Annotated in this window: 53 protein-coding genes (2 of these 53 running past the window's edge); 38 read left to right on the forward strand and 15 right to left on the reverse strand. The window is 60.1% G+C overall.

The genetic code is table 11. From position 1 onward, the window contains the following. The 13 genes from phnC to phnP all read left to right on the forward strand — a co-directional run. Positions 1–19 carry the 3' end of a phosphonate ABC transporter ATP-binding protein gene (phnC, locus tag N018_RS10230; RefSeq protein WP_024646839.1) on the forward strand. Its footprint begins 815 nt before the window's first position, so only the last 19 of its 834 coding nucleotides appear in the window; the start codon falls outside the window, past its left edge; it ends in the stop codon at positions 17–19. Between the two features lie 53 nt (positions 20–72). Further along, positions 73–1080, forward strand: a complete 1008-nt coding sequence (gene phnD, locus N018_RS10235; RefSeq protein WP_025389479.1) for a phosphonate ABC transporter substrate-binding protein — start codon at positions 73–75, stop codon at positions 1078–1080. A 26-nt stretch (positions 1081–1106) separates the two neighbouring features. After that, complete coding sequence (gene phnE, locus N018_RS10240; protein WP_025389480.1) at positions 1107–1895, forward strand: phosphonate ABC transporter, permease protein PhnE; 789 nt, start codon at positions 1107–1109, stop codon at positions 1893–1895. Between the two features lie 38 nt (positions 1896–1933). After that, positions 1934–2662, forward strand: a complete 729-nt coding sequence (gene phnF, locus N018_RS10245) for a phosphonate metabolism transcriptional regulator PhnF (protein ID WP_025389481.1) — start codon at positions 1934–1936, stop codon at positions 2660–2662. Positions 2663–2676: 14 nt separating this feature from the next. Further along, positions 2677–3144, forward strand: a complete 468-nt coding sequence (phnG, locus tag N018_RS10250) for a phosphonate C-P lyase system protein PhnG (RefSeq protein WP_024646843.1) — start codon at positions 2677–2679, stop codon at positions 3142–3144. Next, the gene (gene phnH / locus N018_RS10255; protein ID WP_025389482.1) at positions 3144–3740 is read left to right on the forward strand and encodes a phosphonate C-P lyase system protein PhnH; all 597 of its coding nucleotides are present in this window, start codon (positions 3144–3146) and stop codon (positions 3738–3740) included. The genes phnG and phnH overlap by 1 nt, the downstream gene beginning before the upstream one ends. Then, complete coding sequence (locus N018_RS10260) at positions 3740–4819, forward strand: carbon-phosphorus lyase complex subunit PhnI (RefSeq protein WP_024646845.1); 1080 nt, start codon at positions 3740–3742, stop codon at positions 4817–4819. Before phnH ends, N018_RS10260 begins: the two co-directional genes overlap by 1 nt. Before the next feature lie 11 nt (positions 4820–4830). Then, a complete protein-coding gene (locus tag N018_RS10265) occupies positions 4831–5703 on the forward strand; it encodes an alpha-D-ribose 1-methylphosphonate 5-phosphate C-P-lyase PhnJ (protein ID WP_418903475.1) in 873 nt (290 codons plus the stop codon). Beyond that, entirely contained in the window at positions 5700–6521 is an 822-nt protein-coding gene (phnK, locus tag N018_RS10270; RefSeq protein ID WP_025389484.1) for a phosphonate C-P lyase system protein PhnK, read from the forward strand. Before N018_RS10265 ends, phnK begins: the two co-directional genes overlap by 4 nt. A 62-nt stretch (positions 6522–6583) precedes the next feature. Continuing rightward, entirely contained in the window at positions 6584–7300 is a 717-nt protein-coding gene (gene phnL / locus N018_RS10275; RefSeq protein WP_024646848.1) for a phosphonate C-P lyase system protein PhnL, read from the forward strand. Beyond that, positions 7294–8439, forward strand: coding sequence for an alpha-D-ribose 1-methylphosphonate 5-triphosphate diphosphatase (locus N018_RS10280; RefSeq protein ID WP_025389485.1), 1146 nt, complete (start codon positions 7294–7296; stop codon positions 8437–8439). The genes phnL and N018_RS10280 overlap by 7 nt, the downstream gene beginning before the upstream one ends. Then, the gene (phnN, locus tag N018_RS10285; protein ID WP_025389486.1) at positions 8439–9005 is read left to right on the forward strand and encodes a phosphonate metabolism protein/1,5-bisphosphokinase (PRPP-forming) PhnN; all 567 of its coding nucleotides are present in this window, start codon (positions 8439–8441) and stop codon (positions 9003–9005) included. Before N018_RS10280 ends, phnN begins: the two co-directional genes overlap by 1 nt. Further along, positions 8996–9748, forward strand: coding sequence for a phosphonate metabolism protein PhnP (gene phnP / locus N018_RS10290; protein ID WP_025389487.1), 753 nt, complete (start codon positions 8996–8998; stop codon positions 9746–9748). The genes phnN and phnP overlap by 10 nt, the downstream gene beginning before the upstream one ends. Positions 9749–9757: 9 nt before the next feature. Here phnP and N018_RS10295 read toward each other — a convergent pair whose 3' ends face one another. The 8 genes from N018_RS10295 to N018_RS10330 all read right to left on the reverse strand — a co-directional run bounded on the left by N018_RS10295 (position 9758) and on the right by N018_RS10330 (position 19582). Then, entirely contained in the window at positions 9758–11281 is a 1524-nt protein-coding gene (locus tag N018_RS10295; protein WP_025389488.1) for an amidase, read from the reverse strand. A 244-nt stretch (positions 11282–11525) separates the two neighbouring features. Beyond that, positions 11526–12677: a M20 family metallopeptidase gene (locus N018_RS10300; RefSeq protein WP_025389489.1), complete on the reverse strand. Its 1152-nt coding sequence runs from the start codon at positions 12675–12677 to the stop codon at positions 11526–11528. After that, positions 12674–14101, reverse strand: a complete 1428-nt coding sequence (locus tag N018_RS10305; protein WP_025389490.1) for a M20 family metallopeptidase — start codon at positions 14099–14101, stop codon at positions 12674–12676. Before N018_RS10305 ends, N018_RS10300 begins: the two co-directional genes overlap by 4 nt. Beyond that, positions 14098–15111: an ABC transporter ATP-binding protein gene (locus tag N018_RS10310; protein ID WP_024646855.1), complete on the reverse strand. Its 1014-nt coding sequence runs from the start codon at positions 15109–15111 to the stop codon at positions 14098–14100. The genes N018_RS10305 and N018_RS10310 overlap by 4 nt, the downstream gene beginning before the upstream one ends. Next, complete coding sequence (locus tag N018_RS10315; protein ID WP_025389491.1) at positions 15108–16109, reverse strand: ABC transporter ATP-binding protein; 1002 nt, start codon at positions 16107–16109, stop codon at positions 15108–15110. Before N018_RS10315 ends, N018_RS10310 begins: the two co-directional genes overlap by 4 nt. 16 nt (positions 16110–16125) lie before the next feature. Further along, entirely contained in the window at positions 16126–17034 is a 909-nt protein-coding gene (locus tag N018_RS10320) for an ABC transporter permease (protein WP_024646857.1), read from the reverse strand. A gap of 8 nt (positions 17035–17042) precedes the next feature. Next, entirely contained in the window at positions 17043–17960 is a 918-nt protein-coding gene (locus tag N018_RS10325) for an ABC transporter permease (RefSeq protein WP_025389492.1), read from the reverse strand. Between the two features lie 101 nt (positions 17961–18061). After that, a complete protein-coding gene (locus N018_RS10330; RefSeq protein WP_025389493.1) occupies positions 18062–19582 on the reverse strand; it encodes an ABC transporter substrate-binding protein in 1521 nt (506 codons plus the stop codon). A 206-nt stretch (positions 19583–19788) separates the two neighbouring features. Here N018_RS10330 and N018_RS10335 point away from each other — a divergent pair, with 206 nt between their 5' ends. The 4 genes from N018_RS10335 (at position 19789) to N018_RS10350 (ending at position 23557) form a co-directional block, all read left to right on the forward strand. Continuing rightward, complete coding sequence (locus tag N018_RS10335; RefSeq protein WP_025389494.1) at positions 19789–20697, forward strand: LysR substrate-binding domain-containing protein; 909 nt, start codon at positions 19789–19791, stop codon at positions 20695–20697. Between the two features lie 165 nt (positions 20698–20862). Beyond that, a complete protein-coding gene (gene folE2 / locus N018_RS10340; RefSeq protein ID WP_025389495.1) occupies positions 20863–21768 on the forward strand; it encodes a GTP cyclohydrolase FolE2 in 906 nt (301 codons plus the stop codon). Positions 21769–21779: 11 nt separating this feature from the next. Then, entirely contained in the window at positions 21780–22340 is a 561-nt protein-coding gene (locus N018_RS10345; protein ID WP_024646862.1) for a carbonate dehydratase, read from the forward strand. Between the two features lie 50 nt (positions 22341–22390). Next, positions 22391–23557 (forward strand): DUF1624 domain-containing protein, encoded by a 1167-nt coding sequence (locus N018_RS10350; protein WP_025389496.1) that lies wholly within the window; start codon positions 22391–22393, stop codon positions 23555–23557. A gap of 48 nt (positions 23558–23605) precedes the next feature. Here the strand turns inward: N018_RS10350 and N018_RS10355 are convergent, their stop codons facing one another. After that, positions 23606–24211, reverse strand: a complete 606-nt coding sequence (locus N018_RS10355; RefSeq protein ID WP_025389497.1) for a helix-turn-helix domain-containing protein — start codon at positions 24209–24211, stop codon at positions 23606–23608. 301 nt (positions 24212–24512) lie between these two features. Here N018_RS10355 and glnT point away from each other — a divergent pair, with 301 nt between their 5' ends. The 5 genes from glnT to N018_RS10380 all read left to right on the forward strand — a co-directional run bounded on the left by glnT (position 24513) and on the right by N018_RS10380 (position 30897). Continuing rightward, positions 24513–25847 carry a type III glutamate--ammonia ligase gene (glnT, locus tag N018_RS10360; RefSeq protein ID WP_024646865.1) on the forward strand — a complete coding sequence of 445 codons (1335 nt, stop codon included), beginning with the start codon at positions 24513–24515 and terminating at the stop codon, positions 25845–25847. 94 nt (positions 25848–25941) lie between these two features. Further along, on the forward strand, positions 25942–26862 hold the full coding sequence (locus N018_RS10365) for a class II glutamine amidotransferase (protein WP_024646866.1): 921 nt from the start codon (positions 25942–25944) through the stop codon (positions 26860–26862). Continuing rightward, positions 26859–27542 (forward strand): protein glxC, encoded by a 684-nt coding sequence (locus N018_RS10370; RefSeq protein WP_024646867.1) that lies wholly within the window; start codon positions 26859–26861, stop codon positions 27540–27542. Before N018_RS10365 ends, N018_RS10370 begins: the two co-directional genes overlap by 4 nt. 15 nt (positions 27543–27557) lie before the next feature. Next, positions 27558–28904 (forward strand): FMN-binding glutamate synthase family protein, encoded by a 1347-nt coding sequence (locus tag N018_RS10375; RefSeq protein WP_025389498.1) that lies wholly within the window; start codon positions 27558–27560, stop codon positions 28902–28904. A 667-nt stretch (positions 28905–29571) separates the two neighbouring features. Beyond that, a complete protein-coding gene (locus N018_RS10380; protein ID WP_025389499.1) occupies positions 29572–30897 on the forward strand; it encodes an ammonium transporter in 1326 nt (441 codons plus the stop codon). Positions 30898–31449: 552 nt separating this feature from the next. Here the strand turns inward: N018_RS10380 and N018_RS10385 are convergent. Together N018_RS10385 and N018_RS10390 are read right to left on the reverse strand one after the other, a co-directional pair. Then, complete coding sequence (locus N018_RS10385) at positions 31450–32487, reverse strand: LLM class flavin-dependent oxidoreductase (protein ID WP_024643337.1); 1038 nt, start codon at positions 32485–32487, stop codon at positions 31450–31452. A gap of 223 nt (positions 32488–32710) precedes the next feature. After that, entirely contained in the window at positions 32711–33046 is a 336-nt protein-coding gene (locus N018_RS10390; protein WP_024643338.1) for a hypothetical protein, read from the reverse strand. 322 nt (positions 33047–33368) lie between these two features. Here N018_RS10390 and sfnG point away from each other — a divergent pair, with 322 nt between their 5' ends. Further along, on the forward strand, positions 33369–34469 hold the full coding sequence (sfnG, locus tag N018_RS10395; RefSeq protein ID WP_025389500.1) for a dimethylsulfone monooxygenase SfnG: 1101 nt from the start codon (positions 33369–33371) through the stop codon (positions 34467–34469). A 526-nt stretch (positions 34470–34995) separates the two neighbouring features. After that, entirely contained in the window at positions 34996–36552 is a 1557-nt protein-coding gene (locus N018_RS10400; RefSeq protein WP_032632301.1) for a sensor domain-containing diguanylate cyclase, read from the forward strand. Positions 36553–36604: 52 nt separating this feature from the next. On the opposite strand, the gene N018_RS10405 is transcribed toward N018_RS10400, so the two are convergent. Both N018_RS10405 and N018_RS10410 read right to left on the reverse strand, forming a co-directional pair. Then, positions 36605–39748 (reverse strand): efflux RND transporter permease subunit, encoded by a 3144-nt coding sequence (locus N018_RS10405; RefSeq protein WP_025389501.1) that lies wholly within the window; start codon positions 39746–39748, stop codon positions 36605–36607. Between the two features lie 33 nt (positions 39749–39781). Then, complete coding sequence (locus tag N018_RS10410; protein WP_025389502.1) at positions 39782–40942, reverse strand: efflux RND transporter periplasmic adaptor subunit; 1161 nt, start codon at positions 40940–40942, stop codon at positions 39782–39784. A 180-nt stretch (positions 40943–41122) separates the two neighbouring features. Here N018_RS10410 and N018_RS10415 point away from each other — a divergent pair, with 180 nt between their 5' ends. The 7 genes from N018_RS10415 (at position 41123) to N018_RS10445 (ending at position 47984) form a co-directional block, all read left to right on the forward strand. Beyond that, positions 41123–41680, forward strand: a complete 558-nt coding sequence (locus tag N018_RS10415) for a TetR/AcrR family transcriptional regulator (RefSeq protein WP_025389503.1) — start codon at positions 41123–41125, stop codon at positions 41678–41680. 187 nt (positions 41681–41867) lie between these two features. Next, a complete protein-coding gene (locus N018_RS10420) occupies positions 41868–42473 on the forward strand; it encodes an SCO family protein (protein WP_025389504.1) in 606 nt (201 codons plus the stop codon). Beyond that, on the forward strand, positions 42467–42961 hold the full coding sequence (locus N018_RS10425) for a copper chaperone PCu(A)C (RefSeq protein ID WP_024643344.1): 495 nt from the start codon (positions 42467–42469) through the stop codon (positions 42959–42961). The genes N018_RS10420 and N018_RS10425 overlap by 7 nt, the downstream gene beginning before the upstream one ends. A 276-nt stretch (positions 42962–43237) precedes the next feature. Then, complete coding sequence (locus tag N018_RS10430) at positions 43238–44068, forward strand: energy transducer TonB (RefSeq protein WP_024645769.1); 831 nt, start codon at positions 43238–43240, stop codon at positions 44066–44068. A 105-nt stretch (positions 44069–44173) separates the two neighbouring features. Then, positions 44174–44902, forward strand: a complete 729-nt coding sequence (locus N018_RS10435) for a MotA/TolQ/ExbB proton channel family protein (RefSeq protein WP_024645768.1) — start codon at positions 44174–44176, stop codon at positions 44900–44902. A gap of 1 nt (position 44903) precedes the next feature. Next, positions 44904–45305 carry an ExbD/TolR family protein gene (locus N018_RS10440; protein WP_024645767.1) on the forward strand — a complete coding sequence of 134 codons (402 nt, stop codon included), beginning with the start codon at positions 44904–44906 and terminating at the stop codon, positions 45303–45305. A 279-nt stretch (positions 45306–45584) separates the two neighbouring features. Beyond that, complete coding sequence (locus N018_RS10445) at positions 45585–47984, forward strand: TonB-dependent receptor plug domain-containing protein (RefSeq protein WP_025389505.1); 2400 nt, start codon at positions 45585–45587, stop codon at positions 47982–47984. A 52-nt stretch (positions 47985–48036) separates the two neighbouring features. On the opposite strand, the gene N018_RS10450 is transcribed toward N018_RS10445, so the two are convergent. Further along, positions 48037–49074 carry an ABC transporter substrate-binding protein gene (locus N018_RS10450; protein ID WP_025389506.1) on the reverse strand — a complete coding sequence of 346 codons (1038 nt, stop codon included), beginning with the start codon at positions 49072–49074 and terminating at the stop codon, positions 48037–48039. Positions 49075–49306: 232 nt separating this feature from the next. Here N018_RS10450 and N018_RS10455 point away from each other — a divergent pair, with 232 nt between their 5' ends. The 3 genes from N018_RS10455 to N018_RS10465 all read left to right on the forward strand — a co-directional run bounded on the left by N018_RS10455 (position 49307) and on the right by N018_RS10465 (position 52241). Further along, on the forward strand, positions 49307–50122 hold the full coding sequence (locus N018_RS10455) for a class II aldolase/adducin family protein (protein WP_024645764.1): 816 nt from the start codon (positions 49307–49309) through the stop codon (positions 50120–50122). A 70-nt stretch (positions 50123–50192) separates the two neighbouring features. After that, complete coding sequence (gene glsB / locus N018_RS10460; protein ID WP_024645763.1) at positions 50193–51101, forward strand: glutaminase B; 909 nt, start codon at positions 50193–50195, stop codon at positions 51099–51101. Between the two features lie 69 nt (positions 51102–51170). Continuing rightward, positions 51171–52241, forward strand: a complete 1071-nt coding sequence (locus tag N018_RS10465; protein ID WP_025389507.1) for a DUF1615 domain-containing protein — start codon at positions 51171–51173, stop codon at positions 52239–52241. Positions 52242–52284: 43 nt separating this feature from the next. On the opposite strand, the gene N018_RS10470 is transcribed toward N018_RS10465, so the two are convergent. Further along, positions 52285–52710: a DUF1810 domain-containing protein gene (locus tag N018_RS10470; RefSeq protein WP_025389508.1), complete on the reverse strand. Its 426-nt coding sequence runs from the start codon at positions 52708–52710 to the stop codon at positions 52285–52287. 87 nt (positions 52711–52797) lie between these two features. On the opposite strand from N018_RS10470, the gene N018_RS10475 reads away from it, so the two are divergent. The 4 genes from N018_RS10475 to N018_RS10490 all read left to right on the forward strand — a co-directional run. Then, entirely contained in the window at positions 52798–54609 is a 1812-nt protein-coding gene (locus tag N018_RS10475; RefSeq protein WP_025389509.1) for an ABC transporter ATP-binding protein, read from the forward strand. Between the two features lie 100 nt (positions 54610–54709). Beyond that, positions 54710–55747: an NADP(H)-dependent aldo-keto reductase gene (locus tag N018_RS10480; protein WP_025389510.1), complete on the forward strand. Its 1038-nt coding sequence runs from the start codon at positions 54710–54712 to the stop codon at positions 55745–55747. 71 nt (positions 55748–55818) lie between these two features. Continuing rightward, the gene (locus N018_RS10485; RefSeq protein WP_024645758.1) at positions 55819–56619 is read left to right on the forward strand and encodes an SDR family oxidoreductase; all 801 of its coding nucleotides are present in this window, start codon (positions 55819–55821) and stop codon (positions 56617–56619) included. Beyond that, positions 56612–57671 carry the 5' portion of a glycoside hydrolase family 15 protein gene (locus N018_RS10490; RefSeq protein ID WP_024645757.1) on the forward strand. It continues 767 nt past the right edge of the window, so only the first 1060 of its 1827 coding nucleotides appear in the window; the start codon lies at positions 56612–56614; the stop codon falls past the right edge of the window. Before N018_RS10485 ends, N018_RS10490 begins: the two co-directional genes overlap by 8 nt.

The following is a 57671-nucleotide window of genomic DNA, read 5'->3' on the forward strand; positions in this document are numbered from 1 at the left end:
GGCGCTGGCCAAAGTCTGACGTTTTCCAACATCAATTGCTGTTGCATCAACCTCATTATCAGGAGAGCTTGCATGTTCAACCGTATCGGTCGCGTCCTCGCGTCTGCCGCTTTGCTGACTGCCTGCGCGTTGGGCTCGGTCCAGGCGGAAGAAAAAGTCATCAATTTCGGCATCATGTCCACCGAGTCATCGCAGAATCTGAAAAGTATCTGGCAGCCATTTCTCGATGACATGAGCAAGAAAACCGGCCTCAAGGTCAACGCCACCTTCGCCTCTGACTATGCCGGCCTGATTCAGGGCATGCGCTTCAACAAGGTCGATGTGGCCTGGGTGGGCAACAAGGCCGCGATCGAAGCGGTGGATCGCTCCAACGGTGAAGTTTTCGCCCAGACCGCAGCCGCCGATGGCGCGCCCGGTTACTGGAGCTTGCTGATCGTGCGCAAGGACAGTCCGATCAATTCGGTCGAAGACATGCTCAAGAACGCCAAAAACCTCACCTTTGGCAACGGTGATCCGAACTCTACCTCGGGTTATCTGGTGCCCGGTTATTACGTGTTCGCCAAGAACCACGTCGATGCGTCCACTGCATTCAAGCGCACGCTGAACTCCAGCCATGAAGTCAACGCACTGAGCGTTGCCAAGGGCCAGCTCGATGTCGCGACCTTCAATACCGAAAGCTGGGATCGCCTGGCGGTCACCCAGCCGGACAAGGTAAAGGAGCTCAAGGTGATCTGGAAGTCGCCGCTTATCCCGTCCGATCCAATGGTCTGGAGCAAGGCCCTGTCGGCCGAAAACAAGGCAAAAATTCGTGAGTTCTTCGCCACTTACGGTGATACCGACGAAGAAAAAGCAGTCCTCAAGAACATGCAGCTGGGCAAATTCCTCACCTCCAGCGACGACCAGTTGTTGCCGATTCGTCAGCTCGAACTGTTCAAGCAACGCACTGAAATCACCGCCAGCACCACCCTGGATGCTCAGGAGAAAGCGACCCGTCTCAAAGACATCGACGCCAGCCTGAATAAGTTGCAGGAACGCATGACCGAATTGAACCAGAAAGCCACCGCCAGCGCCGCAGGCTGATTGCCGTTCGCCAACAGGAGGTCGTCATGACCACTCAAGTTGCCTACACCCAGGTGGCCGGTAAGCCCAACTGGTCGCGTTATCTGGGCTGGGGGCTTTTACTGGCCGCTCTGGCCTGGGCCTGGCAGGGCGCGGAAATGAACCCGATGGCGCTGGTGCGCGATTCGTCGAACATGGCGACATTCGCGTCCGACTTCTTCCCGCCGGATTTCCGCGAGTGGCGCAGTTACCTCAAGGAAATGCTGGTGACCATCCAGATCGCCCTGTGGGGCACGGCGCTGGCGATTGTCTGTTCGATACCGCTGGGCATTCTCTGTGCCGAGAACATCACGCCTTGGTGGATTCACCTGCCGCTGCGGCGTTGCATGGATGCGTGTCGGTCGATCAACGAGATGGTCTTCGCCATGCTGTTCGTGGTGGCGGTTGGTCTCGGGCCGTTCGCCGGGGTGCTGGCGCTGTGGATCAGCACCACGGGGGTGCTGGCCAAGCTGTTCGCCGAAGCGGTTGAAGCCATCGAACCCGGCCCGGTCGAGGGCGTTCGTGCCACCGGGGCCAGCGCCTTGCAGGAAGTGATCTACGGCGTCATTCCGCAAGTGATGCCGCTGTGGATCTCCTATGCTCTATACCGTTTCGAATCGAATGTGCGCTCGGCAACGGTGGTGGGCATGGTCGGGGCAGGGGGGATCGGGGTGATTCTCTGGGAAAATATCCGTTCCTTTGCCTTTGTCCAGACCAGTGCCGTGTTGCTGGTGATCATCGTGGTGGTGAGCGTGATCGACATTGTCTCGCAGCGCCTGCGCAAGCAATTCATCTGACTAAAGAGGGGGTGTTCCGATGAACGCTTTTTTTAACCATGCAGTTGTCTAGACAAGTAGCGCCGATGTACCACGAGCTGGCCTGCACGCTGCGTGAAGAACTGGCCACCTATCAGCCTGGCGATTATCTGCCAGCCGAATTTCAACTCGCCGAGCGCTTCAGCGTCAACCGCCACACCATCCGCCGCGCGGTCGATGAACTGGTGCGTGAGGGCAGTGTTTTGCGCCGCCAGGGCAAAGGCACCCAAGTGCTGGAACGCCCGCTGATTTACCCGATGCAGGCCGACAGCGCTTACAGCAAATCATGGTCGGCGCAAGGTTTGGGGGTGGAAGCAATCCTGCTGCGCCGGCGCGACTGCGAGGCCAGCCGTGAGGATGCCTTGCACCTTGGGCTGGAAGAGCATGCACCGCTGATCGAGTTGCAGACCCTGCGCAAGCTGGACGGGCAGGCGGCCAGTCTGATCTTCCACCGCTACAGCGCTGGTTATGCCGGGTTGCTGGCAGATTACAAGGGCGGCTCGGTGCGCCAGTACCTGGCCGAGCGCGAGCTGCCGCTGAGCCGCGTGCAAAGCCTGATTGGCGCCCGACTGCCTTCCCGTGAAGAAGCCGGGTGGCTGTTGATGCCTCGGCACATGGCCGTGCTGACGGTGCTGACCGTTTCCTGCGGCGTTGCGGGGCAACCGGTGGAGCTTTCCCGCTCGGTCAGCCGCGCCGACCGTTTCCAGTACCAGGTGGCGACGCCGGCTGCCCCTGTCAAGACGACCTGATCCCGAGGTGTTCCATGCAAGCAACAATTCCGCAAACAACTGCGCGTCAGCGCTGGATGGGCGTACTGGCCCGCGCTCATGTCGATCAACCGAGCCGCGAGCAGTTGAACCGCCACGAAGCGGCGCTGCGTGATACCGAATACCAGATGATCCGCGCCCCCGAAATCGGCATGACACTGGTGCGAGGCCGAATGGGTGGCACCGGCTCGGCCTTCAATCTGGGCGAGATGAGTGTCACGCGCTGTGTAGTACGCCTGGCTGACGGCCGAACCGGTTTCAGCTATCTGGCCGGACGCGACAAGCGTCATGCCGAACTGGCCGCGCTGGCTGACGCCCATCTGCAGGGCGCGCAGCAGGCCTGGTGGCTGAGCGAACTGATCGAACCGCTGGCACAGGCGCAAGCCGAGCGCCGGGCGCGCAAGGAGGCCGAAACCGCTGCGACCAAAGTGGAATTCTTTACCCTGGTCCGAGGAGAAGACTGATGAACGCCGTTCTTCTGCAACCTGCTTTCACCGATCCGGTACTGGATGCTCAACGCAGTTTCCGTGTGGCGCTCAAGGCGCTGGCCGGTCCCGGCGTGATTCAGACCCTGCCAGCCGGTCACCAGCCGCCTGCGTTGCAAGGTCTGGACAGCTCGACCCATGCGCTGTGCCTGGCATTGCTGGATCTGGACACGCCGATCTGGCTGGCGCCGACGTTCGACACCCCTGCGATTCGCGCCAATCTTTCCTTTCATTGTGGCTGTCCGATTGTGGCTGATCGAAACGCTGCGCGTTTTGCGTTGCTCGACGGATCGACGGCTCAGGACCTGGACGGTTTTGACATCGGCAATGACCGTTACCCGGATCAGTCCTGCACCTTGCTGATCCAGCTGCCGAGCCTTGAAGGCGGACCGGCACTGAGCTGGAGCGGGCCCGGTATAGAGCGACAAAACAACGTGAGCTTGCCTCTGGATAAACGCTTCTGGACCGAGCGCGAATCGCGTCACCACTTCCCCTGTGGGCTGGATGTGTTCTTTCTTGCGAGCAACCAGATCATTGGTTTGCCACGCAGCACCCGCGCGAAGGAGTGTGTCTGATGTACGTTGCCGTGAAGGGTGGCGAACAGGCCATCGATAATGCCCACCGTCTGTTGGCCAACAGGCGCCGTGGAGATACCGACATCGCCGAACTCGACGTCGAGCAGATCCGCCAGCAGCTGCCACTGGCCGTTGCGCGGGTCATGAGTGAGGGCTCGCTATACGACGAGCAACTGGCTGCGCTGGCGATCAAGCAGTCGGCAGGCGATCTGGTCGAGGCGATCTTTCTGCTGCGCGCCTACCGCACGACCCTGGCGCGCTTCTGCGCCAGCCTGCCGATCGACACATCAAACATGCAGCTCAACCGACGCCTGTCGGCCACGTTCAAGGACCTGCCCGGCGGTCAGTTGCTGGGGCCGACCTTTGACTACACCCATCGCCTGCTGGATTTCACCTTGCTGGCCGAAGGCGAGCATCCGGGTCCGGATGTCGCCCCGGACGCAACCCTGGAACCCTGCCCACGCGTGCTGGGGTTGCTCGCCAAAGAAGGCCTGATGAAACCCGAAGTCGACGACGGCGAGCGCGTGGCGGACATCACCCGCGAACCGCTGGAGTATCCCGCCACTCGCGCCCAACGCTTGCAGGCACTGGCGCGTGGTGATGAGGGCTTTCTGCTGGCGCTGGGCTACTCGACCCAGCGCGGCTACGGCCGTAACCACCCGTTCGCCGGGGAGATCCGCATTGGTGAGGTCGAAGTCTGGATCGAGCCGGAAGAGCTGGGCTTTCCGATCCTGATTGGCGACATCGAAATCACCGAGTGCGAGATGGTCAACCAGTTCGTCGGCTCGGCCAGCGAACCGGCGCAATTCACTCGGGGCTACGGCCTGGCGTTTGGCAACGCGGAGCGCAAGGCCATGGGCATGGCGCTGGTGGATCGCTCGTTGCGCGCCGAAGAGTTCAACGAAGAAATCCGCTCGCCGGCTCAGCAGGAAGAGTTTGTGCTGGCGCATTGCGACAACGTTGAAGCCGCAGGCTTCGTCTCGCACCTGAAATTGCCACATTACGTCGACTTCCAGTCCGAACTGGAGCTGATCCGCAAGCTGCGCAAGTCCGCACCGACTCCGGAGGGCGATCAATGAGTACTGCACCCATAAGCACCGCACCGCAAAGGCCCGCCCGGGATGAGGCGTATAACTTCGCTTATCTGGACGAGCAGACCAAACGCATGATTCGCCGCGCGCTGCTCAAGGCGGTAGCGATTCCCGGTTATCAGGTGCCCTTCGGCGGGCGCGAAATGCCGCTGCCTTATGGCTGGGGCACAGGTGGCATGCAACTGACTGCGACAATCCTTGGCGACGATGATGTCCTGAAAGTCATCGATCAGGGCGCTGACGACACTACCAATGCGGTGTCGATCCGGCGTTTTTTCGCTCGTACGGCAGGCGTTGCCACCACCGAGCGCACGCCGGAAGCCACCGTGATCCAGACCCGCCACCGGATTCCGGAAACACCGCTGCACGCGGATCAGATCATGGTCTATCAGGTGCCGATTCCCGAGCCCCTGCGTTTCATCGAGCCCTCGGAAACCGAAACCCGCACCATGCATGCGCTGGATGATTACGGCGTTATGCACGTCAAACTTTACGAAGACATCGCCACCTTTGGCCACATTGCCACCAGTTACGCTTACCCGGTGATGGTCGATGAGCGTTACGTGATGGACCCGTCGCCGATTCCGAAATTCGACAACCCCAAACTGAACATGAACCCGGCGCTGATGCTGTTCGGTGCCGGACGCGAAAAACGCCTGTACGCCGTACCGCCGTTCACGCAGGTGGTCAGTCTGGACTTCGAGGACCATCCGTTCGAAGTGCAGCGCTGGGAGCAGTGCTGCGCCATCTGCGGCAGTCACGACTCCTTCCTCGATGAGCTGATTCTCGATGACGCGGGCACCCAGAGCTTTGTCTGTTCCGATACCGACTACTGCGCCCAGCGCGTCAAACAGCAGGAGATCGCCCGATGATCAGTGCGCTTTCATCAAGTCCCGAGGGCGCGCGTCAGGCCGAACCTGCGCAGCCGCTGCTCAAGGTCCGAGGGCTGACCCGCTTGTTCGGTGTGCAAAAGGGCTGTCAGGACGTGAGTTTCGACCTGTATCCCGGCGAAGTGCTGGGCATTGTCGGCGAATCCGGTTCGGGCAAATCCACCTTGCTGTCGCTGTTGAGCGGCCGTTGCCCGCCGGATCGCGGCACCATCGACTATCGCGGCAAGCACGGCGACTGGCTCGACCTGTACAGCGCCAGCGAGGCGCAGCGGCGCACCTTGTTGCGCACTGAATGGGGCTTTGTCGAGCAGAACCCGCGTGATGGCTTGCGCATGGGCGTGTCGGCCGGGGCCAATATCGGTGAGCGCCTGATGGCTCAGGGCGTGCGCAATTATCAGCAACTGCGCGGTGCAGCGCTGGACTGGCTGACTCAGGTGGAAATCGATCCGCAGCGCATCGACGACCTGCCGCGCACCTTTTCCGGCGGCATGCAGCAACGCCTGCAAATCGCCCGCAACCTGGTCTCCAGCCCGAGACTGGTGTTCATGGACGAACCTACTGGCGGGCTGGATGTGTCGGTGCAGGCGCGCTTGCTCGATCTGTTGCGCGGGCTGGTTCGCGAGCTGGACCTTGCGGTGGTGATCGTGACCCACGACCTGGCGGTGGCGCGGCTGCTGGCAGACCGGCTGATGGTCATGCGCCGCTCGGAAGTGGTGGAAAGCGGCCTCACCGATCAGATCCTCGATGACCCGCAGCATCCTTATTCCCAGTTGCTGGTCTCCTCGGTATTGCAGCCATGAGCCTGACCGTTCATTCAGACACAGCCCTTGCCAACAGCGCTCGTAGTAAAGAGGTGAGCCCGATGACGACGTTGATCGAGGTCCGCGACCTGTCGAAAACCTTCACCCTGCATCAGCACAACGGGGTGGTCCTCAATGTGCTGCGCAGTCTCAATTTCTCGGTGCGCAGTGGCGAATGCCTGGTGCTCAGCGGGCAGTCCGGCGCAGGAAAAAGTACGCTGCTGCGCACCTTGTACGGCAACTACCTGCCCGCCGCCGGAAGTATTCGTGTGCAGCACGAGGGTGAATGGGTCGAGCTGGTCGGCGCCAGCCCGCGCCAGGTGCTGGAAGTGCGGCGCAGAACGCTGGGCTATGTCAGCCAGTTTCTGCGCGTCATTCCGCGTGTATCGAGCCTGGATGTGCTGATGGAGCCTGCGCTGGCACGCGGCTGGTCCCGCGAGCAGTCACTGGAGCGTGCGCAGCTTTTGTTGACGCGCCTGAACATTCCGCAGCGCTTGTGGCCGCTGGCACCCAGCACGTTCTCTGGCGGCGAGCAGCAACGCATCAACATTGCCCGCGCGTTCATGGTGCCCTGGCCGGTACTGCTGCTCGACGAACCGACTGCCTCGCTGGATGACGCCAATCGCCAGGTGGTGCTGGAACTGGTCGATGAAGCCAAGCAGGCCGGCGCCGCATTGATCGGCATCTTTCATGACCGTGACGCCCGCGCGTCGGTCGCCAATCGTCAACTCGACATGACCCCGGTGGACCTCACCGCCAAGGAGTTACTGCAATGCTGAGCGAACAGATTTTCAGTAATGCCCGCGTAGTAACGGCCGAACAGGTCTTCATCGGTACAGTGGTGCTTCGCGATGGTCTGATTGCCGATGTGCAAAGCGGGCGCAGTCAGTTGAGTCAGGCCCATGACCTCGAAGGCGATTACCTGCTGCCAGGGCTGGTCGAACTGCACACCGACAATCTGGAAAAACACCTGTCGCCACGCCCCGGTGTCGACTGGCCATCGACCTCGGCGGTGATCAGCCATGATGCACAGATCGTCGCCGCCGGGATCACCACGGTGTTCGATGCGCTGTCGATTGGCGACATCAATCCCAAAGGCAAGCGCATGCAGCAACTGCCAGCGATGTTGCAGGCGATTGCCGAGGCCAACGCGGCGGGATTGACCCGCGCTGAACACTTGCTGCACTTGCGCTGCGAGGTCAGCCACCCCGACACCCTGAGCGTGTTTCGTGATCTGGTCGACCAGCCGCTGGTGCAACTGGTGTCGGTGATGGACCATGCGCCTGGCCAGCGCCAGTTCGCGCTGGAGTCCAAGTACCGCGAGTACTACATGGGCAAGTACCACATGAACCATGAAGAAATGGATCGCTTCATCGTTGAGCAGGTGGCCAACTCCACTGAATACGCCGACCGTTACCGGCGCGCGATTGTCGGGTTGTGCCTGGCGCGTGGCTTGTCGATTGCCAGTCATGACGACGCAACCATGGCCCACGTCGAGGAATCGGCAGGTTTCGGGATGAACATTGCCGAGTTCCCGACCACGCTGGAAGCCGCTCAGGGCTGTCGGCAATTGGGCATGAGTGTCTTGATGGGCGCGCCGAACATCGTGCGCGGCGGCTCGCACTCCGGTAACGTGGCGGCGGCATCATTGGCCAGGCAAGGGCTTCTGGACATTCTGTCCAGCGACTATTATCCCGCCAGCCTGTTGCAGGCTGCTTTCATGCTGGTCGAGCAGGACAATGAATGCGAGCTGCCGCAGGCAATCAACATGGTCAGTCGCACCCCGGCGCTTGCAGCCGGGCTGGCGGATCGCGGTGAAATTCGTATCGGTCTGCGCGCGGATCTGGTCCAGGCGCGCAGTCATGGCGGCTTGCCGGTGATCGACAAGGTATGGCGACAGGGCAAGAGGGTGTTTTGATGGTTGGCAGGTTGATTTATCTGATCGGGCCGTCTGGTTCAGGCAAGGACAGTGTGCTGGATGCAGCGCGGGAAACCCTGGCACGACGCGATTGCCGGGTGGTGCGACGGGTGATCACCCGTTCTGCAGAAGCGGTGGGCGAGGCGGCACAGGCGGTGACGGTCGAACAGTTCGAGCACATGCGCGAGCGCGGTGCGTTCGCCTTGTGCTGGCAGGCCAACGGTTTGCGCTATGGCATTCCCATCGAGATCGATCAATGGTTGCTGGAAGGTCATGACGTGCTGATCAATGGCTCCCGGGCGCACTTGCAGCAAGCGCAGATGCGTTATCCGAACTTGTCGGCCGTGTTGCTGACCGTCAATCAGGATGTGTTGCGCCGGCGTCTGTTGGCGCGTAATCGCGAAACCCTGCCGGAAATCGAGGCGCGCCTGGAGCGCAATGCACGGTTTGCCGGAGATTTGCTGGCTAACAACCCGCAGGTGTTTTCACTGGATAATTCCGGCGATCTGCAACAGACCGTCGCCGCCCTGATCGGTTTGCTGGACACGCGTCACGCATGCGCCTGACGCTGCTGGGCACCGGTGACGCCCGACAAGTGCCGGTCTACGGTTGTCAGTGCGTGGCTTGCCGGGCCGCACGGGCCAATCAGAACCTGCGCCGTTTGCCGTGCAGCGCGCTGATCGAATGCGCCGACCAGCGCTGGCTGATCGACAGCGGCCTGACCGACCTCACCGAACGTTTTCCGCCGCACAGCCTGAGCGGCATTTTGCAGACGCACTACCACGCCGATCATGCGCAGGGCTTGCTGCATCTGCGTTGGGGGCAGGGGCTGGTGATTCCGGTCCACGGCCCGGCAGATCCGGAAGGCTTGGCAGACCTGTACAAACACCCCGGCATTCTGGATTTCAGCCAGCCGTTCGCCGCCTTCGAAACCCGTGCTCTGGGCGCTTTGCAGGTCACAGCGCTGCCGCTGACGCACTCCAGGCCCACCTTTGGTTATCTGCTTGAAGGTGACGGGCAGCGCATGGCTTACCTGACCGACACCGTCGGCCTGCCTGATGCCACTCGCGAATTCCTGCAACGCCAGCCGCTGGACGTGCTGATCCTCGACTGCTCAATGCCGCCGCAACCTCAGCCACCGCGCAATCACAATGACCTGACGCTGGCGCTGCAAACCATTGACCAGTTGCGACCGGGAAAAGCGGTGCTAACGCACGTCGGTCATACGCTGGATGCCTGGTTGATGGAGCAGCCGAGGTCGTTGCCAGGCAATGTTGTAATTGGGCGGGATGGCGTGGTCGTGATCTGAGAAGCGTCCTCACATCGCGCCAATCTCCGGCGTGGCGGTTTTTGATCCTCCGTAAACCGGTGGATGGGTGACGATATGTGTCAGGTTAACCGCTGAAGCCAGCAGTTTTTGCAGGTCCGGACGCGGGCGAGACAGACGCGGATCAGTCGCCGTCGCGTGTTCAATCGCCTCCGCGCAGGCCAGTAGTTTCGCGTCGCCACGAAAGCCGCCAATAATCTGTAGCCCGAACGGCATGCCTTGCCGGTCGGTGCCGCAGGGCAGGGACAGCGCCGGGTTTGTCGTCAGGGTGATGGTGTAGCACAGCGCCAGCCAGCGATAGTAATTGTCCAGTGGCACGCCGTTGACTTCGCGCAGGTACAACTCGCTCCACGGGAAGGGCGATACCGGCGTGGTGGGCGCGAGGATCAGGTCGTAGTGCTCGAATTGCTTCTGAAAGCCACGAAATATCCGGCTTTGTTCGCCATGCGCCTTGACGCAGTCCTGCAAGGACATCGCCGCACCCATTTCGAAATTGGCACGGGTGTTGGGCCCCAGCGCGTTCGGGTCGCGGTCGTGGGCATCCTGTAATCCTGCAACGAAGGCTTCGGCACGTAACACATCAAAGGTGCGATGGGCGCTGCTCAGGTTCAGGTCGATGGCTTCGCAGGACTTGAACAGCGGGCTCAGGGCGTTGATCTTTTCCCGGAAGACTGCGCGGATATCGGTATCCACTGCGCAGGTACCGAAATCCTCGCTGTAGCCGACCCGTAACTGGCTGAGGTCTACGGTGCGCGGCGCGAACGCGTCCTCGGCGATGGCATAGCTCAACGGATCGGACTGCCCCAGCCCGGCGCTGGCGCGCAGTTGCAGCAGGGTGTCGGCGACGTTGCGGCCCATCGGGCCGACGACGGAAATAGGCGTCCAGCCGAGTTTCTTGCGTTCGCTCGGCACCAGACCCGGAGAAGGGCGCAGGCCAACGATGCCGCACAGCGCCGCAGGAATACGCAACGAGCCGCCAGTGTCGGAGCCACTGCACAACGGCACCATGTCCACGGCCAGTGCGGCGGCCGAGCCACCTGAGGAACCACCGGCATTCAGCTGAGGATTGAACGGGTTGCCGGTCGCGCCCCATACCACGTTGCGGGTGTTGGCCCCCGCGCCCAGTTCCGGAACGTTGGTCTTGCCGACCATGATCGCCCCGGCAGCGCGCAGGCGCGCCACGAACAGGTTGTCCTGTGCAGGGATGTTGTCGCGAAACAGCTGCGAGCCGTAAGTGGTGAGCACCCCGGCGGTTTCTTCCAGGTCCTTGATACCGATCGGCAGGCCGTGCAGCAGACCCAGCGGTTCGCCTTGCAGCACAGCCTGCTCGGCCAACAGCGCTTCATCGCGGGCGCGCTCGAAACAGGTCGCGGCAAACGCATTGATCTTTGGATTCAGGCTTTCGATACGCGCGATGCAAGCGTCCAGCAATTCCACTGGCGAGATCTGCTTGTTGCCGATCAGCGCCCGCAGTTCGGTGGCGGATTTGCCGAGCAGTTCGGATGGATTTTGCATGGGGTATTTCTCCGCGAAATGTACAAATCAAACGGGCTGTCTTGCTGATGCTCGGCGTTGGCGTGCATCCAGTGAAGCTTGCGCTAAAGGTCGGACGCAGAGCGTGAGGAACGAGAAGTGTTCGGGCATGCGCGTTGATTATCGTGCCGATGCTCCGCGTCGGTATGCCGTTCGTGACGCTCTGCGCCACACATCTACATCGCGCGCTTTCCTTCAGGCCGAACGCAGCAAGCGGGCAGTCTCTTCAAACATCCCCCAACGCCAGTATCGTCGCCACCAGCGCCTGGCCTCTGGGCACCAGGGTGTTCAGCTCCAGGTACTCACGCTCGGTATGCACTTTGCCGCCGACCGGGCCGAGGCCACAAAGGGTCGGGATGCCGAGGCTGGCGGTGAAGCCCGAGTCGGCGCAGCCGCCGGTGAATTCGCCCTCCACGTTGAAGCCCAGTTCCTGCGCAAGCCCCTGATAAATACTCAGCAGTTCAGTGCTGTGCCGGGCTTCCATCGGCAGAAAGGTTGTGGCCTCCAGCAGCCGGGCCGATGTGCCGGGCAGTTCCTCTTCGGCGACGATGGCCTGGACCGCAGCGAGAATGTCATCCCAATGCCTGAACTCGACAAAGCGCACATCAAGCTTGGCCGTGGCGCTGGGCGCAACCGTGTTGCTGGAGGTGCCGCCCGAGATCAGCCCGACGTTGGTGGTAATACCCGCTGCATAGTCGGTCAGCGCATGCAGCTTGATCACCTTGTGCGCCAAAGCCTGAATAGCACTCGCGCCATCGGCATGGTTCACCCCTGAATGCGCAGCGCGGCCGCTGACTTCGATGATCAGCGTCGCACCCCCTTTGCGGGCGCTGACCACATTGCCGCTGGCGCGTCCCGGTTCCGGGTTGAGCACCGCGCGCGCCTGTCGGGCGTAGTGTTCAATGTGAGCACGAGCGCTGGCGGAACCGATTTCTTCATCGCCGGTATAAAGAATTTGCACCGGAAACGGCAGCGGGCCCGCGCGTTTCAGAGCCTTGAGGGCAAAGCAGTTGAGCACCAGCCCGCCTTTCATGTCAGCCACGCCGGGGCCGTAGGCCAGTTCGGCATCTTTTGTATAGCCGCGAGTGGAGGTGGTGCCTTTGGGGAACACGGTGTCGCGGTGACCGAGCAGCAGCACCGGCTTGCCGGGTCCGCCGGGCAATTCAGCCAGCAGCACATCGCCAAACCCTTCGACCGGGATACGTTCGACGCTGATCCCGTCGGCCTGTAATTGCGCGGCGAGCAGATCGCCGACCGCATCGACACCGGCCTTGTCGTAGCTGTTGGAGTCTGTATCGACCAGGCTTTGCAACAGCGCTTCCATCGCCTCGTATTGCCCGCTCAGCCAGTCGGTGGCCTGCCGTTGTGCGTCGTTCATTCACTCAACTCCTGTGCCCGATGCTCGCGGGTCAGCCGTACGCCATCCGTTCCCAGGTCCCAGAACAGTCCGGCCATGATTTGCAGGCTCTCTCTGACCACCGGAGCCAGCAAGTGCTCGTCGGGTGCATGTTGCGAGCACGCCGGGTAAGAGTGTGGCACCCAGACCGTCGGCAGGCCCAGCACTTCAGCGAATACATCGTTGGGCAGCGAACCGCCCAGATTAGGCAGCAGCGCCGGTTTCTTTCCGGTAGTCGCGGCTAGCGATTGCAGCGCCCAGCCGACCCACGGGCTGTCCGGTGACAGGCGCGTGGCGTGCATTACGTCCATGCGTGTCTGCCGGACCTCGACCTGAGTGAAACCGTGGGCATCCAGGTGCGCACGCACTGCGGGGATGAATGCGTTGTAATCGCTGTCGACCACAAAACGTATGTGACACAGCGCGTGGGCCTTGCCGGGGATCGCGTGCACCGGTGCGTCCGGGTTGCCGGTCTTGAAAGCAAGAATATCGAGGGTGTTCCAGCCGAAGACTTTTTCACTGAGCGATAAGGTCGGATCGCCCCAATTCGGGTCGATGTCCGGGTCCCCCGGACCGCCGCCGACTTCGATATCCACCAACGCGGCCTTTACTGCCTCGGGAATGGCCGTCGGCATGAGCCCTGCGACTTTCACCCGGCCGTGTTCGTCGACCATGCTGGCGATGGCATTGGCCAGAATGATGCCGGGGTTGGCCAGCAGCCCGCCCCAGTTGCCGGAATGGTGTGCGCCTTCGCGCAGGTTGACCGTCAGCTCGAAGTTGAACACCCCGCGCGAGCCCAGAAACAGGGTAGGGCGCGCGGCTGCCAGGCGTGGGCCGTCCGAGGCGATGAAAACATCCGCCGCGAGTTCTTCGGCGTGCGCCTGGCAGAATGCGCTGAGGCCGGGTGAGCCGTCTTCTTCGCCCATTTCCAGCAGCAGCTTGACGTTGAAACCCAGTTCGCCGTCGCGCGCCTTGAGGGTCTGTTCGAGGGCGGTCAGGTTGATCAGGTGCTGGCCCTTGTTGTCCGCCGTGCCGCGGCCGTACCAGCGATCACCGCGCTCGGTGACCTTCCATGGCGACAGGCCCGATTGCCATTGTGCGTCGTAGCCACGTACCACATCGCCATGGCCATAACTGAGCAGCGTCGGCAGGGCCGGATCTTCGATGCGAGTGGCGATCATCAAGGGCCCGCGCCCGGCAACCGGGTTGTCGTGAACCCTGGCGCTGAAACCAAGCCGCTCGACGTGCGGGGTAATGAACTCGTGCAGGTAGCGATAAAGCTCCGGCAGGCTTGCGGCCTCCTGGCTTTGGGTCGGGTACGCAACGCTGTCGCCGAGCAGGGCGAAAAAGGTGCCGTTGTCGAACTGCTCGGTGGCGTTTTCGATGGCATGTGAACGGCTACTCATGAGGGCATCAGCTCCAGGGTTTTCGAGGTGTCGCGCAGGTGGCAACGGACGGTTCCGCCTTCCATGCGGCCAACCAGCGGATAGTGGTCCTTGCACACCGCCATGCAGCCGGGGCAGCGCGGATGAAAGGCGCAGCCCGAAGGCGGCGACATGGGGTTGGGGAAGGTGCCGTGCAGGCCCAGGTCGGGAATGCCCAGATGCGGATCCGGGGTCAGCACCGAGTCCAGCAGCGCTTGTGTATAGGGGTGGCCGGGTCTGGCAAACAGCGACTCGCGGCTGCGTTCTTCGACGATTCGGCCCAGGTACATCACCGCCACCCGGTCGGCCAGGTGCTCGATGACCGCCAGGTTGTGGCTGATCAGCAGGTAGGTCAGGCCGAACTCCTGTTTGAGGTCCTGCAACAGGTTGAGAATCTGTGCCTGCACCGAAACGTCCAGCGCCGAGGTCGGCTCATCGCAGATCAACACGTCCGGGCGCATCACCAGCGCCCGGGCAATCGCCACACGCTGGCGCTGGCCACCGGAAAGCTGACTCGGGTAGCTGTCGATCACCCGTTTCGGCAGGCCAACCACATCCATCATCGCTTCGACCCGCTGGCGGCGCTCGGCGTGGTTGCCGATGGCATGCACTATCAGCGGCAGGGTGACGATTTCGCGCAGGGTCTTGCGCGGGTTCAGGGAGGAGTAAGGGTCCTGAAAGATCGGCTGGATACGCCGTGCCATTTCCTTGCGGTCGGTGCCGGCCAGGTGCTTGCCGTTGACCAGCACATCGCCGCTGCTGGGCGCGAGCAGGCCGAGCAACATCTTGGCCAGGGTGCTTTTGCCGCAGCCGGACTCGCCGACCAGCCCGAGCGTTTCGCCGCGCATCAGGCGCAGTGACACGCCATCGACCGCTTTCAGGGTGGCATCGGGTTTGAAAAAGCCTCGGCTGATACTGAATTCGCGCCGGATGTCGCACAGCTCCAGGGCGATGTCTTTTTTGCCACTTGTGTTCAGCGCCTGATTCATCATGACGTTATGCCCTCACGTTGCAGCACAGGTTCGGCGCCCGCAGCGGCAAACAGGCAGCGGGTCATGTGGTCGGGGCTGTGAACCGGCGGGACGTTATCGGCGCAGGCCGCCACGGCTTGCGGGCAGCGGTTACGGAAGGCACAGCCGTGTTGCTCGCCGACCAGGCTGGGCACCAGCCCCGGAATCGAACCAAGTGGCTGGCCCGGCCGGGTACGCCCGGGGATCGGAATACTCGCCAGCAAGCCACGGGTGTAAGGGTGCTGTGGGTTCTCGAACAGTTCGATTGCCGGAGCGGTCTCGACGATCTGCCCGGCGTACATCACCGCCACCCGGTCGGCGATACGCGCCACCAGCCCCAGGTCGTGGGTGATGAAAATCACCGCCAGGCCGAACTCTTTCTGGATGTCGCGGATCAGGCGCAGGATTTGCGCTTGAATGGTCACGTCCAGCGCGGTGGTTGGCTCGTCGGCGATGATCACGTCCGGTTCGCACATCAGCGCCATGGCGATGATCACCCGCTGACGCAGGCCGCCCGACAACTGATGCGGGTACTGGCGCAGTCGCTCGCTGGCGTTGCTGATGCCGACTTTCTCCAGCATCTGCGCCGCACGCTGCAGGGCCTCCTTGCGTGACACCTTGCGGTGCCGGGTGAGTACTTCGCTGAGCTGATCGCCGATGCTGTAGGCCGGGTTCAGCGAGGTCATTGGCTCCTGAAAAATCATCGCCAGACGGTTGCCGCGCAGGTCGCACATCTGCCGTTCGCTCTGGGTCAGCATGTCGATGCCGTCCAGGCTCAGGGTTGTCGCGGTGCGCCTGGCCTTGCGCGGCAGCAAGTCCATGAGCGCCAGCGAAGTGAGGGATTTGCCGCAGCCCGATTCGCCGACGATGCACAGCATCTCGCCGCGCTCGACCTGAAAGTCCAGACCGCGCACTGCGTGGAGCGTGTCGTGTCCCAAAGGGATCTCGACACGCAGGTTTTCAACATGCAACAGCGCCATGTGCGGATCTCCTCTGTCAGTTGCGCCCATCGGGCAGGATCAGGTCGCGCAGGCCGTCACCGACCAGATTGATGCCCAGCACCAGCACCATCAGGGCGACGCCGGGGATGGCGATGACCCACGGGGAAAAGAACATGTAGGGTTTGCCTTCGGCGATCATCAGGCCCCAGGACGGAATCGGTGGCTGCACGCCGACCCCGAGGAACGACAATGCCGATTCGAGAAGGATCGCGTGGGCCATCTCCAGGGTGGCGACGACGATCAGTGCACCGACCAGATTGGGCAGGATTTCGCTGGCCAGAATGCGCAGCGTCGAGCAGCCCAGCGCCTGCGCCGAGGCGACGTATTCGGCGTCGCGGATTTGCTGCACTGCGGCGCGCACTACCACGGCGAAACGGTCCCAGAGGAGGCAGCCGAGCAGGATGATCACGACTTTCAGCGAGCCGCCGATCAACGAAGCGGAGGCCAGCGCGACCATCACCACCGGCATCGCCAGGCGCGTGGTGATCAGGTAGCTGATCAACGCGTCGGTCTTGCCGCCAAAGTAGCCCGCCAGCAGGCCCATGATGGTGCCGATAACGCCAGAGATCAGCGCTGCCGAGAAGCCGATAAACAGTGAAATACGTGCGCCGTACAGCAAGCGTGACAGGTAATCGCGGCCCAGTTTGTCGGTGCCCAACACATACTCCCAAGTACCGTTGGCCATCCACACAGGCGGTTTCATGCGCAGCATCACGTCTTGCGTGTACGGGTCGTAGGGCGCCAGCCAGGGGGCGAACAGCGCGCCGAATAGAATGATCAGCAACAGCATCGCGCCAATCGCAAAGCCTCGATGGGCGAAGCTGTTGCGCAACGTGCGCCAGACGCTGCGTCCCGGAGGCTGGTAATCCTGGATCACCAGCGGCGATGAGGTGGTTGTGCTCATGGGGCCTCCTATTTCACGCGGATGCGCGGGTCGAGCAGTGCGTTGAGCACGTCGGCCAGCAGCGTGAGGACGATGTAGATCACCGCGATCAACAGCACGACTGCCTGCACCACCGGAAAGTCGTCGCGGGCAATCGCATCCCAGGCCAGTTGGCCGATGCCTTGCAGCGAGAAGACTGTTTCGATGACCACTGAGCCGCCGAGCATGAAACCGAATTCCACGGCAGCCAGTGCCACCACCGGGATCAGTGCGTTGCGCAATGCGTGTTTGAACAGCACCGTGGCGGGGCGCAGACCCTTGGCGCGGGCGGTGCGGATGTAATCGGAATTGAGCACGTCGAGCATGCCCGCTCGGGTCAGGCGCATGATCGCCGGGGTGGCGTAGTAGCCGAGCGCAATAGCCGGCATGACAAAGTGCGCCCAGGTCGAGTTGCCTGACACCGGCAGCCATTTCAGGGTGACCGAGAACACCACGATCAGCATCAGTGCGAACCAGAAGCTCGGCATGGCCTGGCCCAGCACCGCAATGCTCAGCGCCAGCCGATCGATCCACGTATCACGCTTCACCGCCGCCAGAACGCCCAGCGGAATGGCGATCAGCAGCGCGATGCTCAGTGCCATGGCACCCAGCCCGAGGGTGATCGACAGGCGCGAAGCGATCAGGTTGTAGACCGACTCCTGGAAGAAGAACGAATCGCCCAGATCAAGGCGCACCACGTTGGACAGCCACTCGAAGTATTGGGTGACCAGCGGTTTGTTAAGGCCGTATTGCACGCGGATCTGTTCGATCTGCTCGCTGCTGGCTTCCGGCCCGCCAATGGCGGTGGCCAGGTCGCCGGACAGGTGCAACAGGGAAAAGCTGATCACCGACACGGTAATCGCTACGCACAGGGCGATGCCCAGGCGGCGCAAGAGAAATCCGAACATGGCAAGTGACCTTGTATCCATGGAACGACGGAGCCGACGCCGGCGCTGCAAGTGCCTCTCGCACCTTGTGGCCGGTCTCGACGAATTACGTCACGAAAGGCTTACTTCCAGCTCGACAGGACAAATCGCGGCAACTCGTCCGGATAAGGCTTGAAGTTCAGGTCCGAGACGTAGGCGTAGTTCATCGAATAATTGAACAGCGGTGCCCAGTACGCCTGCTCGCTGATGCGCTGCAATGCCTTGCGGTAGTTATCCTTGCGCACCTGCGGGTCCAGCGCGTTGTCGGCGGTCTGCAGCCAGCTCTGGACTTGCGGGTCCTTGATGTTGTCGTCCGGGTTGCCCTTGAACCAGGTCCCGGCGGAGGCCGAGGTGTCGAGGATCGAGAAGGAACCCCAGGCCTGGAATGACATCGGCACCTTGCCGCCGCGTTGCTGGTCGCGCAGGGCGGCGTACTTCAGGTAACGCAGCTTGGCGTTGATGCCCACGGCGCGCAGGTTGCCGATGATCGCTTCCACGTAATCGCGGTCCCGATAGGCGAAGATTTCAGTTTCGAAGCCGTTCGGGTAACCGGCTTCGGCCAGCAGCGCCTTGGCCTTGGCCGGGTCGTAGTTGTAGACCGTGGCGGCGGCGGTGTCACAGCCGAACTGGTCGGGGTAGCAGGCGACTTGCAGCGGCTTGCTTTCGCCGCCGACCAGCTGCGAGGCGAGGCCATCGCGGTTGATTGCATAGTTGATCGCCTGACGCACTTTCAGGTTTTTCATCGGCGAATCGGCGCTGGAGGTGCCGCGCGCGTCGAGAATCAGAAAACCGATACGCATGGTTGCACCGCTGGTCACCACCAGGTTGGGCATGGCCTTGAGGTTTTCCGCCTGATCCGGAGCGACGCGCCAGGTCCAGTCGATGCCACCGGTCATCAGCTCGGCCAGTCGCGTTTCAGCATCGGCGATGACCCTGAAGTTGATGTGGCTGATCTTCGGCTGGCCCTGCGGGCTGTCCTTGAAGTAGTCCGGGTTTTTGTCCATCTTCACGCCTTCACCCGTAGCAATGGCCGTGACCTTGTAAGGGCCGGTGCCAATCGGCTTGCGGCTGAAGCCCGCCATGCCGACGTGTTCGAAATATTTTTTCGGGAACATCGGGACGGCGTTGGACAGGTATTCCAGCGCAGGCGGGAAAGGCTTTTTCAGGTGCAGGCGGACGCTGTACTCACCTAGCTTTTCGGCGCTCTTGATCCAGTCGACGTTTTGCACGGTGACCACCTTGGACTCGGGCGACACCACGTAATTGAGGGTGAAGACCACGTCATCGGCAGTGAACGGGTCGCCATTGTGAAACTTCACGCCCTCGCGCAGCTGGAAGTCGATGGTGGTGTCGTCGACCTGCTTCCAGCCAGTGGCGAGCATGGGTTCGTACTGGCCGTTGTCAGGGTTGCGATAGACCAGGTTGTCCCAGATCAGGCGACCGAGAATCACGCCTTCGCGCAAATCGTTGTGATAGGGGCTGATGTTTTCCGGTTCGCTGTCGGAGGCGTAGACCAGCGTGTCATCGGCCTTGCCGGCCAGGGCGGAAAAACTGCTGAACAGGCTCAACAGCGCGATGCTGCGAGCGAAACCCTTGATTCCCATGCCGTCGTCTCCATAAGGCAAAGTGGATGTATCAAAGGGCAGTGGGTCGCAAATGCGAGAAGAGGGGAGTCTCGAGGCCGCAGTGTTCTTTTGATTGGGTGCTTTTGATGAGTTGCGCCTCGACACGACTCTAGGCAAAGCGTATCAATGCCACAAGCACAATATTTCGAACCTTTGATTGCCGAAAAGGCAACGCAGGAGCCTTGATGCAACTCTATGGCGTCCAGTCCACAGCCTTGCGCTACTTTCTCGAAGTGGCGCGTTGCGGATCGATCAGCGAGGCCTCGATTCGGCTCAACGTTGCTTCTTCGGCGGTCAGTCGGCAGATAAGCAAGCTGGAGCGAGAACTGGATGCTGTGCTCTTCGAGCGCCAGGCGCGCGGCATGATGCTCAGCGAGGCGGGCGTTCGACTGGCAGCCTATGCGCGCAAATCCCAGTTGGAGGCCGAGCAGGTGGTGCTGGAGATTACCGAGCTGCAAGGCTTGCAGCGCGGCCATGTGCGCATCGCCTGTTCGGAGGGCTTTGCCCTGGATTTTCTGCCGCAGTGCATTGCGCGGTTTCGGCGGCAGTACCAGGGCATTCATTTCTCGATGGAGGTCTGTGCCCCGGCGCAGGCGACAGAACGGGTGCGCTCGGGCGATGCAGACCTGTGCCTGACCTTCAGCCTGACGCCGCAGAACGAAATCAAGGTCGAACACATTCACAGCGGCGCCATCTGTGCGGTGGTCAGCCACAACCATCCGCTGGCCTCGCGCAAGGAGGTCGCCCTGGCCGAGTTACAGCCTTACGCCATCGCCCTGACCAACACCGACACAACGCTGCGTCAGTTGTTTGATATCTGCTGCGGCGTGCAGGGCCTGCTGTTCGATCCGGTGCTGACCAGCAATTACATCGGCGCGCTGCTGAGGTTCGTCAGCGAAGAGGGCGGTATCAGCCTGTCCAGCGAAATGACCCTCGACAAGCGGGTGCATGAAAAGCAGCTGAAATCCCTGCCGATCAGCGACGAAGGCATGAAGGCGCGGCGCATCGAACTGCAAAGCATGGCCGGACGCAACTTGCCTGCGGCCGTCGCGGCGTTCCGGGATTTTGTCATTGAAGAGTTGGCAAAGACCTGAAACGTTGCTGATTTCTCAGCGCTTCCGTTCGTTTGTGAAAGGCGCGCTGCACGTCCGCTTGATAGTGTCTGGAATTATAATGTTATAGTGTAACGAATTAGCGGTTGCACGCTTTGCGTTATCAGGCCGCCAACATCATGCTTCGCCAGCGAGACGACCGACACCATGAACAGCCCCCTCCCAGACGTTGCCCTGACGGAAGTTTCCTCGGCCCTGATCGCACTCGACTGGGTCGGCATGCAAGGCGTCGAAGTGCCACTGATGCTGGGCGAGCCGGGTTCTACACATCCGGTTCATGCCTACGCGGACCTGCAAGTCGATCTGGCCGATCCCAGCGTCAAGGGCATCCACATGTCGCGGCTCTATCGGTTGCTCGACGGTTTTGCCGAGCATCAGGTGCTCACGCCCGACACCTTGTCGGCGCTGCTGGAGGCGATGGTCGAGAGCCACGCCGATTGCCATTCCAGCGCCGCGCGCATCACGCTGACCTTCAACCTGTTGTGCCGTCGCCCGGCGCTGATTACCAAAGGCCTGAGCGGCTGGAAATCCTATCCGGTAACGCTTTTGGCCACTTGGCGAGCGGGGCGTTTGTGCCTCGACGTTTCAGCAGACATCACCTACTCGTCCACGTGCCCATGTTCGGCTGCGCTGTCCCGACAACTGCTGGAAGAGGCATTTGCCGCACGTTTCGGCCGGCAGTCGTTTGTCGACCCGATGCAGGTTGCGGCCTGGCTGCGGGACAACGCCTCGTATGCCACGCCGCACAGCCAGCGCAGCGTCGCAACAGTGCAGGTGCGGGTGGCGGAACAGGCCAGCGAGCTGGGCCTGATGGCGTTGATCGATGCAGTCGAGCAAGCGCTGGGCACACCGGTGCAGACCGCCGTCAAACGTGCTGACGAACAGGCCTTCGCCCGGCTTAACGGGCAGAACCTGATGTACGTCGAAGACGCCGCACGCAAAATCCAGCAGGCGCTTGAGGGGCGTTACTCCGCCTCAAGCGTCAGCGTGCGTCACTTCGAAAGCCTGCATCCTCATGATGCAGCTGCGCAGACTTCCAACTACCTGTCCTGAGGCTTCATACCGTGATCCGTAAAAATCCGTCCGGCCATCTGCCGGTCATTGCCGAGTCCGCCTACATCGATAAAACCGCGATCATCTGTGGCAAAGTGATCATCAAGGACAACGTATTTGTCGGTCCCTACGCGGTGATCCGCGCCGACGAAGTCGATGCCAGCGGGGACATGGAACCCATCGTGATCGGTGCCAATTCCAACATTCAAGATGGCGTGGTGATCCATTCGAAATCGGGTGCTGCTGTCACCATCGGCGAGTTCACCTCGATTGCCCACCGTTCTATTGTGCACGGACCTTGCATAGTCGGAGATCGCGTGTTCATCGGTTTCAATAGCGTGCTGTTCAATTGCCAGGTCGGCAACGGCAGTGTGGTCAGGCACAACTCAGTGGTCGACGGTCGCGATTTGCCGGAGCACTTTTACGTGCCGTCCACCACCCGGATCGGGCCGGGCACTGACCTTTCGCAATTTCCACCGGTGAGCATTTCGGCTTCGGAGTTTTCCGAAGATGTCGCGCACACCAATATTGATCTGGTGCGCGGCTACAAGGCGCTTCAGAACGAGTTCTGACCCAGGAACCCTCGACTCATTGCACTTCCGCCCACGGATATGGATCTTTCATGACAACAGCTGTTCACTCAACCCGGGCACCCGCATCACGGCTACGCTCGATCGATGCTCTGCGCGGGCTGATCATTCTTTTCATGTTGCTGGACCATGTCCGCGAAACGTTCTTCATGCACCACCAGGTCATCGACCCGATGGACGTCACAACCACCGCGCCCGAGCTGTTTTTCAGCCGGACGCTGGCGCATTTGTGTGCGCCACTGTTCGTCCTGCTGACCGGGCTTTCGGCGTTCCTGTATGGCGAGAAATATCAGGGCAAGACCGACGTTTCGGCGTTCCTGCTCAAGCGCGGTCTGTTTCTGATTGCGCTGGAGTTCACGCTGGTTAGCTTTGCCTGGACCTTCCAGTTCCCGCCAACCATCATCTACCTGCAAGTGATCTGGGCCATCGGCCTGAGCATGGTCGCGCTGTCACTGATGGTGTTCCTGCCGCGCTGGGCGCTGGTGCTCATCGGCGTGGTGATCATCGCCGGGCATAACCTGCTGGACACCGTGCATTTCGGTGTCGAGTCGGCCATGCACGTGCCGTGGGCGATTCTGCACGACCGTGGCTGGATCGAGGCTTCCGATAACCTGCGTTTGCGTACGTCTTATCCGCTGTTGCCGTGGATCGGCATCATCGCACTGGGCTACGCCGCGGGCCCCTGGTTCTCAAGCAGTTACGACGCGGCGAAACGTCGTGCGAACCTGTGGAAGTGCGGGGCAGGGGCGCTGCTGGGCTTCGTGGTTCTGCGCCTGATCAACGGCTACGGTGAAAAACCGTGGAGTGTCGGCGACACCGGCATACAGACGGTCATGAGCTTTTTCAACATCACCAAATACCCGCCCTCGCTGCTGTTCATCTGCCTGACGCTGGGGATTGGTCTGCTGATCCTCATCGCCTTCGAACGCGGTCAGGAAAAAAGCGTGTTGCGGCCGCTGGTGGTGCTCGGTTCGGCGCCGATGTTTTTCTACTTGCTGCACCTTTACGTGCTGAAAATCCTGTACCTGATTGCCTTGGCTATCTGGGGTACCAATCAGGGCACCTACTTCGGTTTCGACCACATGTGGGGTGTCTGGCTGACCTCGGTGATACTGGCCGTGTTGCTGTTCCCGGCAGTGCGCTGGTTCGCCGCGCTCAAGGCTCGCCGTCGTGATATCAGCTGGCTGAAATACTTCTAGCCCTCGCAACAGCGGTACGCCTGCTGGCGTACCGCGTCTCGCCTGGCGTCAGTCTCCGTGCGCCCCGTAGTTCATGATCGACAGCAGTTTGATCGGCACCTGCACCAGCTGCTCGGGGCCATGGGGGATATCGCCGTCAAAAGTCAGGCTGTCACCGGTCTGCATCGGATACAGCTGGTTGCCGTGGCGGTAGATCAGTTCGCCTTCCAGCAGGTGCAGAAACTCCGTGCCAGGGTGTGAGAAGGTCGGAAACTCTTCGCTGGCATCGTCCATCGTCACCATGTACGCCTCGAAACTCTTCTTCGGCCCACGGGTGTGGTTGAGCAGGTGATAGGTATGACCCTTCTCGGTACCGCGCCTGACCACCTCCAGCCCTTCATCAGCCTTGACCAGTAGCGCACTGCTGCCTTGCTGATCGTACTGACTGAACAGTTTGGACATGGGCATGCCCAGCACGTCGCACAGGCGGCTGAGGTTGTCGAGGCTCGTCGAAACCTGCGCGTTCTCGATCTTGCTCAGCATGCCTTGGCTGATACCGGCAATACGCGCGACATCGGCCAGCTTCAATTCCTGCGCCTGGCGCTGGCGTTTGATTTGAATGCCCAGGTATTGCTCGAGCTTCAATTTGGGATGCAGTTCGTTCGGCGTATTCATCGGTTGTGCACAGTTTCCGCTCAATAATTTTTGTTTCGCACTGGGGATGTGCAGGCTGCGCTTTCCGTGCGGACTCAGTTAATCGTTTATTCCCTGAGAGAAAACGAGTTTCCCACAGAAACAGACCCTGCAAACAGCTGGATTGCGCCCTTCACGCATTCAAAAGTACCTGGCATCCCCAATTGGCAAGCGCTTTGCATTCCTAAAGAGAAATTAAGTTTCCTGTTCGGAATATATCTCGTCAGGCCGTGAAACTTCGATTCCTCTCTGAAACGTTTTGCTTATGCCAGGAGACAAGCTCATGTTGCCACCCGAAACACAGCGTCTGATCGAGCAGCACGGCATCAAGTACGTGTTGGCTCAGTTCGTGGATATTCATGGCTCGTCGAAGACCAAATCGGTCCCTGTTTCCGGTCTGGAAATGGTGGCTGAAGCGGGTGCCGGTTTTGCCGGCTTTGCCATCTGCGGCATGGGCATGGAGCCTCACGGCCCTGACTTCATGGCCAAGGGTGACCTGGCGTCACTGACGCCGGTGCCGTGGCAGCCGGGTTACGGGCGGGTGGTGTGCATCGGGCATGTGGAGGGCAAACCGTGGCCTTACGACAGCCGTTATGTGCTGCAACAGCAGGTCGAGCGCCTCAGTCAGCGTGGCTGGACGCTGAACACCGGCCTGGAGCCTGAATTCAGTCTGTTCAAGCGCGATGCCGCTGGCAGTCTGCAAATGGTCGACGCCAGCGACACGCTCGACAAGCCTTGCTACGACTACAAAGGCCTGTCGCGTTCCCGGGAATTTCTCGAGCGGCTGACCGAAGCTTTGCAGCCCGTGGGTTTCGACATCTATCAGATCGATCACGAAGACGCCAACGGTCAGTTCGAGATCAATTACACCTACAGCGACGCCATGGAATCGGCTGACCGTTTCACCTTCTTCCGCATGGCCGCCGGGGAGATCGCCAATGACATGGGCATGATCTGCTCGTTCATGCCCAAGCCCGACCCCAAACGTGCCGGCAATGGCATGCACTTTCACCTGTCGATCGCCAGTGCCAATAACAAGAACCTGTTCCACGATGCCAGCGATCCGAGCGGCATGGGGTTGTCCAGGCTGGCCTATCACTTCGCGGCAGGCTTGTTGGCTCACGGCCCGGCGTTGTGTGCTTTCGCCGCGCCGACGGTTAATTCCTACAAGCGGCTGGTGGTCGGCAATTCACTGTCGGGAGCGACCTGGGCTCCGGCCTTTATCGCGTTCGGCGCCAACAACCGCTCGGCGATGGTGCGCGTGCCTTATGGTCGCCTGGAATTTCGCCTGCCCGACGCCGGTTGCAATCCGTACCTGGTCAGCGCCGCGATCATTGCCGCAGGGCTGGACGGCATCGACCGGCAGCTGGAAATCGATCAGGTATGCAACGAGAACCTTTACAAACTGAGCCTGGAAGAAATCGCCGCACGGGGCATCAAGACCCTGCCGCAGTCGCTCAAGGAAGCCTGTGATGCACTCGAAGCCGATCCGTTGTTCGCCGAGGTGCTGGGCAACGAGATCGTTGACGAATTCATCCGCCTCAAGCGCATGGAATGGGTGGAGTACAGCCGCCACGTGAGCGACTGGGAAGTGAAGCGCTATATCGAATTTTTCTAGCTGTTGCGGTGTATTTAATTTTTCTGTCTACGCGGTTGGTTTTCAGCTTGCAGCTTGCAGCTAAAAGCTTGCCGCTCCGAACAAGGTGAGGCTTATGTGCGGAATCGTTGGCTTATATCTGAAAAACCCGGCGCTGGAGTCGCAGCTCGGCAAGCTGTTTGAACCCATGCTTGAGGCCATGACCGATCGTGGGCCGGACAGTGCCGGGTTTGCCATTTACGGCGATGAAGTGGCGGATGGCTGGGTCAAGCTGACCTTGCAGGCCACCACTGAACAGTATGATTTCAAGGCGCTGATTGCGGCGCTGGACACCCGATTGAATGCACCACTGGACTGGTTTCAGAACGCCAGCGCTGTGGTGCTGAAGATTCAGGCCGAGGAGGCTCCGGTGCGTGCAGCGCTGGCTGAGCTGGCGCCGAGCGTGCGCATCATGAGCGCCGGGCAGAGCATCGAGATTCTCAAGGGCATGGGCCTGCCGAGGGAGATTTCCTCGCGCTTCGGCCTCGCGTCCATGAAGGGCAGCCATATCATCGGCCACACCCGCATGGCCACTGAAAGCGCCGTGACCATGGAAGGCAGCCACCCGTTTTCAACCGGCTCCGACCTGTGCCTGGTGCACAACGGCTCGCTGTCCAACCACTTCCGTCTGCGCCAGAACCTGCGTCGCGAAGGCATTCATTTCGAGACCGACAACGACACCGAAGTGGCGGCCGGTTATCTGGCCTGGCGGCTGCAACAGGGCGACAGCCTCAAACAGGCACTCGACAAGTCGCTGGAAGACCTCGACGGTTTCTTCACCTTCGCCATTGGCACGCGCAACGGCTTTGCAGTGATTCGCGACCCGATTGCCTGCAAACCGGCCATTCTTGCCGAAACCGATGATTACGTTGCTATGGCCTCGGAGTATCAGGCGCTTTCCAGCCTGCCGGGGATCGAGAACGCCAGGGTCTGGGAACCGGTCCCGGCCACCATGTACATCTGGGAACGCGAGCCAGCCGAGGGAGCACGCTCATGAAAACTGTCGATCTTTCCAGCGCCAGCGTGCGTGATCTCAATCAGGCTCTGCACGATCAGGTCAAGGAACTGCAGGACCGCGAATGGCTGGTGACCCATCCCGATGGCGCACATAACCTCGCAGTCGGTGTCAACGAAGCGATCTCCATCGATATTCAGGGGCATGCCGGCTATTACTGCGCCGGGATGAACCAGAAAGCGTCAATCACTGTGCATGGCAACGTCGGCGTTGGTTGCGCGGAAAACATGATGTCCGGCGCCGTGCGGGTCAAGGGCAGCGCCTCGCAGGCGGCCGGCGCGACGGCACATGGTGGCCTGCTGGTGATTGAAGGCGATGCCGGGGCGCGTTGCGGGATTTCCATGAAGGGGATCGACATCGTGGTTGGCGGCAGCATCGGGCACATGAGCTGCTTTATGGGTCAGGCCGGTCGCCTGGTGGTCTGTGGTGATGCGGGCGATGCGCTGGGCGACTCGCTGTATGAAACCCGGATCTACGTCAAAGGCAAGGTCGAGTCACTGGGCTCTGACTGTATCGCCAAGGAGATGCGTGAAGAGCATTTGCAGGAGTTGCAGGAGTTGCTCAATCGCGCGGGCTTCAACGAGAAGGCAGCGGATTTCAAACGCTACGGCTCGGCCCGTCAGCTTTACAACTTCAAAGTCGATAACGCCTCCGCGTACTGATCCAGGAGCATTACCATGAGCGACCCTATTAGCCACAAACCTGCTCCAGTCCTGCGCGAGTCGGCCACTTTCGATCGCCTGACCATTCAGGAAATTCAGCGTGCTGCGGAAACCGGCATCTACGACATTCGCGGTGGTGGCACCAAGCGCAAGCTGCCGCACTTCGACGACCTGCTGTTGCTCGGCGCCAGCGTGTCGCGCTACCCGCTGGAAGGCTACCGCGAGAAGTGCGGCACCGACGTGGTGCTCGGTAATCGTTTCGCCAAAAAGCCTCTGTACCTGAAAATTCCGGTGACCATCGCGGGCATGAGCTTCGGCGCGTTGTCGGCCAACGCCAAGGAAGCACTGGGCCGTGGCGCGACCATCGCGGGGACCAGCACCACCACCGGCGACGGCGGAATGACCCCGGAAGAACGTGGCCAGTCGCAGCATCTGGTCTATCAGTACCTGCCATCGCGTTACGGCATGAACCCGGATGACCTGCGCAAGGCCGATGCCATCGAAATCGTCCTGGGGCAGGGCGCCAAGCCGGGCGGCGGTGGCATGTTGCTGGGCATGAAAGTGACCGAACGCGTGGCTGGCATGCGTACGTTGCCGGTCGGCGTCGATCAGCGTTCCGCATGCCGTCACCCCGACTGGACCGGGCCGGATGACCTGGCGATAAAGATTGCCGAAATTCGTGAAATCACCGACTGGGAGAAGCCGATCTACGTGAAGATCGGTGCCAGCCGTCCTTACTATGACGTGAAGCTGGCGGTGAAAGCCGGAGCGGACGTGATCGTACTCGACGGCATGCAAGGCGGTACGGCGGCGACTCAGGAAGTGTTCATCGAGCACGTCGGCATCCCGATTCTGCCGGCCATTCCGCAGGCGGTTCAGGCGTTGCAGGAGATGGGCATGCACCGCAAGGTGCAACTAATCGTCTCCGGCGGGATTCGCAACGGTGCTGACGTCGCCAAAGCCATGGCGCTGGGCGCCGATGCTGTGGCAATTGGTACAGCAGCGTTGATCGCACTTGGCGATAACCATCCGCGTCTGGACGAAGAACTGAAAAAGATCGGCTCGGCAGCCGGCTTCTACGACGACTGGCAGAACGGCCGTGACCCGGCTGGCATCACCACTCAGGACCCGGAGCTGTCCAAACGTCTCGACCCGGTCGAAGGCGGACGGCGTCTGGCCAACTACCTGCGTGTGCTCGTCCTCGAAGCGCAGACCATGGCCCGCGCATGCGGTAAATCACACCTGCATAACCTCGACCCGGAAGACCTGGTGGCACTGACCGTCGAGTCTGCGGCCATGGCGCGCGTGCCCTTGGCCGGGACGTCGTGGATTCCGGGTTCGGGTTCGGGTTCGGGTTACTGATGCCATAACGATCTTTTGGACCGCGATAGCACTGACTGATGCCATTACAATCTTTTGGAACGCGATGGCACTCACTGATGCCATAACGTGCTTTTTGATCGAGATGGCACTGACTGATGCCATAACGTGTTTTTCGATCGAGATGGCACTGACTGATGCCATAAAGTGCTTTTCGATCACGATGGCACTGACGACGCAGATTGCGACGTAAGTGACGGCTGAGTCCTGGCGCTGATCCGGGGGTAGCCTGGCAGGACGCCAGGCTAGCCGCACCGGGCCATGGATGGCCCGTTGCGGCGACCCCCGGATCAGTGACAGGGCGAAGGAACCCGACGAAGTCGGGCCGGAAACGGAGCCAGGGGGTTTGGTTACTTTGGCCCCATCAAAGTAACTCGCCGAGGGGCGAAAAGGTGCGTCGAGCCGTAAACAAACAGCACTGACATCGCAGAACCGCCGTGTGACGCAGAGCGTCACGAAAGGCATTACCACGCGGCGCGTGGGAACGAGAATCGTCCTCGTGTCAGCCCCGTTTTCCAGGGCTTCAAGACATGTGCATGCGCCGTCCGTGCAACGAGAACTCAACCCTCAAGAGGCCGAAGAGCCTCGCTTATCTGAATGACCCTCTTTGCTGCCAGACACTTTCCATTCATTTGCGGGAGCTTTGAACATGGTCAATCGTCTACACGGCAAATCCCTTACGGCTTTACTCGCGCTCGGCGCCTTCGCTCCGATCGTGCGCGCAGCTGACGCCCCTGTTCTGAAAACCGGCAGCACGGCCTGGATGGTCACCGCAGCAGTGCTGGTGTTATTCATGTGCCTTCCGGGCCTGGCGCTGTTTTACGGCGGGCTGGTGCGTGCCAAAAACATGCTCTCGCTGTTCACCCAATGCTTCGGCATCGCCGGTGTGGTGGGCGTGCTGTGGGTCATCTATGGCTACAGCATGGTGGTCGACACCAGCAACATGGTCGAAGGGCAGGTGACCTTCAACAGCTTCGTCGGCGGTCTGAGTCGCGCGTTTCTGGCCGGCATGACGCCCGACAGCCTGGTGGGCGACATTCCGGAAGGCGTGTTCGTGACCTTCCAGATGACCTTCGCCATCATTACCCCGGCACTGATCGCCGGGGCCTTCGCCGAGCGCATGAAATTCTCCGCCGCGCTGCTGTTCATGGCGCTGTGGTTCACACTGGTGTATGCGCCGGTGGCCCATATGGTCTGGGGCGGGGCGGGCGCGTTGATGCACAACTGGGGCGTGCTTGATTTTGCCGGGGGCACCGCCGTGCATATCAATGCCGGTGTGGCGGCACTGGCGGCGTGTCTGGTACTGGGCAAGCGCAAGGGCTACCAGAATACGCCGATGCCTGCGCACAACCTGAGCCTGACCATGGCCGGTGCGGCGATGCTCTGGGTCGGCTGGTTCGGCTTCAACATCGGCTCGGGCGGTGGCCTGAACGGCACCTCCGGCATCGTCATGCTCAACACGCAAGTGGGGGCGTGCGCGGGGATACTCGGCTGGATGTTCACAGAGTGGTTCAAGGTCGGCAAGCCCAGCGCACTGGGGCTGGCAAGCGGCGCCTTGGCGGGGCTGGTCGGCATCACACCGGCGTGTGCCTACGTCGGAGTCGGCGGGGCACTGGCCATCGGCGTGCTGTGCGGAGTGTTCTGCTACCTGAGCGTAACCGTCCTGAAAAAACGCCTCGGCTATGACGACAGCCTCGACGTCTTCGGCCTGCACGGCATCGGCGGCATGATCGGCGCAGTGCTCACCGGCGTGTTCTGCGTACCCTCACTGGGCGGACTGGTCCCGGACGTCACCATGGGTGCGCAAGTGATTGCCCAGATCAAAGGCGTGCTGTTCACCACCGCCTACTGCTTCGCAGTCAGCTGGATCATCCTCAAGGTCGTCCAGATACTGATCGGCCTGCGGGCTCACGAGTCAGTGGAAGAAATGGGCCTGGACCTGGCTGAACATAACGAGCGGGCTTATAACCATTGAGATGGCTGGCGTGTCGATGCGTTGGATGATGCTCTGTGTCACATCTGTGTTGCAGCGCAATGCCGTGCATTGCCCGTAATCCCTGCACATAAAAGAAAGCGCTTTTTCATCACGATATCACTGACGACGCAGAGTGCGACGTAAGTGACGGCTGAGTTCTGGCGCTGATCCGGGGGTAGCCTGGCAGGACGCCAGGCTAGCCGCACCGGGCCATGGATGGCCCGTTGCGGCGACCCCCGGATCAGTGACAGGACGAAGGAACCCGACGAAGTCGGCCGGAAACGGAGCCAGGGGGTTTGGTTACTTTGGCCCCATCAAAGTAACTCGCCGAGGGGCGAAAAGGTGACCTGAGTCAAACGCCAATCCACCTGACACCACAGAACCGCTGTGTGACGCAGAGCGTCACGAAAGGCATTACCACGCAGAGCGCGGGAACGATCAAAAGCCCCGACACCTCGCGTTCCTCACGCTCCAGCATGGGAACGCCCTTCGCGACGCTCTGCGTCGCAAGGGACGCGAGGATTGGCATGAGCGTTACCGTTCTTGTTCAGCTCAGCGAAACGCCGGCACCACGTGCTTGATGAACAGCTCAAGCGACTTCTTCTTCTCTGCGTGCGGCAGGCTGTTGTCGCACCAGAAGCTGAACTCGTCGACCCCCAGCTCCTGATAATGACGGATACGCGGAATGATCTCTTCGGGGGTACCGATCATGGTGTTTTTGCGAATGTTCTCCAGCTCGAACTCTGGACGATCCTTGAACTTCTCTTCCGGGCTCGGCGCGAGAAAGCCATTCACCGGCGTCTGTTTATTGCCAAACCACGCATCAAACGTGCGGTAGAACTTCGCGATGGCGCTTGCGCCCACTTTCCAGCCTTCAGGATTGTCTGCCGCATGCACATGGGTATGGCGCAGCACCATCAATTGCGGGCGAGGCACGTCAGGGTTATTGGCCAGCGCAGCTTCGAACTTGTTCTTCAGATCGACCACTTCCTCATCGCCCTTCATCAGCGGCGTGACCATCACATTGCAGCCGTTCTGCACCGCGAAATTGTGCGAGTCAGGGTCGCGGGCGGCAATCCACATCGGTGGGGGATTGATCGGCTTGGGCACGCAGGTCGACGTGGGGAATTTCCAGATATCGCCATCATGCGCATAGTCGCCTTGCCACAAGGCACGAATCACCGGGACCATCTCGCGCAGCGCCTTGCCGCCTTCGGAAGCAGGCATCCCGCCTGCCATCCGGTCGAACTCCACTTGATACGCGCCACGTGCGAGGCCGACTTCCATGCGCCCGTTGCTGATCACGTCCAGCAATGCGCATTCACCGGCTACTCGCAACGGATGCCAGAACGGCGCGATTATCGTGCCTGCGCCGAGATGGATATGTGTGGTCTTCGCGGCCAGATAAGCCAGCAGCGGCATCGGGCTTGGCGAGATGGTGTATTCCATCGCATGGTGTTCGCCGATCCACACGGTGCTGAAGCCGCCGTGTTCGGCCATCAACGTCAGCTCGGTCAGGTCTTCGAAAAGCTGGCGATGACTGACGCTTTCATCCCAACGTTCCATGTGCACGAACAATGAAAACTTCATGACACTTTACCTCGTTCAAATCGTGGCGCTTGCGCAGGCTAAACCGGCGTGCGGTTTTGTCTGTCTGATGGTATACCGTAATATTAGCTGTGCAAGTCTTTTTTGCAGACGAGAGGAGCACGCGTAAAAGGTAATGGCCGACCACAAAAAAAGCGCCTGGTGCGGGCGCTTTTTGGGGGGAGTTACCGGGAGGGAACAGCTGAGAGCACAGCCTCAAGTCAGATCAACTGCACGCCTCGGAAGCAATGTAATCGTCCGTGGTGTCTTGGATGATTGGCCCCATGCCGCTGACCGCACGAGCGCGCTCCATGATTTCCAGGGTCGAGCCGGTGCCGACCAGATTCACTGTGTGTTTCTCACAGTTGTAGAGACGTTTGGAATAGATCACACCAAGCAGGCCTTCCCGGCGAGTGACGACGACTCGCAGGTCTGCGCTTCCGCTTTTCTCCACCAGTGCGTGGTGGGCGGTAGGGTCCGCGTGGACAGTTATGCTTTTTCCTTCGGCGTGTAGCGAGAAGGCGGGGATCAATAAGGCCAAAAGACAGGCATTAAGCTTCATCAGTGCTCCTGCGGATGAATGCAACAGTTTGGATCCGAATTTACTCCCGTCCCGCGGTTCTGAATAGCTACTACGGTCATCCTTTCGTCGGCTCGTATGCCTGATCCGCCTGGCTGCTTGCCGGAGTGTGTCAGCACTGGCTGTTGGCCTGGCAACAGCAGCTCGACAGCTTGCAAGCGTACGGACAGTTGACGCAGCGGGGCAGGCTTGCTAACTGATTGATATGAATGCTTTTGTGCAAATGGCATGGTTGCTGCTCTGTCGATGTTGTAAGCCCGTTCGACTCCTGCGTTCGGGATTCCATCGTCAGAGGAGTACTGATATGAGTCAGCCGTCCATCAAATTTGCGTACTGGGTGCCGAACGTCAGCGGTGGACTGGTCGTCAGCAAGATCGAACAGCGCACCAGCTGGACGATCGATTACAACCGCAAGCTGGCGCAGATCGCCGAGCGGTCCGGTTTCGAATACGCCCTGACTCAGATCCGCTTCACCGCCGGGTACGGTGCCGAGTACCAGCATGAATCGGTAGCGTTCAGCCATGCCTTGCTGGCAGCGACTGAAAAACTCAAGGTCATTGCCGCGATTCTGCCGGGGCCATGGACGCCATTAGTAGTGGCCAAGCAACTGGCAACCATTGACCAGCTCACGGCAGGGCGGGTGGCGGTCAACATCGTCAGCGGCTGGTTCAAGGGCGAGTTTCAGGCAATTGGCGAGCCGTGGCTGGAGCACGACGAGCGTTATCGCCGCTCCGAAGAGTTCATTCGTGCCTTGAAGGGTATCTGGACCACCGACAATTTCACGTTCAAGGGGGATTTCTATCGCTTCCACGATTACACCCTCAAACCCAAGCCCATCCAGCGCCCGCATCCCGAGATCTTTCAGGGCGGCAGCTCAAGGGCCGCTCGCGACATGGCGGCGCGTGTTTCGGACTGGTATTTCACCAACGGTAACACCCTCGAAGGCATCAAGGCGCAAGTCGATGACATTCGTGCCAAGGCGGCTGCCAATGGTCATTCGGTGAAGATCGGTGTCAATGCGTTCATCATTGCCCGTGATACCGAGGAGGAAGCGCGTGCCGTGCTTGCCGAGATTATCGACAAGGCTGATCCAGAAGCGGTCAACGCATTCGGTGATGCAGCGAAACAGGCCGGCAAAGCCAGCCCGGAAGGCGAGGGCAACTGGGCCAAATCCACTTTTCAGGACCTCGTGCAATACAACGACGGTTTCAAGACCAACCTGATCGGCACGCCGCGCCAGATTGCCGAGCGCATCGTCGAGCTGAAGTCAGTCGGCGTCGATCTGGTGTTGTCGGCGTTTTTGCATTTCCAGGAAGAAGTCGCTTATTTCGGTGAGCGTGTGTTGCCGCTGGTTCGTGAGCTGGAAGTGGCTGCCCAACGCAAACCCGCTGCCGCTATTGCCTGACCCTCCGTAACGCCTCCCGATCCCTGCCTTCCTCGCCGTGAGCGCTCAGCGCTCACGGCCCATTCAGAAAATCAGCCGCTACTGTGATCCAGATGGCGCCTGTACGCGTACTTTTAGCCCCTAGGCTCTGTGCGTAAAGTGGCTGCGCTCGGTGATGCTGCGTTAAAAACAGGCTCGAGCGCGAGTCCGATCAAGCGCGAGTCCGATCGGAATGCTCATTTACAACAGGTAGAGTCGAGCGCGACCCCCGGCCGGTTCTCGCCTGTTTTTGCCTTGCCTGACCTTTGCTCGCCGACTTTCCGTGCAGAGCCTGATAATCAACTGTCATTCACAAGTGGCATTGTAATGCCATTATCTGGCGTGCATTCTTTTCGTACCTTGGGTGCCCGACGCTCAGGTGAAGCCGAGTGCATCGCCAAAAACGGTAGTTGATGAAGATAAAGGGTTGCCGAGGGTTCCTGAGCAATCAGGTCCGGTTTTCAGAAAAACCAGAGACACTGGTTCTCAATTGTTGTGGAGGAAGGTTTTGAAACGCGACCTTCGGCTTGCGTCATGGCTGATCTTTGTAGTGTGCGGCTGCGTGGTGATGCTGATGGTCTGGCAGGCATGGACTGCGCGCCGTAACACGCTGGAGAACATCCAGACCAGCACGGTCAATCTGGCTGCGGCGCTGAGCACCTATACAGATGGCATCTTCAAGCAGAGCGAGCTGATGCTGATCGGCCTGACGGAGCGTGTCGAAAAAGACGGCACCGGGCCTGATCAGATAGAGCGACTGAGGTGGGTCATTGCCCGCGAAATGGGCGCATTGCCGCAGATCGATACGGTCACCCTGTTGAATGCGAACGGAGTTTCCATCTTTTCGACCAACCCGAAAGCCGTGGGTGTGAACAGTGCCGGGCGTGAGTTTTTCAAACATCACCTCGAAGAGCCCAGCCGGGCGACCTATATAGGCCCCACGATTCGCAGTCGTGCGTCCGGGGAATGGGTGATATCGGTCAGTCGTCGTATCAACAATCCCGACTCCAGTTTTGCCGGGGTCATGGCTGTGACCATCGGTATCAATCATCTGTTGAGTTTTTACTCGGGCATTCAGATCGGAGACACCGGTGTCATCAGTCTGACCACACCGGCCGGGCACCTGCGCGTGAGGTATCCCCACCTGGAAGCAGAAATCGGCCGTGATCTTTCCACGACGCCTGTATTCACTACCCGGCGTAACGAGTCGTCCGGGACGGCTCATTTCGTCTCTCAAATCGACGGTGTGGCGCGTTTCTATGCATTCAAACGCAGTGATGTGTACCCGATTGTGACCATCGTTGCGCTCGGCCAGAAGGAAGCCATGCTTGCCTGGCTGGGGCAGACCCGGCAGTCGCTCGTGGTCATGCTGTTGTTGTTGGGCCTGGTGATCGGGCTGGGTGTGCGTTTGATCAGGCACATCCACAGCCGCATACGTGCCGAAGACCAGTTGCTGGAGTCTCAGGCCGCGCTGATCCTGCTCAACCAGCATCTGGAATTGATCGCCTCTGAAGACAAGCTCACCGGATTGGCCAATCGCAGACGCTTCGATCAGTTTCTCGATGTGGAATTCAAGCGTGCCCGGCGCGAGCGCAGCATGCTGTCACTGATTCTGATCGACGCCGATCATTTCAAGCGCTACAACGACCATTACGGCCATTTGGCTGGCGACGAATGCCTGGTGACCCTTGCCCGCCTGGTCGAGCAGTGCGTTCGCCGGCCCTGTGATGTCGCCGCCCGCTATGGCGGCGAGGAGATCGCAGTGGTGCTGCCCGATACCGATGAGTCCAGTGCGCATCAGCTTGCCGAGAGCATCTTGAGGTCCATTCAGAACGAGCAGATAGAGCATCTCGATAGCCCATACGGGATTGTCACGGTGAGTCTCGGCGTGGCGACTTTCATGGGCACGGATCGACAGCAGGATCAGCGCGGCCTGATAGAACTGGCCGACCGGGCGCTTTATGCCGCCAAGTCCCAGGGCCGTAACCGGGTAAGCGTTGCCTCGGAAACCGCCATTGGTACGCTGCCAGGCTGGACTCAGGCCAAGGCCGAGGCCGATCAGTAATATGGATTACCTGATCGACTGGCCGGATAGCCTGAGTCCTGGCGGCCTGTGTTTATTCCTTGTCCGGCATTTGCGCTGCTTCATCAGTCTGTTGGCCGTGCGGTTTGCGGCGTAGTACCGACAGCACCCAGACGAAGAAGATCGGCACCAGAATAACCCCCAGCAGGGTCGCACTGAGCATCCCGCCGATGACACCCGTGCCGATTGCACGCTGGCTCGCGGCACCTGCGCCGGTAGCCAGCGTCAGCGGCACCACGCCAAGAATGAAGGCCAGCGACGTCATGACAATCGGCCGCAAGCGCAGCCGTGCTGCCTGCAGGGCAGCATCACGCAATGAATGACCTTGATCCCACAGCTCTTTGGCGAACTCGACGATGAGAATCGCGTTTTTCGCCGCCAGCCCGATGATGGTGATCAACCCGACTTTAAAATACACATCGTTGGGCATGCCCACCGCTGTTACCGCCAGCACCGAACCCAGCGCGCCCACCGGTACGATCAGCATGACCACCAGTGGAATCGCCCAGCTTTCATACAGTGCGACCAGCAACAGGAACACCACTAACAGCGCGAGGGCGAACAGACCGGTCGCCTGACCGCTGGCGACCTTTTCCTGATAGGACAGGCCAGTCCACTCATAGCCGATGCCTGGAGGCAGACCGGCGACGATACGTTCGATTTCGGCCATGGCCTCGCCGGTACTGACACCCGGTGGTGCGTCGCCTGCGATCCGGAACGTCGGGTAGCCGTTGTAGCGGGCGATCTGGACCGGGCCTTCTTCCCAGTGCGTCGAAACGAACGCGCCCAGTGGCACCAACGTGCCGCTGCTGTTGGGCACATACAGCTTGAGCACGCTGTCCGGGGTCATCCGCGCGCCTTGTTCGGCCTGCACCACGACTCGCTGCTGGCGCCCGGCGTTGGCGAAATCGCTGATCACCGAGGAGCCGAATGCGGTGGAGAGGGCGTTGCTGATCGACTCGAAGCTGACCCCCAGCGCCCGCGCCTTTTCGCGGTCGATATTCAGGCGTAACTGGGGCGCTTCGGCCAGGCCTTCCATCATTGCGTAAAGAATTTTCGGGTTGCCATTGGCTTTGCCCAGCAACTCATTGCGCGCTGCCAGCAACGCCTCGCGACCCAGGCCTGCACGGTCCTGCAGGCGCAGTGCGAAACCGCCGGAGGTGCCCAGCCCTTCGATGGGCGGTGGCGTGACTGCCATGACCGTACCGTCGCCGAGGCCGGCAAAGTGCTGATTGAACGCCGCGGCTTCTTCGCTTGCCGACTGGCCCTTGCCACGCACTGACCAGTCTTTCAGGGTCGGAAACGCCAGGCCGGCGTTTTCGCCCATGCCGGAGAAACTGAACCCCAGTAGCATGGTCACGGCGCCCGTGGCTTCGCGGGACAACATATAGTTTTCCAGTAACTGCGCTGTGGCGTCGGTGCGCGCCCGGGTCGCGCCGGGTGGCAGTTGCACGTCGATGATCAGATAGCCCTGGTCTTCGACCGGCACGAATGACTCCGGCAAGCGCAGGTAGAAAAAACCCAGCAGGCCGACGATGCCGACGTATAGCAACATGTAGCGACCGGCACGCTTGATCATGCTCGAACTGACGCGCTCGTATCGGTCGGTAAATCTACCGAACAGACGATTGAAGCCGCCAAAAAAGCCGCGCTTTTCATGCTGCCCGCCCGGGATCGGCTTGAGCAATGTGGCACACAGCGCCGGGGTAAACGTCAGCGCCAGAAACCCCGAAAACAGAATCGACACCGCCAGCGACAGCGAGAATTGCTGGTAGATCACGCCGACCGAGCCACCCATGAATGCCAGCGGCAGAAATACCGCAGCCAGCACCAGGGTGATACCGAAAATCGCGCCGGACACCTGCTGCATCGCCTTGATGGTTGCGGCGGTCGGGGATAGGCCTTCTTCGGCCATGATCCGTTCGACGTTTTCGACCACCACAATCGCGTCGTCGACCAGAATACCGATGGCCAGCACCATGCCGAACATGGTCATCATGTTCACCGAGAAGCCCAGCAGGTACATGATCGCCAGCGTGCCGGCGAGACACACCGGCACCACAATCGTCGGGATCAGCGTGTAGCGGATGTTCTGCAGAAACAGGAACATCACCAGAAACACCAGCACCATGGCTTCGATCAGGGTGTAGATGACCTTGTCGATGGCCACGTCGACAAAGCGCGAGGTGTCATACGGCACCGAAAACTCGACGCCTTCGGGGAAGTTGACTGACAACTCGGTCAGCCGTTGCTTGACTGCCTTGACGGTTTCAATCGCATTGGCACCCGGCGATAGCTGAACGGCACCGGCGACGGCACGCTTGCCGTCCAGGCGTGATTCGAAGCTGTAATCCTGGCTGCCGATCGCGACCCGTGCGACGTCTGAAAGATGTACCGCAGAACCATCTTCATTGGCCCGCAACACGATGCGTCCGAACTCTTCCGGGTTGTCCAGCGTGCCCTTGACCGCCAGGGTTGCGGTCAGCTCTTGTAACGATGTGCCCGGGCTGCTGCCAAAACTGCCGGCAGGGACTTGTACGTTCTGCGCGCGAATCGCAGCGTTCACGTCATCGATGGACAGTCCGAAGCCGACCAGCTTCTGCGGATCGATCCAGACCCGCATGGCAGCTTCGGCAGCAAAGAACTGCAACCTGCCGACGCCCTTCACCCGGCTGATTTCATTGTTGACGTTACGTGCCGCGTAGTCCGCCAGAGCGACCGTGTCCTTGTTGGCCGAGTCGCCCTTGTAACTCAGGGTGAAGATCATCAGGAAACCGGAACTGGCCTGTTCGACTTGCAAGCCCTGGCTGAGCACCGTCTGTGGCAGGCGTGCTTCGGCTTTCTTGATACGGTTCTGGACTTCGACCTGCGCCATGTCGGGGTTGGTGCCGGGCACGAACGTGACATTGATTTCGGCGCTGCCGGTCGAGTTGCTGGTCGACTCGTAATACAGCATGCCCTTGGCGCCGTTGAGCTCATCTTCGATGACGCTGGTCACCGAGTCCACCAGCACTTTGGCCGACGCGCCCGGGTAGGTGGCGGTGATGGTGATCTGCGGGGGCGCAACGTCCGGGTACTGCGCCACCGGCAAGGCGGGCAGGGCCATCAGGCCGGCCAGCAGAATGAACAGGGCCAGCACCCAGGCAAAATTGGGCCGCTTGATAAAGAACAGAGACATGGAGAGTGATCCTCGACCGCGCTGAAAGCGGCTTTATTGAGCCTTGGCCTGCGGCTGGGCGGATGACGATTTGGCGATGACCTTGTCACCCGGATTCAAGCCGCTCAGGTTGCCAAAGATCACCTGTTCGCCTGCTTTCAGGCCCTCGGTGATCTGCCAACGCGAGTCCTGCATGGTGCCGGTCTTGACCGGACGGGCTTCAACCGCGCCATCCTGACCAATCAGCAGGACGCGGGCTGCGCCATCACTCGAACGCTGAACGGCTCGTTGAGGAACAAGAATGGCGTTGGCGTCGACCCGCTGCGGCGTGCGCACGCGTACATACATACCCGGCAGCAACACGCCTTTGGGGTTGGCGAAGCGGGCGCGCAACGAAACCTGGCCGGTAGTTCGGTCCACCGCGACATCGGTGAACAGCAGGGTGCCGGTGCTCTGGAAATCGGTGCCGTCAACGCTCAGCGATAAAGCGTCTTCGCCACCCTTTGGCAGGCGGCCTTCCTGAATGGCTGCGCGCATCTGCAGCGCATCGGCCGCTGGCTGGGTAAAGTCGGCGTAGACCGGGTCAAGTTGCTGGATGGTCGCCAGCAATGTGGTTTCGCCCTGACCGACCAGTGCGCCTTCGGTGACCATCGCTCGGCCGATGCGACCCGAAATAGGTGCTCTAACGGTGGCGTAACCCAGGTTCAGTCTGGCTGTTTCCACATCAGCTTCCGCCGAGCGTTTCGCTGCGATAGCGTTTTGTAGCGCAGAACGTGCCGAATCGAAGGTCTGGCGACTTACCGCTTCGATCTCCACCAGCGACTCGTAACGTTTCACGGTGGCCCGGGTTTCGAACAGTGTGGCTTCGGTGCGGGCCAAATCACCCTGAGCCTTGGACAACGCCGCCTTGAAAGGGGCCGGGTCGATCTGAAACAGCACTGCGCCGGCTTTCACGTCAGCGCCTTCTTCGAAATTGCGCGTCAGCACGATGCCAGCCACGCGGGCACGCACCTGTGCCACACGAACCGGCTCAATGCGGCCGGGCAATTCGTCGATCACAGTGAATGATTCTGCTTTGACAGCAACCGCCTCCACTGTTTTGGGAGCCGCAGACGCAGCGTGGTCCTGCTGCGGCTTCTGCTCGCAACCGGCAAGGCCAAATGCGCCCAGCAGGGCTATTGCAGGCAGAACACGCCAATTGCTGAAATTACTCATCATTCACCCGGCCGCAGCCCATCAGATGTTAAAGCCGCGAATCATCCGCTTTTGTACCATCATGAGTCAATATTGGCTCATATGAGACTTTGGTGACTAATTGTGTATATTCTGTGCCAATAAACACATGTCCTGCACAATGCGCTGCATGAAATCGACAAAGAGGTAACAACGAGCCTGATGGACGTACCCGCTGCTGACGAAAAACTCCTGAAAGCACTGGCCATTGCACTGGTCGACCATTCCACCGGAACATTCAAGGACATCGCCGAAGCGGCAGGCGTGAGCAAAGCCACCCTCAACCGCTTCTGCGGCACCCGCGCCAACCTGATCGAGATGCTGCTCATCCACGCCTCCGAGCTGATGAACAAGATGATCGCCGATGCAGACCTGCAACATGCGCCTGTGCTTGAGGCATTGCAGCGGCTGGTCGACAACCACCTGACCCACCGGGAAATGCTGGTGTTTCTGGTTTTCCAATGGCGTCCGGACACCATGGACGAGAACGCCGGCGGCCTCCGCTGGCTGCCGTATTCCGACGCCCTGGACGCGTTTTTCCTGCGTGGCCAGCGCGAAGGCCTTTTTCGCATCGATGTCAGCGCTCCGGTGCTGACCGAAACGTTCGCATCATTGCTGTTCGGGCTGGTCGACGCCGAACGCCGCGGCCGGGTGGCACGCGCCGGGCTGGACGCAGTGTTGCTCCAGGTTTTCATGCAGGGCGCAGCGGCTGTGAAGTGAGCAAGTAGTTTGCAGAAAACCCCCGTGCTGTTTTGTCGCACCCGATCTAGCGCCCTCTGGATCAACGGTTAAGCGCCTGCTCACGGTTTGATACAGGATTGACGGTATTCGCTCCGAACCTTGAGTGGTAAATTCGCCGCCACGCATTCGTCGCTCCGAGCGCCTTCTCCTTCAAGGGACGCAAGACATGACGCAACATCTGACCCGCCGCGAGGTGGTCACTGGCCTTTCCCTGCTGAGCCTTGGTCTGCTGGCCGGCTGTGGCAATTCCAATGCCCTGCCGTTCAAGCACGGCAAAGACATGAGCAACGAGATCGTTGGCCGTAACTTCAGGCTCAAGGACCCGCAGGGCAACGTAAAGACCCTGTCGAGTTTTCGCGGCCTGATGCCGATGATCTTCTTCGGCTTTACCCAATGCCCGGCAATCTGCCCCACGGCGCTGGCACGCGCTGCGCAAATCAGGAAGCTGATGGGCGAGGAGGGCAAGACGCTCCAGGTGGTGTTCATTACCCTGGACCCGGAGCGCGATACGCCCGAGGTGATCGACGCCTACGTGAAGGCCTTCGATCCTACCTTTGTAGCCTTGTCCGGTACGCTTGAAGAAACCGTCGCGACGGCCAAGGAATTCGGGGTGTTTTTCGAGAAAGTCCCACTGGGTGATACCTATACGATTTCCCACACCGCCACCAGCTACGTCTACGACACCCGCGGCGTACTGCGCCTGGGCCTGTCGCACAGGCTGTCCGCCCAACAATGCACCGAAGATCTGCTCACTTTGATGGAAGTATGCTGATGACCGTTCTGATTCGTAACGCCGTAAAGCCGCTGTTGCTGACCCTTTCGCTGTTGGGCCTGAGTGCTAACGCGCTGGCCGACACTAAAGTCGACGATGCCTGGGTTCGTGCCACTGTGCCGGGCCAGCCCGCCACTGGCGCGTTCATGCACATCACCTCGAGCACTGACAGCAAGCTGATCGACGTTGCATCGCCTGTCGCCAAGACCGTGCAGATCCACCAGATGAGCATGAAAGACGATGTGATGAGCATGCAGCGCGTTACGTCGGTCGACCTGCCAGCGGGCAAGCCGGTGGTGTTCGATTCCAACGGTTACCACGTGATGTTCATGGGCCTCAAGGCGCAGGTCAAAGAGGGCGATGAAGTGCCCCTGACGCTGACCGTCGAAGACGCCAAGGGCGTGAAGGAGTCAATCGAAGTCAAGGCCGTCGCCCGGTCGCTGACCTCTGACGAGCACAGCGGTCATGGCGATCACAGCGGTCATTGATGCATTGATTGGAGCGCATCGCACAGTCAAGACCGGACGCGGAGCGTCCAGAACTGCATGCCGACGCGGAGCGTCGGCACGATAGTATTCTCCCGGACACCTCTCGTTCCTCAGTAATCTGACTCACATATTCACTTTCAGTCTAACCAGCGAACCAAATATTCTTTTCAGGAACAAGCCTTTTTCCGCCATGATTGCCTTGCCATAACAACTTTGGAAAGGTGACTGATACCAACAGAACCTGGATTTTTATCATGAAAATGCAGGAGTGTATCAATGGGCAATGTCCAGACCGCAGCCAGTGCACACGATGTGCCCTGGCGCCAGACGCCGAGTGGCGACTTGGTCGATCTGGGGCGTCCCTTCCATGGCCCGTTGGCGTTGGCGTTGGCGCGGCTGCAAAGCACCCCCAAACCGATTCTCGGGCGACGTGAAGCCGTTCTGCTCGGTGCGCTGGCACTGGTGTTCCACGCTGCGGTCATTTACTGGCTGAGCAATAATCCGACGCCTGTATTGCCGGTCGTGCCGCCGGAAATTCCGCCAATGACCATCGAGTTTTCCCAGCCTGCGCCGCCCGTGGTGGAAACACCGCCGCCTCTACCCGAGCCGGTCGTGCAGCCGGTGGTCGAGCCGCCTCCGGTCGAGGATGAACTGGCCGTCAAGCCGCCACCGCCCAAACCGATTCCCAAACCACAACCGCCCAAACCGGTCGTAAAGCCGGTCGTAAAGTCAGTGTCCAAACCGGTTGAGCAACCGCCGGCACCTGCCGTGCCTGCACCGCCAGTTGCTGCGCCCGCGCCACCGGCACCGCCTGCTTCCAAACCGGTAACCCCGGCATCGGCCAGTGCTGGCTACCTGCGCAACCCGGCGCCGGAATACCCGTCGCTGGCGATGCGTCGCGGCTGGGAAGGCACCGTGTTGTTGCGTGTGCAGGTCTTGGCCAGCGGCAAGCCTGGCGAGATTCAGATCCAGAAAAGCAGCGGTCGCGATCAGTTGGATGATGCCGCGCTGGCCGCCGTGAAACGCTGGAGTTTCGTACCCGCCAAACAGGGCGATGTTGCCCAGGATGGCTGGGTCAGCGTGCCCATTGATTTCAAGATCAAATAGACCACATAACCGGAATTTCGATTGACCCGGCGAGCTACCTGAACCAAAGGCGCATCGCGACACACCCCATGCCTTGTTCAGACTTTGTTGAGAGAGAGCTGCGCCATGAACCTGATTGCTTCGCCTTTTGAATCCATAGAACACGCAGTCATCTGGCTGTTGGTGATCTTTTCCGTCGCCACCTGGGGCCTGGCTTTGCTCAAGGGCGTGCAGTTCTCACGCCTGAAGTCCCAGGACCGCGCGTTCCATAAACAATTCTGGGCCGCATCGAACCTCGATTCCGCTGCCCGACTGGCCCATGAACAACCGGGTGCAGCTGCTCGCGTCGCGCTGGCCGGTTACACCGCGATACAAGTGCCGGAGGGCGCGCAAGGCAACGATCTCAGCCAGTCGATCAATCATCAGGACCGCCTTGAGCGTGCCTTGCGCCAACAGATTGTTCGTGAGCGCCGCTCACTGGAAACCGGTCTGGCCATTCTTGCCAGCATCGGCAGCACCTCACCCTTCATAGGCCTGTTCGGTACGGTTTGGGGGATCATGTCGGCCCTCAAGGGGATCAGCGCCGCGGGTTCGGCGAGCCTGGAAACCGTGGCCGGTCCGATCGGTGCCGCGCTGGTGGCGACCGGCGTAGGCATTGCTGTCGCGGTGCCTGCGGTGCTGGTCTACAACTACTTTCTACGACGCCTGAAGCTGACTGCTGCAGACCTGGACGACTTTGCCCACGACTTCTACAGCCTGGCGCAGAAGAGTGCGTTCCGCGTGCTGTTGCACCCGGTCCTGAAATCTGGCGCCACAGGCGGGCAGGCCGCACAGAAAGTGAAGGAGGCGTCCTGACATGGCTTTTTCCACTCAAGACACTGACGAAGTGCTGAGCGAGATCAACGTCACCCCGCTGGTGGACGTGATGCTGGTGTTGCTGGTGGTGTTCATCGTCACCGCGCCGCTGCTCACCAACTCGATCCCGATCAACCTGCCCAAAACCGAATCCGTCGCGCCGGTAGAGCAGAAAGACCCGCTGGTGGTAAGTATCGACGGTCAGGGCAAGCTGTTCATCAACAAGGATGAAATCCAGCCTGACCTGCTGGAGACTAATCTTAAAGCCGCCAGAGAGAAGGCTCCGGACGTGCGAGTGCAATTGCAGGCGGACAATGCCGTGAACTATGGCGAAGTGGCGCGAGCCATGGCCTCCATCGAGCGCGCCGGTATTACCAAACTGTCGGTGATCACCGCTAAATAAGCGTCATTTCCCTTAATCAGTTTCAACCGTTTCGGGCCGCATCCTCAGGCAGGTGCGGCCTTTTTTTGTTCGCATTTCAGGTGTTTTTCAGTGCTGACACAAATGTAGAAGCTTATTCTTTATTGGTATTTAAAAGTTTCTGTAAATGTCATTAAGCTATAAACATCGGATCACCGGCTCATCAATTCACTCTTAATGATCGCCACCGTCCGCCGCACGGATCGCTCGTTGTAACCAGAACATCAGTTTCTGGATCAGGGATTTACAAGGGGTAGCGGTATGGGGAATTTCAACAGAAATGCACTGGCCACGGCGATTTTTTCAGCTAATTTGCTGAGCGTCGCCGGGATCAGTGCAAGCGCCTACGCTGTAGAAACAACAGATGAACAAAACCACCAGGCTTCTACGCTGGGTACGGTGATCGTCACCGGCACCCGTGCGCAAGAGCGCACCGCCAGCGCGTCGTTGTCGCCTATCGACGTTATTTCCGGTGACAGCCTGCGCAGTTCCGGTTCCAGCGAACTGGGCACGGTACTGGCACGCTTGATCCCGTCGATCAACTTCCCTCGGCCCAGCCTGGTAGACGGTGCAGAGCTGACTCGCCCGGCGCAACTGCGCGGTCTGTCGCCGGATCAGGTGTTGGTGCTGGTCAATGGCAAGCGTCGTCATACGTCGGCGTTCGTCAACCTGGGCGGGGCGGTTGGACGCGGCTCGGCACCTGCCGACCTCAACGCTATTCCACTGTCGGCTATCGATCACATCGAAGTACTGCGCGACGGTGCTTCGGCGCGCTACGGCTCCGATGCGATCGCCGGGGTGATCAATATCATCCTCAAGAGCGCCGATCATGGCGGTTCGATTTCCAGCAAATATGGCCAGTACAAGAAGGGCGATGGGATTCAGCGTCAGGTCTCCGGCAATACCGGCTTCGCGCTGGGTGACAACGGCACGCTGAACCTCTCGGGTGAAGGTGCCAATAACGACTACACCAACCGTGCCGGTGATGACCTTCGGGCGTCCAGTGCAGGTTCCACTACTTACGGTCAGCAGGTGTTCCGCCAGGGGGAGCCCGAAACCGAAGAGGGCAAGTTGCAGTACAACGCCGAATACAGTTTCAACGAGGCGGCGGAGTTCTACAGTTTTGGTGGCTACAGCAAGCGCCGTGGCGAAACGGCTGCGTTCTATCGACCGAGCAATGCCTCGAACAACATCGCGGCGATTTATCCAAACGGTTATTTACCGCTGATTCACGGCACGCTGGAAGACACCACGTTTGTCGCCGGGCTACGGGGTGAGCTTGCAGATGACTGGCATTACGATCTGTCCGCCAACTACGGCAGGAACTCTTATGAACTGCGCACCAAAACCATCAATACATCGCTGGGCCTGAACACGCCACGTTCGTTCGATAACGGCACGCTGACCAACGATCAGAAGCAGTTGAGCCTCGACCTCTCGCGGGAATTCAGCGCCGCGTGGCTGCCGTATCCGGTCTCGGTAGCCTTCGGTGCCGAGTATTTGCGCCAGGGCTATCAGATTGAAGCAGGGCAGGCGGAATCGTACTTCCAGACTGGCAGTTCCGGGCTGGGTGGTTTCCGCGCGGCCGATGCGGGCAGCTACTCGCGGCACAACTTTGCGCAATACCTGGACGTGGAAACCAACCTGACTGACAAGCTCGGTGTCTCGGCTGCCGTTCGCCATGAGGACTACAGCGATTTCGGCTCCAATGTCAGCGGCTCGCTGTCGGCGCGTTACGATTTCACGCCGCAGGTGGCCTTGCGCGGCAGCGTGTCGACGGGGTTTCGAGCACCTTCGCTGGCCCAGCAGAACTTCACCTTTACCTCGTCGCAGTTGATCGGCAACACCATTCAGGAAGCGGGCACGTTCCCGGCGGGCAGCAATGTCGCTCAGCTGTTGGGCGCCGAGGATCTGAAGCCCGAGAAGTCGCGCAACTACAGCCTGGGTCTGGTAGTACAACCGCTGGACAGCCTGACCGTGACTGCCGACGTGTATCACATCGACATCCAGGACCGTATCTCGCTGTCGTCCAACCTGGTGCTCAATAACGCGGCGATCAACTACCTGCGCAGTAACGGCGTTGGTGACATCAACTACACCAGTGCCCGCTATTTCACCAATGCCACCGACACCAGCACCGACGGCGTCGATCTGGTCGCCAACTATCGCTATCAGTTCGACAATGGCGTGCGCTGGAACAGTACCCTGGGTTACAACTACAACCACACCAAAGTCACCGACGTGAAAGCCAACCCGGCCATTCTCGATCAACTGGGCGTGAACCTGGTCCGGGTGGATCGCAGGGAGCGTATCGGCCTGCTGGGCGATACCACGCCGCAGCACAAACTGACGCTGGGCAACGACCTCACCTTCGGAAACTGGGCGCTGCATTCCAATCTGGTGCGCTACGGCGAGTTCACCAGCTACCAGGCTGACAAGGTCAACGACCAGACCTTCAGCGCCGCCTGGCTGCTGGACCTGGCGGTGGACTATAAACTCAAGAACTGGGTCTTTACGCTGGGGGGTGACAACGTCACCGACAAATACCCGGAGAAGCTCAACGACTTCTCCTCCAGCGGCGGCAACCTGGCCTACAGCACCTTTTCGCCTTACGGGTATAGCGGGGCGTTTTATTACGGGAAAGTGACGTACAACTGGTAGCCGGGCTTTACGCGCATGCCAGCGCTTCACGCTGGCATGCATCCCGTGACACTCAGCTGCCCTGCAGTGGAGTGGCATCCTGAAAGAAGTAATCCTGCCACGACGCGGGCTTGTTCTTGATCGCCCCGACGCGATACAGGAACTCGGCCAGGGGATAGGTGTTCTTCGGCGTGATGGTGAACTGGAACGTTGGCTGGTCAATGATCTTCAGCAGTTCGGCGCGGTCGATCTTCGCCTTGGTGACACGCAGATAGATGTCGGCTGCGGCAGCGATGTCTTTGCTGACGAATGTTTCCGCCTCGGCCAGCGCTTCGATGAATGCCTTGTAGGTTTTCGGGTTTTCTTCACGAAACTTTTCTGTGGCGAACAGCACTGTCGGTGAGTTGGGCCCCAGCAGGTCGTAAGTATTGAGTACTACATGCACATTGGGGTTTTTCAGCTCCTGATCCTGATACGGCGGGTTTGAAAAGTGCCCGGTCAATTCTGTGCCACCGGCAATCAGGCTGGCGGCCGCATCCGGATGGGGCAGGCTCAGGGTGTATTTGTCCAGTCGCGCATATTCCTTGTCACCCCAGAGCCTGGCGGCGGCAAGCTGCAGGTAGCGCGATTGCACTGAAACGCTGACTGCCGGAACCGCGATGCGGTCCTTTTCAGTGAAGTCGGCAATGGTTTTGACATTGGGATTATTGCTCACCAGGTAGTACGGGAAGTTACCCAGCGACGCCACCGCCTTGACGTTCTGTCGGCCTTTGGTGCGGTCCCAGATAGTCAGCAAGGGGCCAACCCCTGCACCGGCAATATCGACGGAGCCTGACAGCAGCGCATCGTTGACCGCCGAACCACCAGACAGTTGGGTCCAGTCCACCTTGATGTCGAGTCCATCTTCCTTGCCATGTTTCTCGATTAATTGTTGATCGCGCACCACATTGAGCAGCAGATAGACGATGCCGAATTGCTCGGCAATGCGGATTTCACCTTCAGCCTGCGCGGTAGCCGGGGCGATCAGGGTGGCGCTCAGCAGGGCGGCACCCAGACCTATGGTCGCTGTGAGACGGCTGATACGGGGTAGAAATTTTGCGGTTTTCGACATGCGATGCTCCAACATTGATTTAAAGTTTTATGGAGCATATCGCTATATAAAAAGTTATTTAAATAACCTTAATGAATAACCATAGACCGTCGGACACGCGCGAAAGAAGCAGACAAGACAGGTTTTAATATTCTATTTTTTTATAATTAGCTTAGAAGTAAATGTGCTTTTTAATCGGGATTCCATGCGCCTAGTCTTGCTGGTCAGTCTCAAGCCATTCAGGAGCAAGACCATGAGCAACGTCAGCGCTTTGCCAGTCCAGTCAGCTACGACACCATCGGGTGGCGGCAGCGTGCGCGACAGGGTGTCGCCGGAAGAATGGGAAGTCCGGGTCAAACTGGCAGCGGCCTATCGACTGGCCGCGCTCAAGCGCTGGACTGATCACATCTACACACACTTTTCGGCACGCGTGCCGGGCCCGGACGAGCATTTTCTGATCAATGCTTTCGGGCTGCTGTTCGATGAAATTACCGCGTCGAACCTGGTCAAGGTCGACATCGACGGCACGATTGTCGATGACCCGACCGGACTGGGCATCAACTACGCCGGGTATGTAATCCACAGCGCCATTCATGCCGCACGCCATGACCTGCAAGCGGTGTTGCACACGCACACGCGCGACGGCATCGCCGTGTCGGCACAGAAAGACGGTTTGCTGCCGATTTCCCAGCACTCGATTGCCTTCTCCGGGCGCGTGGCCTACCACGGTTACGAAGGCATTGCGCTGGATCTGAGCGAGCGCGAACGACTGGTTGCGGACCTGGGTGACAAAAGTGTGATGATTCTGCGCAATCACGGCTTGTTGACCGGCGGCGTGAGTGTCGAGCATGCGTTTCAGCAACTGCATGCCCTGGAATATGCCTGCAACATTCAGATAGCCGCGCAATCGGCAGGTAATGCCGAACTGGTGTTTCCGCCACCCGAGGTAATTGCAAAAGTCGAACAGCAGGCCAGGGTCATCAAGGACGGCCACGGGCCGGGTGTCATAAGGCACTGGAATGCATTGATTCGCGAGCTGGAGCGTAGCGGCGCTGATTATCGGGACTGAGCCTGCAATGCAGTGATGCGAGGCGTGGAGGGTTGGTGTAGTGTGCGCACCCAAAACAAGGGGCGCATACATGCAAGACCTGCTGAACGAAATCCTCGATGAAGTGAGACCCTTGATCGGTCAGGGCAAGGTGGCCGATTACATTCCGGCATTGGGCGGCGTCAGGCCGGATCAACTGGGCATCGCGGTCTATGGCAACGATGGTCAGATGTTCAGTGCGGGGGATGCCGAAACGCTGTTTTCCATTCAGAGTATTTCCAAGGTATTCAGCCTGGTGCAGGCCATCGGTCATTCCGGTGAGGACATCTGGCAGCGTCTCGGCCATGAGCCTTCCGGCCAGCCGTTCAACTCGCTGGTACAGCTCGAATTCGAGCGGGGCAGGCCGCGCAACCCGTTTATCAATGCCGGTGCGCTGGTGATTTGCGACATCAACCAGGCCCGCTTCGCCGCGCCTTCCCTGTCGATGCGCGACTTCGTCAGACGCCTGTGTGGCAACCCCGGCATCACCTCCGACTTCAAAGTCGCCGACTCCGAATACCAGCACCGCTCGCGCAACGCAGCAGCTGCCTATCTGATGAAATCCTTCGATAATTTCCATGGCGATGTGGAAGACGTGCTGCGCAGCTATTTCCATCATTGCGCACTGAGCATGAGCTGCATCGACCTGGCGCGTGCCTTCGGCTTTCTGGCCAATCAGGGTTTTTGCGTCCACAGTGGCGAGCAGATCCTCAGCGCTCGCCAGACGACGCAGGTCAACTCGATCATGGCCACCAGCGGTCTTTATGACGAAGCAGGCAACTTCGCCTATCGTGTGGGTTTGCCTGGCAAGAGTGGAGTAGGTGGCGGCATTGTGGCTATTGTTCCCGAGCGTTTTTCGCTGTGTGTATGGTCCCCTGAGTTGAACGCCGCCGGTAATTCCCTGGTCGGTATGGCTGCGTTGGAAAAACTCAGTGCGAGGATCGACTGGTCAGTCTTTTGAACTAAAAAGTGCTCTGGAGCGCAGATGATCAGAAATCAAGGATTGAGTCGAAGGGTGTGCAGCTTGCTCATGATGAGCATCGGGCTGCTGGTGCTGGCCGGTTGCGGTACCCAGCGTGCGCAGGAACCGGAGCTGAGCCCGCAGCAGGCGCGCGCGCAGATCGTGCGCCTGATACCGGCCAGTGTCAGTGACCGGCAGGCATGGGCGACGGACATCCATGCTGCGTTCGCCGCGCAGAAAATCCCGCTGACCACCGAAAACATCTGTTCGGTACTGGCCGTGACCGAGCAGGAATCCACCTTCCAGGTTGATCCTGCGGTGCCGAACATGGGCCGGATCGCCCGCGCCGAAATCGACCGGCGTGCTGCGCGGCTGCATATTCCCAATGCGCTTATAGCCACTGCGCTGCGCGTTCGCTCACCGGATGGTAAAACCTATGGCAAACGACTCGACTCGGCACACACCGAGAAAGACCTGAGTGCCATTTTTGATGACTTTATTGGCATGGTGCCGTTGGGACAGGTGCTATTCGGCAACTTCAACCCGGTCAAGACCGGTGGGCCGATGCAGGTTGCCATTGCCTTTGCCGAGAAGCACGCCGAGGATTATCCCTACACGGTTGAAGGCTCCATCCGGCGTGAAGTGTTTACCCGCCGTGGCGGCATGTATTTCGGTATCGCGCACTTGCTCGGCTACCCGGTTAACTACACCCAGTCGCTGTACCGCTTTGCCGATTTCAACGCCGGTTGGTACGCCAGCCGTAATGCAGCGTTTCAAAACGCGGTAAGCCGGGCAACCGGCATCGAATTGGCGCTCGATGGCGACCTGATCCGTTTCGATTCCACCTCACCGGGCTCTACCGAACTTGCGGTGCGCACGCTGGGTGACCGACTGGGCATGAACAAGTCGCAGATATGGAGTCAGCTCAAGCAGGGCGATACTCTGGAATTCGAAGAAACCGATCTGTACAGCAAGGTGTTCGCGCTGGCCGACAAGGCAGCGGGCAAGCCTTTGCCAAGAGCCATCCTGCCCGGCATCACCCTGAAAAGCCCGAAAATCACCCGCAACCTCACCACCGCCTGGTTCGCCGAGCGTGTTGACGACCGCCGCGAACGCTGCGTGCTGCGCGCGCCGAAGTGAGGTTGAATCAGCTTGGACGCGCTCCGTATGCCTGGCCTGGAAATCAACGTGACAGCAGTCTCACTGTCATCGCATCCCGCTCGCCCTCGAAAAAACCGTCCAGTACAGCCTGAAACACCGGCCGGTCAGGGGCGGCGAGGGCGAAAAGGGTCATGCTTGAATGCAGCTTCATGTCATCCGGCGAGCCGAAAATTTGCTGTGCGGTACGTTCTACCTGAGGGGCAATAAGGGCTGCGCACTGCTCCAGACGTGGTCCGAGCAACGGATGTTGCAGGTAAGCCCTGGCTTCGTCGAGATTACTCATGGCATAGCGTTGCGCCATTTCGCTATGGCCAAGCCCCTGAATTTGCGGAAACACGAACCACATCCAGTGGCTACGCTTGTGTCCGGCTTCAAGCTCCATTAACACCTGTTGGAACACTGGCTGCTGAGCGTTGACAAAGCGTTGCAGGTTGTAAACGTCGTTCATGATGAGCTCCCTGTTTTCCAACGAACCTGTGGTCGTATGATGGCTGCCCGATACGGGGGTTCGACCTGTCTCTAGAGTTTTTTGCGTATGCCTGTTTTCAAGCGCTTCACCACCTTCATGCAGCAGGCTTTGCGCGCCGTGCATCTGGTCTGGACCACCTCTCGCGCGCTGTCCGTCGGCTTGATACTGGCCACGCTGGTCGCCGGTCTGTTGCCCGCGCTGGCCGCCTGGCTGGGGCAGCGCATCGTCGATGCGGTGGTTGCAGCGATGCAGTTGCATGCCAGCGCCGGTGAAGCCCCTTTGTGGCCCGTGCTGCGTTACGTACTGTTCGAAGCTGGCGTGCTGGCCCTGCTGGCCGGGGCTCAGCGTGCGCTGTCGGTGCAGCAGGCGCTGCTGCGGGTGCTGCTGGGGCAGAAGGTCAATACCTTGATTCTGGAGAAGGCCCAGACGCTGTCGCTGTCGCAGTTCGAGGATTCGGAATTCTACGACAAGCTGGTGCGCGTCCGGCGTGAGGCCTCAACCCGTCCGCTGGCGCTGGTCACCAAATCGCTGGGCTTGCTGCAAAACCTCATTTCGCTGATCAGCTTCGCCGTGCTGCTGGTGCACTTTTCGCCCTGGGCGTTGCTGATTCTGGTGCTGGGCGCGTTGCCGGTGTTCTTCGCCGAGGCGCATTTCTCAGGCGATGCGTTCCGCCTGTTTACGCGCCGTGCCCCGGAAACCCGCCGCCAGAATTACATTGAAACGCTGCTTTCCCACGAGGGCTACATCAAGGAAGTCAAACTGTTCGGCTTCGCGCCGCTGCTGCTTCAGCGCTATCGCGAGACCTTCGAACGACTGTACGGCGAAGACCGCCGTATGACCCTGCGCCGCGATGGCTGGGGATTTCTACTGGGGCTGCTGGGCACTGCATCGTTTTATCTGGCTTATGCCTGGGTGGTGGTCGATGCCGTACATGGCAACATCACGCTCGGTCAGATGACCATGTACCTGGTGCTGTTCAAGCAGGGGCAGGCGGCAGTCAGCAGCAGCCTCAGCGCGATCAGCGGTTTGTATGAGGACGGGCTGTACCTGGCCGATTTGTACATTTACCTGGGCCAGCCGGTCCCACCCCCGACCGGCAGCCTGACGCAGGGCGCATTGCCTGGCGACGGCATGCGTTTCGAGAAGGTGAGTTTCACCTACCCAGGCACCAGCCGCCCGGCGCTGGAACATATCGACTTGCACCTGGCGCCCGGTCGCAGTGTGGCGCTGGTGGGTGAGAACGGGTCGGGCAAGACCACATTGATCAAGCTGCTGACCCGTTTGTATCGGCCTGATCAGGGGCGCATTCTGCTGGATGGCAGCGATTTGCAGGAGTGGGACGAAGATGCCCTGCGCTCGCGGATCGGCGTGATCTTTCAGGATTTCATTCGCTATCAGTTTCTGGTCGGCGAAAACCTCGGGGTCGGCGACACCCATGCGTTTCACGATGAAACCCGTTGGCGAGAAGCGGCGGCGCAGGGCATGGCCGCGCAGTTCATCGAACAGCTCGACAAGGGCTATGCCACGCAATTGGGCCGCTGGTTTGCAGGCGGTCAGGAGCTGTCCGGCGGGCAGTGGCAGAAGATCGCCTTGTCGCGTGCCTATATGCGCCGCGACGCCGATATTCTGATTCTCGACGAGCCGACTGCCGCGCTGGATGCCGGAGCAGAAGCGGCGGTGTTCGACCACTTCCGCGAATACGCCAAAGGCCGCATGACACTGCTCATATCGCACCGGTTTTCCAGCGTGCGCAATGCTGAACACATCGTGGTGCTGGAACATGGGCGAGTGCTTGAGCGTGGCGATCATGACAGCCTGATCGCCGCCGCAGGGCGCTACGCCGCGTTGTTCGATCTACAGGCGCAGGGCTATCGCTAGATAAAATCGCTGTATGAAAAGTGTTGCAGTCAGTTACATGTCGGCGTTTTATAGGAACCCTGTTTCACACCGTATTCTTCTGAACCAAACGGAGTCATCGATGCAATTTCGTAAATTGGGCAAGACCGACCTGTCGGTCAGCGCCATCTGCCTGGGCACCATGACCTGGGGCGAGCAGAACACCCAGGATGAAGCATTCGAACAGATTCGTATGGCCAAGGACGCGAAGGTCAACTTCCTCGACACGGCAGAAATGTACCCGGTGCCGCCGCGTGGCGAGACTTACACCAAGACCGAAAGCATCATCGGCGAGTACTTCAAGAAGTACGGCGATCGCAACGACTGGGTGCTGGCCAGCAAGGTCGCCGGTCCTGGCCGCATGGATCACATCCGCGATGGCAATCCGCGTCTTGACCGCAAGAACATCACCGCAGCGCTGGAAGCCAGTCTCAAACGCCTGAACACTGATTATCTGGACCTGTATCAGCTGCATTGGCCAGATCGCAAGACCAACTTCTTCGGCGTGCTGGGTTATACCCACGATGCGGATGATCAGGCCGTCGAGATCGAAGAAACCCTGTCGGTACTGGGCGATCTGGTCAAGGCGGGCAAGATTCGCCACTTCGGGCTGTCCAATGAAACGCCATGGGGCACCCAGCGTTTTCTGCACCTTGCCGAAACCCTGGATCTGCCACGTGCTGTCTCCATCCAGAACCCCTACAACCTGCTTAACCGCACGTTTGAAGTCGGTCTGGCAGAAATCGCCATTCGCGAACAGATCGGCCTGCTGGCCTATTCGCCACTGGCATTCGGTATGCTGGCCGGCAAGTACCTTGATGGTGCGCGTCCTGCCGATGGCCGCCTGACCCTGTTCGAGCGCTTTCAGCGTTACAACAGCCCGCAGGCCGTCAGCGCCACCGCCCAATACGTCGCGCTGGCCCGCGAGCATGGTCTGGACCCTTCGCAAATGGCCCTGTCCTATGTGACCAGCCGGCCGTTCGTGACCAGTAACATCATCGGTGCCACGAAACTCGATCAACTGAAGATCAACCTGGAGAGCATCGACGTCACGCTGTCCGATGAAGTCATCGCCGGCATCGAAGCGATTCACACCTCGCAACCCAACCCTGCGCCTTAAGCTGAACTGAACTGAACTTCCTTTCAGCCTCGCCAGTCAGCACTAATACGCTCACTCCGAGGCTGAAATCGATGCATATCTCACTCAAGCAACAAGTCGCAATCGTCACTGGGGCCAGTTCCGGCCTGGGTGCAGGTGCTGCCCGGGCACTGGCCGACGCCGGTGCTGCGGTGGTCATCAACTACAACTCCAAAGCTGAACCTGCCGAAAAGCTGGCCGAAGAAATTCGCGCCGCTGGCGGACGGGCTCTGGCTGTCGGGGCCGACGTGTCGAAAGAGGAAGATGTCGAGCGAATGTTCGCCCAGACCATCGAGCACTTCGGTGCGCTGGATATTCTGGTTGCCAATTCCGGTCTGCAAAAAGACGCGTCCATCGTCGACATGACCCTCGAAGACTGGAACACCGTCATCAACGTCAATCTGACCGGGCAGTTCCTCTGCGCCCGCGCGGCGTTGCGCCAGTTCATCAAGCAGGGCATGCGCCCTGATGTGTCGCGGGCGATGGGCAAGATCATTCACATGAGTTCGGTCCATCAGTTGATTCCCTGGGCCGGGCACGTCAATTACGCAGCCTCCAAGGGCGGCGTCGATCTACTGATGCGCAGCATTGCCCAGGAAGTCGGCGAGCTGAAGATTCGCGTCAACAGTGTTGCGCCAGGCGCCATCCGCACCCCGATCAACGCCGAGGCGCGTAAAGGCGACGCTGAAAAGGAAATGCTCAAACTGATTCCCTACGGCCGCATCGGTGAGCCGGAAGACGTTGCCAACGCAGTGCTCTGGCTGGCCTCCGATGCCTCGGACTATATCCATGGCACCACGCTATTCATCGACGGCGGCATGACCCTCTATCCGGAGTTCCGTGGCAATGGCTGAATTTCTGGAGGAGGCACAAAACCGTATCGAAGACCACGGCATCATCGGCGACATGCGCAGCGCAGCCCTGATTGCCGACACCGGCAGTATCGATTTTTGCTGCTGGCCGGATTTCGACAGCCCGTCCATTTTCACGGCGCTGCTGGACACCACCGACGCCGGGATTTTTCAGCTCGCGCCCGATCTGCCTGAGGCGCGTCGGCTGCAAATCTACCTACCGGACACCAATGTTCTGCAAACTCGCTGGATTTCCGAGCAGGCGGTGGTGGAAGTCACTGACCTGATGCCGATTGGCGAAGATCAGGACGACCTGCCACGCATTGTGCGCCGGGTTCAGGTGCGCTTTGGTGAGGCGCGGATTCGCATGCGTTGCAGGGTGCGCATGGATTACAGCCGCGCCGAAACCACCGCACGCATCGATGGCCAGGACGTCTGTTTCGAGGCCGAAGGGCAGCCCGGCATGCGCTTGTCTGCCGCCACGCCGCTGCATCTGGAGCAACACGATGCCGTGGCGGAATTTCACATGCACAAAGGCCAGACCATCGAGTTTATCCTCGGCGGCATCGACGACCCGAATGTAGCGGCAGGCAAGTGCTCGCGTTATTTCGACGACACCCTGAAATTCTGGCGGCGCTGGGCCGGGCAGTCGCAATACAAGGGCCGCTGGCGTGAAATGGTTACCCGCTCCGCGCTGGCGCTCAAGTTGCTGACCTCACGCAAGCATGGCGGAATTGTCGCCGCCGCGACCTATGGCTTGCCGGAAACCGAGGGTGGTGAGCGTAACTGGGATTACCGTTACACCTGGATTCGTGATGCGTCGTTCACCGTTTACGCCTTCATGCGCCTGGGTTACACCGACGAAGCCAATGCGTTCATGAGCTGGGTGCGCGGCAGGCTGGACGATTGCTGCGAGCAGACCGAAAAACTTGGCATTCTGTATGCCCTTGATGGCCACGCAGAGCTGCCCGAGGAACATCTCGATCACTTGTCCGGCTATGGCGGTGCCCAGCCGGTGCGTATCGGTAATGAGGCGTACCAGCAGGTTCAACTGG

The organism is Pseudomonas syringae CC1557 (assembly GCF_000452705.1).
GTDB lineage: Bacteria > Pseudomonadota > Gammaproteobacteria > Pseudomonadales > Pseudomonadaceae > Aquipseudomonas > Aquipseudomonas syringae_F.

Coding starts and splice junctions, on each gene's coding strand:
- phnN (WP_025389486.1), top strand. CDS start 8,439: ATGGTTGGCAGGTTGATTTATCTGATCGGGCCGTCTGGTTCAGGCAAG.
- N018_RS10485 (WP_024645758.1), top strand. CDS start 55,819: ATGCATATCTCACTCAAGCAACAAGTCGCAATCGTCACTGGGGCCAGT.
- N018_RS10295 (WP_025389488.1), bottom strand. CDS start 11,281: ATGCAAAATCCATCCGAACTGCTCGGCAAATCCGCCACCGAACTGCGG.
- N018_RS10470 (WP_025389508.1), bottom strand. CDS start 52,710: ATGAACGACGTTTACAACCTGCAACGCTTTGTCAACGCTCAGCAGCCA.
- phnE (WP_025389480.1), top strand. CDS start 1,107: ATGACCACTCAAGTTGCCTACACCCAGGTGGCCGGTAAGCCCAACTGG.
- N018_RS10320 (WP_024646857.1), bottom strand. CDS start 17,034: ATGAGCACAACCACCTCATCGCCGCTGGTGATCCAGGATTACCAGCCT.
- N018_RS10315 (WP_025389491.1), bottom strand. CDS start 16,109: ATGGCGCTGTTGCATGTTGAAAACCTGCGTGTCGAGATCCCTTTGGGA.
- N018_RS10380 (WP_025389499.1), top strand. CDS start 29,572: ATGGTCAATCGTCTACACGGCAAATCCCTTACGGCTTTACTCGCGCTC.
- N018_RS10310 (WP_024646855.1), bottom strand. CDS start 15,111: ATGATGAATCAGGCGCTGAACACAAGTGGCAAAAAAGACATCGCCCTG.
- N018_RS10260 (WP_024646845.1), top strand. CDS start 3,740: ATGTACGTTGCCGTGAAGGGTGGCGAACAGGCCATCGATAATGCCCAC.
- phnK (WP_025389484.1), top strand. CDS start 5,700: ATGATCAGTGCGCTTTCATCAAGTCCCGAGGGCGCGCGTCAGGCCGAA.
- N018_RS10280 (WP_025389485.1), top strand. CDS start 7,294: ATGCTGAGCGAACAGATTTTCAGTAATGCCCGCGTAGTAACGGCCGAA.
- N018_RS10435 (WP_024645768.1), top strand. CDS start 44,174: ATGAACCTGATTGCTTCGCCTTTTGAATCCATAGAACACGCAGTCATC.
- N018_RS10335 (WP_025389494.1), top strand. CDS start 19,789: ATGCAACTCTATGGCGTCCAGTCCACAGCCTTGCGCTACTTTCTCGAA.
- phnG (WP_024646843.1), top strand. CDS start 2,677: ATGCAAGCAACAATTCCGCAAACAACTGCGCGTCAGCGCTGGATGGGC.
- N018_RS10390 (WP_024643338.1), bottom strand. CDS start 33,046: ATGAAGCTTAATGCCTGTCTTTTGGCCTTATTGATCCCCGCCTTCTCG.
- N018_RS10425 (WP_024643344.1), top strand. CDS start 42,467: ATGCTGATGACCGTTCTGATTCGTAACGCCGTAAAGCCGCTGTTGCTG.
- N018_RS10410 (WP_025389502.1), bottom strand. CDS start 40,942: ATGAGTAATTTCAGCAATTGGCGTGTTCTGCCTGCAATAGCCCTGCTG.
- phnD (WP_025389479.1), top strand. CDS start 73: ATGTTCAACCGTATCGGTCGCGTCCTCGCGTCTGCCGCTTTGCTGACT.
- N018_RS10455 (WP_024645764.1), top strand. CDS start 49,307: ATGAGCAACGTCAGCGCTTTGCCAGTCCAGTCAGCTACGACACCATCG.
- N018_RS10375 (WP_025389498.1), top strand. CDS start 27,558: ATGAGCGACCCTATTAGCCACAAACCTGCTCCAGTCCTGCGCGAGTCG.
- N018_RS10385 (WP_024643337.1), bottom strand. CDS start 32,487: ATGAAGTTTTCATTGTTCGTGCACATGGAACGTTGGGATGAAAGCGTC.
- N018_RS10430 (WP_024645769.1), top strand. CDS start 43,238: ATGGGCAATGTCCAGACCGCAGCCAGTGCACACGATGTGCCCTGGCGC.
- folE2 (WP_025389495.1), top strand. CDS start 20,863: ATGAACAGCCCCCTCCCAGACGTTGCCCTGACGGAAGTTTCCTCGGCC.
- sfnG (WP_025389500.1), top strand. CDS start 33,369: ATGAGTCAGCCGTCCATCAAATTTGCGTACTGGGTGCCGAACGTCAGC.
- glnT (WP_024646865.1), top strand. CDS start 24,513: ATGTTGCCACCCGAAACACAGCGTCTGATCGAGCAGCACGGCATCAAG.
- N018_RS10440 (WP_024645767.1), top strand. CDS start 44,904: ATGGCTTTTTCCACTCAAGACACTGACGAAGTGCTGAGCGAGATCAAC.
- phnP (WP_025389487.1), top strand. CDS start 8,996: ATGCGCCTGACGCTGCTGGGCACCGGTGACGCCCGACAAGTGCCGGTC.
- phnF (WP_025389481.1), top strand. CDS start 1,934: ATGCAGTTGTCTAGACAAGTAGCGCCGATGTACCACGAGCTGGCCTGC.
- N018_RS10475 (WP_025389509.1), top strand. CDS start 52,798: ATGCCTGTTTTCAAGCGCTTCACCACCTTCATGCAGCAGGCTTTGCGC.
- N018_RS10300 (WP_025389489.1), bottom strand. CDS start 12,677: ATGAACGACGCACAACGGCAGGCCACCGACTGGCTGAGCGGGCAATAC.
- N018_RS10445 (WP_025389505.1), top strand. CDS start 45,585: ATGGGGAATTTCAACAGAAATGCACTGGCCACGGCGATTTTTTCAGCT.
- N018_RS10330 (WP_025389493.1), bottom strand. CDS start 19,582: ATGGGAATCAAGGGTTTCGCTCGCAGCATCGCGCTGTTGAGCCTGTTC.
- N018_RS10305 (WP_025389490.1), bottom strand. CDS start 14,101: ATGAGTAGCCGTTCACATGCCATCGAAAACGCCACCGAGCAGTTCGAC.
- N018_RS10325 (WP_025389492.1), bottom strand. CDS start 17,960: ATGTTCGGATTTCTCTTGCGCCGCCTGGGCATCGCCCTGTGCGTAGCG.
- phnH (WP_025389482.1), top strand. CDS start 3,144: ATGAACGCCGTTCTTCTGCAACCTGCTTTCACCGATCCGGTACTGGAT.
- phnL (WP_024646848.1), top strand. CDS start 6,584: ATGACGACGTTGATCGAGGTCCGCGACCTGTCGAAAACCTTCACCCTG.
- N018_RS10355 (WP_025389497.1), bottom strand. CDS start 24,211: ATGAATACGCCGAACGAACTGCATCCCAAATTGAAGCTCGAGCAATAC.
- N018_RS10365 (WP_024646866.1), top strand. CDS start 25,942: ATGTGCGGAATCGTTGGCTTATATCTGAAAAACCCGGCGCTGGAGTCG.
- glsB (WP_024645763.1), top strand. CDS start 50,193: ATGCAAGACCTGCTGAACGAAATCCTCGATGAAGTGAGACCCTTGATC.
- N018_RS10405 (WP_025389501.1), bottom strand. CDS start 39,748: ATGTCTCTGTTCTTTATCAAGCGGCCCAATTTTGCCTGGGTGCTGGCC.
- N018_RS10415 (WP_025389503.1), top strand. CDS start 41,123: ATGGACGTACCCGCTGCTGACGAAAAACTCCTGAAAGCACTGGCCATT.
- N018_RS10350 (WP_025389496.1), top strand. CDS start 22,391: ATGACAACAGCTGTTCACTCAACCCGGGCACCCGCATCACGGCTACGC.
- N018_RS10465 (WP_025389507.1), top strand. CDS start 51,171: ATGATGAGCATCGGGCTGCTGGTGCTGGCCGGTTGCGGTACCCAGCGT.
- N018_RS10480 (WP_025389510.1), top strand. CDS start 54,710: ATGCAATTTCGTAAATTGGGCAAGACCGACCTGTCGGTCAGCGCCATC.
- N018_RS10370 (WP_024646867.1), top strand. CDS start 26,859: ATGAAAACTGTCGATCTTTCCAGCGCCAGCGTGCGTGATCTCAATCAG.
- N018_RS10420 (WP_025389504.1), top strand. CDS start 41,868: ATGACGCAACATCTGACCCGCCGCGAGGTGGTCACTGGCCTTTCCCTG.
- N018_RS10450 (WP_025389506.1), bottom strand. CDS start 49,074: ATGTCGAAAACCGCAAAATTTCTACCCCGTATCAGCCGTCTCACAGCG.